This is a genomic window from Lactobacillus sp. ESL0680 (assembly GCF_029392855.1).
In the GTDB taxonomy this organism is placed as follows: Bacteria; Bacillota; Bacilli; order Lactobacillales; family Lactobacillaceae; genus Lactobacillus.
Map to the genome: position 1 here is coordinate 403,395 of NZ_CP113945.1, position 57,671 is coordinate 461,065.

At 38.6% G+C, this 57,671-nt stretch carries 47 protein-coding genes, 1 tRNA gene and 1 other annotated feature (2 of these 49 cut by a window edge); of the genes, 39 read left to right on the forward strand and 9 right to left on the reverse strand.

Features of this window, described 5'->3' with window-relative positions; all coding sequences use genetic code 11:
• The 7 genes from ligA to OZX58_RS02125 all read left to right on the forward strand — a co-directional run.
• Nucleotides 1-325 carry the 3' portion of an NAD-dependent DNA ligase LigA gene (gene ligA / locus OZX58_RS02095; RefSeq protein WP_277141271.1) on the forward strand. The gene continues 1,688 nt to the left of window position 1, outside the view, so 325 of the gene's 2,013 nt are visible here — the last part of the coding sequence; its start codon lies beyond the left edge, outside the window; its stop codon occupies nucleotides 323-325.
• Between the two features lie 13 nt (nucleotides 326-338).
• Nucleotides 339-1,478 (forward strand): CamS family sex pheromone protein, encoded by a 1,140-nt coding sequence (locus OZX58_RS02100; protein ID WP_277141712.1) that lies wholly within the window; start codon nucleotides 339-341, stop codon nucleotides 1,476-1,478.
• 13 nt (nucleotides 1,479-1,491) lie between these two features.
• A complete protein-coding gene (gatC, locus tag OZX58_RS02105) occupies nucleotides 1,492-1,794 on the forward strand; it encodes an Asp-tRNA(Asn)/Glu-tRNA(Gln) amidotransferase subunit GatC (protein ID WP_277141272.1) in 303 nt (100 codons plus the stop codon).
• On the forward strand, nucleotides 1,794-3,233 hold the full coding sequence (gatA, locus tag OZX58_RS02110; RefSeq protein ID WP_277141273.1) for an Asp-tRNA(Asn)/Glu-tRNA(Gln) amidotransferase subunit GatA: 1,440 nt from the start codon (nucleotides 1,794-1,796) through the stop codon (nucleotides 3,231-3,233). The genes gatC and gatA overlap by 1 nt, the downstream gene beginning before the upstream one ends.
• A gap of 3 nt (nucleotides 3,234-3,236) precedes the next feature.
• Nucleotides 3,237-4,667, forward strand: coding sequence for an Asp-tRNA(Asn)/Glu-tRNA(Gln) amidotransferase subunit GatB (gene gatB / locus OZX58_RS02115; protein WP_277131099.1), 1,431 nt, complete (start codon nucleotides 3,237-3,239; stop codon nucleotides 4,665-4,667).
• A gap of 30 nt (nucleotides 4,668-4,697) precedes the next feature.
• Nucleotides 4,698-5,618 (forward strand): diacylglycerol kinase family lipid kinase, encoded by a 921-nt coding sequence (locus OZX58_RS02120; RefSeq protein ID WP_277141274.1) that lies wholly within the window; start codon nucleotides 4,698-4,700, stop codon nucleotides 5,616-5,618.
• A gap of 252 nt (nucleotides 5,619-5,870) precedes the next feature.
• Nucleotides 5,871-16,859 (forward strand): DUF1542 domain-containing protein, encoded by a 10,989-nt coding sequence (locus OZX58_RS02125; protein ID WP_277141275.1) that lies wholly within the window; start codon nucleotides 5,871-5,873, stop codon nucleotides 16,857-16,859.
• A 71-nt stretch (nucleotides 16,860-16,930) separates the two neighbouring features.
• Here the strand turns inward: OZX58_RS02125 and OZX58_RS02130 are convergent, their stop codons facing one another.
• A complete protein-coding gene (locus OZX58_RS02130; RefSeq protein WP_277141276.1) occupies nucleotides 16,931-17,638 on the reverse strand; it encodes a Bax inhibitor-1/YccA family protein in 708 nt (235 codons plus the stop codon).
• A 179-nt stretch (nucleotides 17,639-17,817) separates the two neighbouring features.
• On the opposite strand from OZX58_RS02130, the gene rlmD (OZX58_RS02135) reads away from it, so the two are divergent.
• From rlmD (OZX58_RS02135) to OZX58_RS02185, 11 genes are all read left to right on the forward strand, one after another.
• Entirely contained in the window at nucleotides 17,818-19,164 is a 1,347-nt protein-coding gene (gene rlmD / locus OZX58_RS02135; protein ID WP_277141277.1) for a 23S rRNA (uracil(1939)-C(5))-methyltransferase RlmD, read from the forward strand.
• 196 nt (nucleotides 19,165-19,360) lie between these two features.
• A complete protein-coding gene (locus OZX58_RS02140) occupies nucleotides 19,361-20,335 on the forward strand; it encodes a hypothetical protein (protein ID WP_277141278.1) in 975 nt (324 codons plus the stop codon).
• Nucleotides 20,319-21,053 (forward strand): hypothetical protein, encoded by a 735-nt coding sequence (locus OZX58_RS02145; protein ID WP_277141279.1) that lies wholly within the window; start codon nucleotides 20,319-20,321, stop codon nucleotides 21,051-21,053. The genes OZX58_RS02140 and OZX58_RS02145 overlap by 17 nt, the downstream gene beginning before the upstream one ends.
• A gap of 153 nt (nucleotides 21,054-21,206) precedes the next feature.
• The gene (locus tag OZX58_RS02150) at nucleotides 21,207-21,686 is read left to right on the forward strand and encodes a hypothetical protein (protein WP_277141280.1); all 480 of its coding nucleotides are present in this window, start codon (nucleotides 21,207-21,209) and stop codon (nucleotides 21,684-21,686) included.
• A 302-nt stretch (nucleotides 21,687-21,988) separates the two neighbouring features.
• Nucleotides 21,989-23,470 carry a hypothetical protein gene (locus OZX58_RS02155; RefSeq protein WP_277141281.1) on the forward strand — a complete coding sequence of 494 codons (1,482 nt, stop codon included), beginning with the start codon at nucleotides 21,989-21,991 and terminating at the stop codon, nucleotides 23,468-23,470.
• A gap of 105 nt (nucleotides 23,471-23,575) precedes the next feature.
• The gene (locus OZX58_RS02160) at nucleotides 23,576-24,619 is read left to right on the forward strand and encodes a hypothetical protein (RefSeq protein ID WP_277141282.1); all 1,044 of its coding nucleotides are present in this window, start codon (nucleotides 23,576-23,578) and stop codon (nucleotides 24,617-24,619) included.
• Nucleotides 24,620-24,742: 123 nt separating this feature from the next.
• A complete protein-coding gene (locus tag OZX58_RS02165; protein WP_277141283.1) occupies nucleotides 24,743-25,063 on the forward strand; it encodes a hypothetical protein in 321 nt (106 codons plus the stop codon).
• Between the two features lie 91 nt (nucleotides 25,064-25,154).
• Nucleotides 25,155-25,787 (forward strand): DNA methyltransferase, encoded by a 633-nt coding sequence (locus OZX58_RS02170; RefSeq protein ID WP_277141284.1) that lies wholly within the window; start codon nucleotides 25,155-25,157, stop codon nucleotides 25,785-25,787.
• 16 nt (nucleotides 25,788-25,803) lie between these two features.
• Nucleotides 25,804-27,672 (forward strand): DUF4435 domain-containing protein, encoded by a 1,869-nt coding sequence (locus tag OZX58_RS02175; protein WP_277141285.1) that lies wholly within the window; start codon nucleotides 25,804-25,806, stop codon nucleotides 27,670-27,672.
• Between the two features lie 133 nt (nucleotides 27,673-27,805).
• On the forward strand, nucleotides 27,806-29,704 hold the full coding sequence (locus OZX58_RS02180; RefSeq protein ID WP_348635853.1) for a DUF262 domain-containing protein: 1,899 nt from the start codon (nucleotides 27,806-27,808) through the stop codon (nucleotides 29,702-29,704).
• 92 nt (nucleotides 29,705-29,796) lie between these two features.
• Nucleotides 29,797-30,228: a GNAT family N-acetyltransferase gene (locus OZX58_RS02185; RefSeq protein ID WP_277141716.1), complete on the forward strand. Its 432-nt coding sequence runs from the start codon at nucleotides 29,797-29,799 to the stop codon at nucleotides 30,226-30,228.
• 52 nt (nucleotides 30,229-30,280) lie between these two features.
• Here the strand turns inward: OZX58_RS02185 and OZX58_RS02190 are convergent, their stop codons facing one another.
• Nucleotides 30,281-31,468, reverse strand: coding sequence for a hypothetical protein (locus tag OZX58_RS02190; protein ID WP_277141718.1), 1,188 nt, complete (start codon nucleotides 31,466-31,468; stop codon nucleotides 30,281-30,283).
• A 184-nt stretch (nucleotides 31,469-31,652) separates the two neighbouring features.
• Between OZX58_RS02190 and OZX58_RS02195 the strand changes: the two genes are divergently transcribed.
• From OZX58_RS02195 to OZX58_RS02240, 10 genes are all read left to right on the forward strand, one after another.
• Nucleotides 31,653-32,852 carry an amidohydrolase family protein gene (locus OZX58_RS02195; protein WP_277141286.1) on the forward strand — a complete coding sequence of 400 codons (1,200 nt, stop codon included), beginning with the start codon at nucleotides 31,653-31,655 and terminating at the stop codon, nucleotides 32,850-32,852.
• Nucleotides 32,853-32,883: 31 nt separating this feature from the next.
• On the forward strand, nucleotides 32,884-34,068 hold the full coding sequence (locus tag OZX58_RS02200) for an amidohydrolase family protein (protein ID WP_277141287.1): 1,185 nt from the start codon (nucleotides 32,884-32,886) through the stop codon (nucleotides 34,066-34,068).
• Nucleotides 34,069-34,226: 158 nt separating this feature from the next.
• Nucleotides 34,227-34,466, forward strand: a binding site (T-box leader).
• Between the two features lie 44 nt (nucleotides 34,467-34,510).
• Nucleotides 34,511-35,695, forward strand: coding sequence for an amidohydrolase family protein (locus OZX58_RS02205; RefSeq protein ID WP_277141288.1), 1,185 nt, complete (start codon nucleotides 34,511-34,513; stop codon nucleotides 35,693-35,695).
• 111 nt (nucleotides 35,696-35,806) lie between these two features.
• A complete protein-coding gene (locus OZX58_RS02210) occupies nucleotides 35,807-36,988 on the forward strand; it encodes an amidohydrolase family protein (RefSeq protein ID WP_277131135.1) in 1,182 nt (393 codons plus the stop codon).
• Between the two features lie 132 nt (nucleotides 36,989-37,120).
• The gene (locus tag OZX58_RS02215) at nucleotides 37,121-38,599 is read left to right on the forward strand and encodes an MFS transporter (protein ID WP_277141289.1); all 1,479 of its coding nucleotides are present in this window, start codon (nucleotides 37,121-37,123) and stop codon (nucleotides 38,597-38,599) included.
• A 112-nt stretch (nucleotides 38,600-38,711) separates the two neighbouring features.
• Nucleotides 38,712-39,713 carry an NAD(P)-dependent oxidoreductase gene (locus tag OZX58_RS02220; protein ID WP_277141290.1) on the forward strand — a complete coding sequence of 334 codons (1,002 nt, stop codon included), beginning with the start codon at nucleotides 38,712-38,714 and terminating at the stop codon, nucleotides 39,711-39,713.
• Nucleotides 39,714-39,856: 143 nt separating this feature from the next.
• A complete protein-coding gene (locus OZX58_RS02225; protein ID WP_277141291.1) occupies nucleotides 39,857-40,567 on the forward strand; it encodes a GH25 family lysozyme in 711 nt (236 codons plus the stop codon).
• Nucleotides 40,564-41,802 carry a DEAD/DEAH box helicase gene (locus OZX58_RS02230; protein WP_277141721.1) on the forward strand — a complete coding sequence of 413 codons (1,239 nt, stop codon included), beginning with the start codon at nucleotides 40,564-40,566 and terminating at the stop codon, nucleotides 41,800-41,802. The genes OZX58_RS02225 and OZX58_RS02230 overlap by 4 nt, the downstream gene beginning before the upstream one ends.
• Nucleotides 41,799-43,127, forward strand: coding sequence for a PTS transporter subunit EIIC (locus OZX58_RS02235; protein WP_277141292.1), 1,329 nt, complete (start codon nucleotides 41,799-41,801; stop codon nucleotides 43,125-43,127). The genes OZX58_RS02230 and OZX58_RS02235 overlap by 4 nt, the downstream gene beginning before the upstream one ends.
• A 53-nt stretch (nucleotides 43,128-43,180) precedes the next feature.
• A tRNA-Arg gene (locus OZX58_RS02240) sits at nucleotides 43,181-43,253 on the forward strand.
• Between the two features lie 113 nt (nucleotides 43,254-43,366).
• On the opposite strand, the gene OZX58_RS02245 is transcribed toward OZX58_RS02240, so the two are convergent.
• Complete coding sequence (locus OZX58_RS02245) at nucleotides 43,367-43,621, reverse strand: type II toxin-antitoxin system HicB family antitoxin (protein ID WP_277141293.1); 255 nt, start codon at nucleotides 43,619-43,621, stop codon at nucleotides 43,367-43,369.
• A 136-nt stretch (nucleotides 43,622-43,757) separates the two neighbouring features.
• Between OZX58_RS02245 and OZX58_RS02250 the strand changes: the two genes are divergently transcribed.
• Nucleotides 43,758-43,898: a hypothetical protein gene (locus OZX58_RS02250; RefSeq protein ID WP_277141294.1), complete on the forward strand. Its 141-nt coding sequence runs from the start codon at nucleotides 43,758-43,760 to the stop codon at nucleotides 43,896-43,898.
• Between the two features lie 15 nt (nucleotides 43,899-43,913).
• A complete protein-coding gene (locus OZX58_RS02255; RefSeq protein ID WP_277141295.1) occupies nucleotides 43,914-44,036 on the forward strand; it encodes a hypothetical protein in 123 nt (40 codons plus the stop codon).
• Between the two features lie 419 nt (nucleotides 44,037-44,455).
• Here OZX58_RS02255 and OZX58_RS02260 read toward each other — a convergent pair whose 3' ends face one another.
• On the reverse strand, nucleotides 44,456-44,818 hold the full coding sequence (locus tag OZX58_RS02260) for a hypothetical protein (protein WP_277141296.1): 363 nt from the start codon (nucleotides 44,816-44,818) through the stop codon (nucleotides 44,456-44,458).
• A 190-nt stretch (nucleotides 44,819-45,008) separates the two neighbouring features.
• A complete protein-coding gene (locus OZX58_RS02265) occupies nucleotides 45,009-45,197 on the reverse strand; it encodes a hypothetical protein (protein WP_277141297.1) in 189 nt (62 codons plus the stop codon).
• Between the two features lie 98 nt (nucleotides 45,198-45,295).
• Between OZX58_RS02265 and wecB the strand changes: the two genes are divergently transcribed.
• Nucleotides 45,296-46,438, forward strand: coding sequence for a UDP-N-acetylglucosamine 2-epimerase (non-hydrolyzing) (wecB, locus tag OZX58_RS02270; protein WP_277141298.1), 1,143 nt, complete (start codon nucleotides 45,296-45,298; stop codon nucleotides 46,436-46,438).
• A 52-nt stretch (nucleotides 46,439-46,490) separates the two neighbouring features.
• Here wecB and OZX58_RS02275 read toward each other — a convergent pair whose 3' ends face one another.
• Both OZX58_RS02275 and OZX58_RS02280 read right to left on the reverse strand, forming a co-directional pair.
• A complete protein-coding gene (locus tag OZX58_RS02275; RefSeq protein ID WP_277131150.1) occupies nucleotides 46,491-46,979 on the reverse strand; it encodes a GtrA family protein in 489 nt (162 codons plus the stop codon).
• The gene (locus OZX58_RS02280; protein WP_277141299.1) at nucleotides 46,972-47,418 is read right to left on the reverse strand and encodes a flavodoxin; all 447 of its coding nucleotides are present in this window, start codon (nucleotides 47,416-47,418) and stop codon (nucleotides 46,972-46,974) included. Before OZX58_RS02280 ends, OZX58_RS02275 begins: the two co-directional genes overlap by 8 nt.
• Before the next feature lie 135 nt (nucleotides 47,419-47,553).
• Here OZX58_RS02280 and map point away from each other — a divergent pair, with 135 nt between their 5' ends.
• From map to OZX58_RS02310, 6 genes are all read left to right on the forward strand, one after another.
• Nucleotides 47,554-48,381: a type I methionyl aminopeptidase gene (gene map, locus OZX58_RS02285; protein ID WP_277141300.1), complete on the forward strand. Its 828-nt coding sequence runs from the start codon at nucleotides 47,554-47,556 to the stop codon at nucleotides 48,379-48,381.
• A gap of 6 nt (nucleotides 48,382-48,387) precedes the next feature.
• Entirely contained in the window at nucleotides 48,388-49,305 is a 918-nt protein-coding gene (locus OZX58_RS02290; protein WP_277131156.1) for a YihY/virulence factor BrkB family protein, read from the forward strand.
• 68 nt (nucleotides 49,306-49,373) lie between these two features.
• A complete protein-coding gene (gene galU, locus OZX58_RS02295; RefSeq protein ID WP_277141301.1) occupies nucleotides 49,374-50,273 on the forward strand; it encodes a UTP--glucose-1-phosphate uridylyltransferase GalU in 900 nt (299 codons plus the stop codon).
• 170 nt (nucleotides 50,274-50,443) lie between these two features.
• The gene (locus OZX58_RS02300) at nucleotides 50,444-51,595 is read left to right on the forward strand and encodes a thiolase family protein (RefSeq protein ID WP_277141302.1); all 1,152 of its coding nucleotides are present in this window, start codon (nucleotides 50,444-50,446) and stop codon (nucleotides 51,593-51,595) included.
• Nucleotides 51,596-52,810 (forward strand): hydroxymethylglutaryl-CoA reductase, degradative, encoded by a 1,215-nt coding sequence (locus OZX58_RS02305; protein ID WP_277141303.1) that lies wholly within the window; start codon nucleotides 51,596-51,598, stop codon nucleotides 52,808-52,810.
• Nucleotides 52,811-53,974 (forward strand): hydroxymethylglutaryl-CoA synthase, encoded by a 1,164-nt coding sequence (locus tag OZX58_RS02310; protein WP_277141304.1) that lies wholly within the window; start codon nucleotides 52,811-52,813, stop codon nucleotides 53,972-53,974.
• Between the two features lie 29 nt (nucleotides 53,975-54,003).
• Here OZX58_RS02310 and OZX58_RS02315 read toward each other — a convergent pair whose 3' ends face one another.
• Nucleotides 54,004-54,288, reverse strand: a complete 285-nt coding sequence (locus tag OZX58_RS02315; protein WP_277141305.1) for a hypothetical protein — start codon at nucleotides 54,286-54,288, stop codon at nucleotides 54,004-54,006.
• Between the two features lie 113 nt (nucleotides 54,289-54,401).
• Here OZX58_RS02315 and OZX58_RS02320 point away from each other — a divergent pair, with 113 nt between their 5' ends.
• Nucleotides 54,402-55,319 carry an alpha/beta hydrolase gene (locus OZX58_RS02320; RefSeq protein ID WP_277141723.1) on the forward strand — a complete coding sequence of 306 codons (918 nt, stop codon included), beginning with the start codon at nucleotides 54,402-54,404 and terminating at the stop codon, nucleotides 55,317-55,319.
• A 180-nt stretch (nucleotides 55,320-55,499) separates the two neighbouring features.
• On the opposite strand, the gene rlmD (OZX58_RS02325) is transcribed toward OZX58_RS02320, so the two are convergent.
• Nucleotides 55,500-56,879: a 23S rRNA (uracil(1939)-C(5))-methyltransferase RlmD gene (gene rlmD / locus OZX58_RS02325; protein WP_277141306.1), complete on the reverse strand. Its 1,380-nt coding sequence runs from the start codon at nucleotides 56,877-56,879 to the stop codon at nucleotides 55,500-55,502.
• A 130-nt stretch (nucleotides 56,880-57,009) separates the two neighbouring features.
• Between rlmD (OZX58_RS02325) and recX the strand changes: the two genes are divergently transcribed.
• A protein-coding gene (recX, locus tag OZX58_RS02330; RefSeq protein ID WP_277141307.1) for a recombination regulator RecX crosses the window boundary here: on the forward strand, nucleotides 57,010-57,671 show its 5' portion. The gene runs 154 nt beyond the window's last position; 662 of the gene's 816 nt are visible here — the first part of the coding sequence; its start codon is at nucleotides 57,010-57,012; the stop codon falls past the right edge of the window.

A 57,671-nucleotide genomic window follows, 5' to 3' on the forward strand; every position in this document is an offset into this window, starting at 1 on the left:
GCCTGAAGTTGACGAACTGATTGCGGAACTAGCAAGACGCGGGGTCAATATGAATTACTTGGGCGCAACTGCAGAAGAAACTGCTGAGATTCCAGATAATTACTTTAAGGATAAAAAAGTCGTACTGACCGGTTCACTTGCCCACTTTACGCGCAGTGAATTTACTAAGAAGCTGCAGGCATTAGGTGCCAAGGTAACTGGCTCCGTTTCTAAAAAGACGGATTACGTGATTTATGGCAAAGATGCCGGCTCCAAATTTGCTAAGGCGCAGCAGCTTGGGGTTCCAGTTCTAACGGAAGAAGAAGCAATTGCCCAAATCAAATGAAGGAATAACTAAATTGAAAAAATATGTGCACATTTTAGCGCTTTTGGGAGCAGCATTAACCTTAACAGCCTGTGGTAATTTGAAAAATTCAGACTTGGCCAATAATGCTAAAACTTCGTCTAATTCTAAGGCTAAGACTTATCAAACAACTGACACGGGGAGTAATGGCTATACAGTTTTATTAAAAAACGGTCACTACATTACCAGTCCGATATCTGGCTTAACGGCGACTGACAATGATAACTCGGTTGATACACGTGAACTTGAGCGCGGGCTAGTCCAAATCTCAAAAGACGTCTATTCCACTAATTCTAATGTCTTTCAGGAAGGTCAATATATTAGTGCGGCAACGGCTAATGATTGGCTGGGGCGCAAGTCTAAGGCTAATCCCTTGGGCCTTAACCCAGAAGAAGGTACTAAGAAGAATTATCACCCGTATTATTTGGAAGAAATCTTAGAGCAGGATTATTTGGCTGGGTCAGGTTCCAATTACCACATTAACGGGATGAGTATTGGTCTAGCGATGAACTCGGTTGATTATTATCAAAAGACTAAAGATGGTGCTGAATACCAAGCAGCAATTTCGCGTTCTGAGCAAAAGGCAGCGGGGCAAAAAGCAGCTGAGCAAATTATTGCCCGTCTGCGCCAGCGCAAGGCACTCAAAAATGTTCCAATTACAATTGGGCTCTTTTCTAAAGCTGCTAAAGATTCATTAGTTGGTGGAACTTACTTTTTGAGCGGGACAGCGGCTGCTAATAGTAGTAAAATAACTAAATGGAAATCTATTTCCGCGCAAACGGAAGTGTTGCCGACTGTTGGCAATAAAAAAGCAATTAATAGTAGTGATGCCTCGAGTTTCAACAGTTTTAAGGTATCAATTCAAGATTATTTTCCAAATATCAGTGGTGTAACAGCCACTTTGCGCTATGAAAATGGTAAGTTAAGTCAAGAAAATATTTCAATTACCACCCAGTTTTACGGTTACGAGCAAGTGCAGAGTTTTACGCGGCTAGTCTTATCAACAGCCAAAAAGTACTTGCCAGACAACGTACCGGTTGAAATTAAGATTGGTTCTGTTAATGATATTCAGGCTTTAGTTGCTAAAGAAACAGCAGATGGTAGTTATCAAGTCCATATTTATGGCGGTGAATAAGGAGGGTCTAATAGTGGAAATCACAGAAGACACAATTAAGCACGTGGCAGCCTTGTCACGGCTTGAGTTTAATGAAGATGAAATCGGTACAGTTACCGAACAAATGAGTTCAATTATCAACATGGCGGACCAATTATCAGAAGTTGATACTGAAGGTGTTGCCGAAACAGTGCAGGTTGTTGATCGCGATACTGTTTTCAGAGAAGACAAGCCAGAACATTGGCAAAGTCGTGCTGAATTAATGAAGAATGTTCCTGAACAAGCCAATGGCTTCATTAAGGTTCCTGTAATTATTAATAAGGATGAGGACGAGTAATGAACTACTTAAATGAAGATATTGACTCATTAAACAAAAAACTTGCACAGGGCGACTTGTCAGCTGAAAAGCTTGCTCAAGATACTGTTGCAAATATTAAGAAGACTGACGACAAGCTGAACGCTTGGATTACTGTTCAAGAAGATGCAAAGCCTGCTGCTGATTTGGACTTTGCCAAGAATAAGCTTGCCGGTATTCCAATTGCTGTTAAGGATAACATCATTACTGATGGCGTTAAGACTACGGCTGCCAGTCATATTTTGGACAACTATATTCCAGTTTATGATGCAACGGTTATTGAAAGATTGAAGAAGGCACAAGCAACTTTTGTTGGTAAGACCAACATGGATGAATTTGCGATGGGTTCTTCAACTGAACATTCATACTTTGGCGCAACTCATAACCCATGGAACTTAGACAAGGTTCCCGGTGGTTCATCTGGTGGTTCTGCTGTTGCTGTTGCTTCCGGTCAAGTAGTTGCAGCTCTTGGTTCAGATACTGGTGGTTCAATCCGTCAGCCAGCTGCCTTTAACGGAATTTTTGGGATTAAGCCAACTTATGGCCGGGTTTCACGTTGGGGCTTGATTGCCTTTGGTTCATCACTTGATGAAATTGGGGTAATGAGCAAGCGTGCCAAGAGTGCTGCTGAAGTATTAAATGTTATTGCCGGCAGTGATGACCACGATTCTACGCTATCAACTCGTGAAGTTCCTGATTTTACCCAATTTATTGGTCAAGATGTTAAGGGCTTGCGCGTTGCCGTTGTTAAGGAATACATGGATGCCGTTGATGGCGAAATGCACGATGTCATTCAACAGCAAATTGATGCTTTAGAAGATGCTGGTGCAATTATTAGCGAAGTATCATTGCCATTAACCAAATATGTTGTTCCTGACTATTACATCATTGCTTCAAGTGAAGCTTCATCTAACTTGCAAAGATTTGATGGTATTCGTTACGGCTACCGTGCTGACGACACTAAGAACTTGCTTGATGTTTATGTTAAGTCACGTTCAGAAGGTTTTGGCACCGAAGTTAAGCGCCGGATTATGTTAGGTTCATTTGCATTGTCAGCTGGTTCATATGACCGCTTCTTCAGACAAGCTTCAAAGGTTAGAACCTTAATTTGTGATGAATTTGATGAAATTTTCGCTAATAATGATGTTATTGTTGGGCCAACAACTACTGAACCAGCATTTGGCATTGGCAGTGAAATTTCTGACCCAATTAAGATGTACAATAACGATATTTTGACAATTTCTGCTAACTTAGCTGGTATTCCAGCAGCCAGTGTTCCAGCTGGTTTGGTTGACGGGATGCCTGTTGGGTTCCAAATTATGGCTAAACGTTTTGATGAAGGCAGTATTTTTAAGACCGCTGACTTTATTGAACGCACGAACAAGTTTTATGAAAAAACACCAGCAGGAATGGAGGATTAACTGATGAATTTTAAATCAACGATTGGATTCGAAGTCCACTTCGAATTAAAAACAAAGAGTAAAATTTTCTCACCTTCTCCAGTAAGTTACGGTGCTGAAGCTAACACTGAAACTAACGTTATTGACTGGGCAATGCCGGGAGTTTTGCCATTTGTTAACAAGGACGTTTACCGTTTGGGAATTATGGTTGCCTTAGCAACCCACGCACATATTTTACCGACTACGCACTTTGACCGGAAAAATTACTACTACCCAGATAGTCCTAAGGCCTACCAGATTACGCAGTTCTTCCAACCATTAGCTCGTGATGGCTATGTTGAAATCGAAGTTCATGGCAAGAAGAAGCGTATCGGTATTCATGAAATGCATATCGAAGAAGATGCTGGTAAGAACACTCACGGTACTAACGGCTTTTCATATGTTGACTTGAACCGTCAGGGTGTGCCATTACTAGAAGTTGTTTCTGAACCAGAAATTTCTGACCCAGAAGAAGGTTATGCTTACCTTGAAAAGTTGCGTAAGATTGTTCAGTTTACTGGTGCTTCTGACGTTAAGATGGAAGAAGGTTCAATGCGGGTTGATACCAACATTTCGATTCGTCCAGCTGGTCAAAAAGAACTTGGCACTAAGGTTGAAATGAAGAACTTGAACTCATTTGAACATGTCCGTAAGTCACTAGCTTATGAAGAAAAACGCCAAGCTCAAGTCTTGCTGTCAGGTGGTCGTGTACAATTATCAACACGCCGGTTTGATGATGCAACTGGTAAGACTGTTCTTGAGCGGGTTAAGGAAGGTGACGCTGATTACCGTTACTTCCCAGAACCAGACCTTGCTCCAGACCATATCAGTCAAGAGTGGATTGATGAAATTGCGGCAACTTTGCCACGTTCAGCTGAAGAACGTTACAACCAATATGTTAACGACTTTGGCTTGAAGGACTATGATGCCAACGTTTTATTGCAGACTAAAGAAAGTTCTGACTTCTTCGATGAAGCAGTTGCTGCAGGTGCTGACCCACAATTAGCTGCTAACTGGATGAACACGCAAGTTAATGGTTACTTGAATGATAACCGCGTTGAATTGGCTGACATTAAGTTAACACCAGAACACTTAGCTGCAATGATTAAGCTGATTAAAGATGGAACCATTTCTTCGAAGATTGCCAAGAAGGTCTTCGCTGAAACCATTGCTAATGGTACTGATCCTAAGAAGTACGTTGAAGATCAGGGCATGGTGCAATTATCTGATACTAGTGTCTTGGAACCAATGGTTAAGGAAGTTGTCGATAGCAACCCGCAATCAGTTGAAGACTTCAAGAACGGTAAGGATCGTGCCATCGGTTACCTTGTCGGCCAATTGATGAAGCAGACCCGCGGTAAGGCTAATCCAAAGGTCATTAACAAGCTGTTGAATGAAGAATTAAACAAACGTTAATGTTGATTTTTAAGTAATAAGGTAGTAACTATGACTAAAAAAGCAAGATTGATTTATAATCCTGTATCTGGTCACGAACAGATGCCTAAAAATGTCGCTGATATTTTAGACGTCTTAGAACGTGCTGGCTATGAGGCGAGCGCTTTTAGAACTACACCAGAAAAAAAGAGTGCCCAGCAAGAAGCAACGCGGGCTGCAACTGAAGGCTTTGACTTGATTGTTGCCGCAGGTGGTGATGGTACCATTAATGAAGTGGTTAATGGCATTGCCTTTTTGGAAAAACGTCCGAAGATGGCAATTATTCCAGCAGGTACAACCAATGATTATGCTCGGGCATTGCATATTCCGCGTGATAGTATTGCAGCCGCAGCTGAAGTTATTTTAAATACCAAAACGCGCAAGATGGATATTGGCCAGGCTACTTTTGCTGGTGAAGACCAATACTTCGTTAATATTGCTGCTTGTGGATCTTTGACTGAACTAACTTATGGTGTGCCGTCGGAGGTTAAGTCGGCCTTAGGCTATGCTGCGTATTTGATTAAGGGTGCGGAAATGTTGCCGCACTTGACTGAAAACGAACTGCGCCTGACCTATGATGCTGGTGTTTATGAAGGTAAATTATCAATGCTGCTTTTGGGGATGACCAATTCGATTGGTGGTTTTGAGCAGATAATGCCTGATGCTGAATTAAGCGATGGCTTGTTTCAGTTAATTATTGTTAAGCCATCCGATCCAGTGAAATTGCTGCGCTTAATGGCCTTAGCATTGAATGGTAAGCATGTTGATGATCCAGATATTATTTATACCAAGACGCGCAGTTTAAAGATTGATCTGATTGGCAAGAGCGAAGGTCAAAAATTACCGGTTAATCTTGATGGTGAAATCGGCGATTACTGCCCAGTTACTTTTAAGAATTTACAACAACGTATTGAATTTTACGTTGGCGAATAAAAATAATAGTGTTATTTTTCTGAAGAGAAAGGTAACACTATTTTTGTGCCTAATAATAAGTTTTAGGCGAAAGTAATTGGCTTCAAATCAGCTTACGTGTTATTTATTACACTAAGTAAAGCGCTTTAATTGACTGAGAATTTTTTAAGCTTTATGATAAATTTATAAAGTGTTTAAATATATAATTTTATATATCTATCATAGGAGCAAAAAATGTTAGGACAAAACAATTTTAAAGAGAGATTACGGAAAATGAATCTGGAATCGAAAAAGGATCGTTTTTCAATTAGAAAACTAACAATTGGTGTTGCATCGGTTTTGCTTGGTTTTACCTTTATGGGTGTTAAGGGACAAACTGTTAAGGCTGATACATTGCAATCAGATCAAAACCAAACTGAAACTAAGCAAATAGCTGCTAAACAAGATCAAGCGACGACTAAGGCCGATACACCTGCTAATAATGACAAGTTAGCAACTTATGCTGGATTAAAGTCATTTTTAAGAGATGATTTGCCAGAAGATACTAAGACTGATACAACTGCTAAAACTCCGGAGCAGGACAACCAGACTACATCAAGTATTACTGATGAACATCAAACTGAACCTGCAAAACCCGATCAAAATAATAACCAACCTGTAGCTAAGCCAAATGAGAATGACCACCAGGCAGATGCTAGTGATGCCGCAGCAGTTAATATTACAGCTGGGGATAATTCTGCAGTAGCAACTGCCACTCAGCAGCAAAAGCCGCAGACGCAAGACTTAGTAGAAACAGCTAATTTGGCAACTACTAGGGAGTCTTCAGTTAATGTTGGTTCGTGGAAAGGGCTAACTGATGCTTTTTCCAATGTTAATATTCACGAAATTAATATTATTAATAATATTAAGGCAGGAACTAGCGATGCGGACGTAGAAGTAAAAACTAGAGACTTGGTAATTAAGTCTGCGGAAGATGGTCGGTATATCATTGACTTTCAAAGATATCGTCCGCGCGATAAGACATCCTCAACTAAAGTTAATATAACTTATGAAAATTTGGATATTTATAGTTGTACTTATTATGGCTTAATGCAGACCAGCAGCAATAAGCGGGCAATTGTCAACTTTAGGAACGTCAACTTTGTCGGTTCACAAATGATGTATGTTGGTGAACATACAGAAATTCATTTTTATGGTACCAACACCGCCCAAACAGTCAAGACGTACACTAATGTCTTTGGCACTTCAACAACACAGTCAACTAGTCAGCAGCTGTTTGAGTTTACTCAAGAAGGTGGGCGCTTAATTTTTGAAGATGGTACTCAATTTACGGGGACAACATACAGCGGCAATGTAGTTGAAATGTCCGGTGGTAAAACAGGTGCAGATACAATTGACGGCATTTCTTTAGCGAATAATAATCAAGTTATTGTTAAAAACGGTGCGGTTGTAACCCTAAATCCTAAGGGTGGTGCCATGCCAGACACGCCGAATACAGTTGAAAATACTAATTCGGCTAATGGGATTGTTATTTATAGTGGTCAAGGATCAGTTGATATTCAAGGTGGCGGTACTGTCAACATTAATGTCGGTGGTACGACCGATTATGCGGGCACGATTAATAACCGCAAGGCCAAAGCAATTAACTTGTCTGATAGTGGCTCGAGCCTAACAGTTGGCGATGGCGGTAATTTAAACATTGTAACTAACGGTAATATTAGTGATCGCAGTGGTAAGGGACCAGCGAATGTGTTAGTTAATATTGGCGGCAACTTAACGGTTGGTAAGGCAGCCAACTTTAATATTACTGGGAAGAATATGGGTAATTTTGCCGGAACGTTAATGAATATCGGCGGTTCGTCAGACATTACTGGTAGTAACTTCAAAATCCAGTTAACTGATGATCCAGGGACTGGCAAGCTAACGTTACTTAATCCTAGTTCGAATACGCAAATTAATAACCCCCACGACTTTTTGCTGGATACTGGGGCTAACGACGTGGCCAATATTTTGTCGACGGGTAATTTTACGCTCAATAGTGTTAGGTTAAAGCAACCGGGAGCAAGTACGTCGAATGCCTTTAGAACTTTTGGCTTTAAGGGGAATAGTAATGGAACACTCTCTACGATTAGTACGGCAATTGAAGGAATTAGTCCAAGTGACGAAACAGCTGCTATTACCCTCATTAATGGTAAAGATTTGGCGGTACTTGAGTTTGTTAGTGCTAACGAGGGCTTTTTAACAATTGATCCAATTAGTGATGACGATATTATTATTGATGATGGCGATAATGAAGTAATCACTGGTTATGCGAATGAGGGCGGCGCCTATATTTCTGCCGTAATGCCGGATAATAGCCGCTTGGGCAATATAACTAGTCCGTATTATAAGGAAGCAGCGCAAAATATTAAATATGCGGCTGTTTCTGCTGATAGTGCGGAAACTAGTGGGGCCCATCAAGGTAAATTCAAGTTTACGATCACTATACCTAAAGCTCAACTTGCTAGTATCACGGCTGGCAGTATGGTGACATTAACAGCAACTAAGAATTTTGTTCAAGGTGATCCATCACTGGAAGATCCGCAAAATCCCCAATCAGCTAAGTTATATTCTGCCAATGAAATTGCGGTTAAAAAACAAGAAGATGCTGTCAAGGCAATTAATGAAGCGGCTACTGCTGCTAAACAAAAGCTGACCAATTTATTTGGTTCGGATACTGCTAAGGCTCAACCGTATATTGATGCAATTGATGAATGGGTTACTAAGTCAACAACTAATGATCCGACTTCAGCTGATTCTGTTTATGGGACAAGTGATAGCGCAGAAATAGTTAACCGTCGTGATACAGCAATTGCGGGCATTAATGACGAAGTAACTAAGGCTGAGGCTGCTAATGTAGAGGAATTAAGGACTGCTGCTAAGACTGAATTAGCTGCGTATGCGCAAAAAGCCAACCAATATTTAGGCACGACGGATGATTCTGACATTGCTGATTTGGTAAATGCAGCTAATGATGTCTTTGATGATGAAAATAGCACTAGTGATGATGTTACTGCTGCACTGGCAGCAGCTAAAGCTAATATTTTGGCTTCATTCAAGACCAAGGCAGAAGGCAAGATTACAACTACAACGAACAGTAATACGCACAAGATTACTAGTGTCTTGGCATTGTCGTCTGAACAAAAGGAAAAATATCAGACAGAATTAGAATCTGCAGCTGACGCTGGTAAAACTGCCATTGATGCAGCTGCTGACTTGGATACAGCCGGAACAGCTTATCAAACAGCTAAGAATGATACAGATAAAGTTTATGCAACGGCCAATACGGTTTCAGACTTGCGTAAGTATAAGAATACTTTGAAACACAATTATCCAAGTTTGGCTGACCAGCTTGAGAGTGAGTCGGCAACTTACGAAGCACAAATTGATAATGGTACTAGTGATTTAGCTGCAGGTAAAGCTGCACTAGATCAAATTGTTGCTGGGCACAATACCGCTGCAGTTAGTGACTTGCAGGCAGCTTATGATGCCGCTAAGCCGCAACTGGAAGGCAGCTCTAACCAGAAGGTGCAAGATGCGTTGACAGCTGCTCAAGATGCAATAACGGCAGTAGGTACAGCTAATAGTGAAGAAGATATGGCAGCTAAAAAAGAAGCTGCACAAACTGCCATTGATAAACTGAATGCATTAATTGCACTGCAAAATGAGGCTACTAGTGAAAAGGCAAAGTATGCCGCAATGTATCCAAGTAATAGCACAGTTACTAATCAAATTAATACTGATATTGATGCCGCACTAGCAACGGGAATTGATAATATCACAGCTGGTTCGACAACTAAAGATAATTTGGCAGAAGTGCAGACTGCCGGCATAGTTGCTATTGATCGTGTTGGTGCTAAGGCGCAACTTGGGCAAAAGGCATTGGAAATCGAAGAACAGATTAACAATTTGCCAGGGTTGAGTGCTGGCGAGCGTGACGAACAGATTCAGGCAGTCAAGGATTTGTTGACGAATGATGACCATACTGGTTATCAAGATCAAATTGATGCGGCAACTAGTCAAGATGCGGTTAATACATTGACTACTGCAGGTCTGACTGCATTGAACAATTTACTTGCAGATCAGACATTAGCGTCTGAAAGAAATAATGCCATTGCCAAGCTGCAGGCTGCACAAACTGCCGCTAATGCACAAATTGACGCAACTGGCTTAAGTGCAGCTGACAAGGCTAAATTCAAGCAAGACATTCAGAATCAGGTCGATCAAGGAATTAGCAATATTAACACGGCAACTGCGATAGATACAATTAATGATGCGGAAGTGGCTGCCGAGAATGGCATTAATGGGATTGTTACTAACGCGAGGACGCAAAATACTGCATTACAATCTGCTCAAGCAGCAGCAATTAGTGAACTAACGCAATATGCGCAAACTGCTAAGACAGCCATTGATAATTTACCAGCAGATCAGCTGAGTCCAAGTGAAAAAGAAACTTATAAGGAACAGATCGATCAGGCTGTTACTGCAGCAACTAATGCTATTAATGCGGCCACAACTCCAACAGATGTAACTAGTGCTAAGACAATTGGTAAGACGAATATTGATTCAATTCAAGTAGCTGCTGATTTAGCAGCTGCTAAAGCCAAGGCATTAAAAGAGTTGACAACTGCTCAGGCAAATAACAAGCAGGCAATTGATGATTTATTTACAGCTGGCAAGATTGATGCTGATAAGCAAGCTGAATTAAAGGGCAGAATTGATGACTTTTACAATAATGCAGTTGCAAAGGTAACGGATGACACCACAACTAACCAAATCGTGATTGATAAGACAGCTGGCATTAATGCGATGAATGGTGTGGTAACTGATGCTGCCGATACCGCTAATCAAGAATTGACAACTGCTAAGGATAATGCCCTAGATAACACGGGGAATCCAATTGGTTTGAACAACTTAGCTGCCGAGATTAAGGATCATATTGAACAAGATAACAATTTGGGTCCTAACCAAAAATTAGCTTATCAAGCCCAAGTTGATGCGGCTTTGAACAAGGCAAAGGCTGATGTCGCTGCGGCGAAAACAACAGATCAGGTTGCACAAGCGGCAACTAATGGTCGAGATGCAATGTTGCTGATTAAAGCCGCAGCTGATTTGAAGTCAGCTCAAATTGCTGCTGAAAGAGCATTACTAGCCAAACATGATGCTGTTATTGCGGCGATTAATCAAAAGGTCAATATTGATAATGATGGTAAAGCAGCTTTAATTGCTCAAGTTGAAAGTGCATATAATGCTGCTCTAGCTAAGGTTGATAATCCGGCACCAGCAACAATTGCTCAAGTCAATAGCGATCGTGATGCTGGGATTGATAACATGCAAAATGTGTTGATTAATGCCGGCGATTTGGACAGCTCAATCAAGGAATATCAAGATAAGCTTGACCAAGTAGCACAAGCTGCGGTAGATCGCGTCAATAAGTCGGCAATGACAGCTGATGCTAAAGAGACAGCAATTACTGCAATTAACGCTGCGCGCGATTATGGTAAGGAACAGATTGCAGCTCAAGATAATTTAGCTGATATTAAAATCGCGGAAGCTGCAGGTGAGGCAGCAATTTTAGAAGCAGAAAAGGAAACTAGCTTAACTGCAGCTAAGGCGGCTGCTAATCAAAAGATTGATGATGCAGTTGCCACTGCTAAACAGCAGCTTCGTGATGCTGTTAGGGGATTATCAGCTGATGAAATAGCTGCCGCTGAAGCAGCAATTAATACTGCTGCCGCTACTGCTCATAATGCTATCAATAGTGCTACGAGTGAAGCAGCAGTTACTACTGCTGAAAACTTGGGTGAAACCGCAATTTATCAAGAAGTTGCCAAGGCTGGATTAGCTGCCAATAAGCGGCAAGCTAAGGAAGCAATTCAAGCCGCAATCGATAATGCCCAATTCAATGAAGAAGATAGACAGCGGGCTGAATCAATTCAAACAGCTGCTAATAATGCAATTGATGCGGCAACTACTTCTGCGGAAGTTGATGAGCAGAAGCAATTAGCTCTAGATGCGATTGCTAATGTTAAGACAGCAGCTAATTTGAACGATGCTAAGGATAAGGCAATTGCTGCTCTTGATAAGGAATTGAATGGTGATGGCACTCCTGAAAATCCGGGAGTTTTAAACCAAATTGCTAATAATTCTAACTTAACTTCTGATGAAATAGCAAAATACCAAGATCAGGCTAGGAATGCTTACACTAATGCCGTGGCTACAATTAATGGCTCTCAAGATGAGTCGTCGCTTCCAGCTAAAGAACGTGCGGGAATTTTGGCGATTGACCAAGCCTTAGTCGATGCAACTTTGCAAGACAAAAAGAATGCAGCTAATAGTGAATTGGATCAAGCTGCTAAAGATGCGGATGCAGCGATTGACCAATTAAACTTGGATCAAACCAAGAAGGATAACCTGCATAGTCTAGTTGCTAGTGAATTGGAAAAAGCTAAGAATAAGGTTAATGCCGCAACTGATGAAGTCGGAATTAATGCGGCCGTAACTGAAGGAAAAGCCGCAATTAATAATCTTGGTAGCAACGCTACTGATGAGGAGTTGACCCAAGCTGCAACTAATGCCAAGAATAATTTGCAAAGTCAAGCAACTGATGTAAAGGCACAAATTGCTAAGTCATATCAAGATGGAAAGCTAGATCAAGATCAATATAATGACTTGAATGAGCAGGTTCAAACTGCCCTAGATAATGCAATTACGGCAATTAATCGGGCTAATAATCCAGCTGAAGTTACCCAAGCTGCAGCTACTGGTGCCACAAACATTGCTGCAGTTGCTTCTGCTAAAGATGTAGAGGAAGCCTTGAATACAAATTTGGCAGCTTTACAAGCTGCTGCAGATCAGGCAACTCAGGCAATTGACGCGTCATCGGCAACTTCTGAACAAAAAGAGCAGATGAAAGCAGTAATTGAAGCTGAACGAGTTAAGGCTGCAGACAAAATAAAGGAGGCCAAAGAAACTACAGATCCAATTACCAATATGGCAGCAGCTAAAGATCAAGGAATAACAACAATTGCCAATATTTCTCAACTTTATGATGAGAAAGATACCGCGATTAAAGATTTAAAGCAAAAAGCGGCCGCAGCTAAAGCTCAAATTGCCGCAGCTGCTAATAATCCAGCTGATGCCGCAAGTTCATACTTAAGTGTGAGTGAAGTTGCCGCAGCTAACGCGGCTGTTGATGCTGCCCTAAGTGATGCTATTTCTGCAATTAATGCCGCACCAGATCAAGCTGGAATTACTGCAGCGCAAACGGCTGGCGAGACCGCAATTACTAATTCAACTTTGCCGGCACAATTAACGGCTGAGAAGAATAAGCAAATTGCCGCGATTAATGCTTACGCTGCTGGACCAGATGGCAAGGGCGCAATAGAAGCTTCTAACTTAACTACTGAGCAAAAAGCAATGCTGGAAGCGCAAATTGAGGTCGCAAGAAAGAAGGCTGTGGACAAGATTAATAATGTTCAGTTGCCAGCTAACCCGGTGCCAGCTGATTTGACGACGGCGACAACTGCTATTTCTGATGCTGAAAAGGGAACAGTGCAAAATGGTGCAGCTGACTTTGGTGAAGCAGGAATTGCCGCGATTGTTAGTGCAGCTAAAGATCAAGAAACATTGAATTATAAGTCTAATAAGATTGCGGAGTTAGAACAATACGCTGCAGATGCAAAACACAAGATTGAACAATCTGGCTTGCCAGCAGACAAGCAGCAGGAACAAAAAGCCCTGATTGATGCCGCAGTTGATACTGCTAAGGCAAAGATTACGGCGGCAACTGATACAACTGCAGTTGATGCTGAATTTAGTACAGGTGAGGGCAACATTGATAAAGTTGTTACGGCTGCTCAACTTGCCGGTCAAAAGAGCACAGCCCTTGATGCTATTAAGGATGAGCAAGCCAAGGCAATTGCAATTGTCAATAAGTCGAGCCTGACATCAGAGCAAAAGCAAGCTGCAATTGCAGATATTAATAGTTCTTATGATGGTGCTAAGGCGTCAGTTGAAGCCGCAACTGATGATACTGCTCTTGATAGTGCTAAGGCAGATGGCATTGATAAGATTAAGGCAGTTTTAAATAAAGGAAATAGTTATCCGCATTTTGCTAATGAAATTGATAATACTAAGGATTTGGCAACTGATTATCATAATTTGGCATTAACTGATGAGGAAAAGGCGCAGTACAGTTCTTTAATTGCAGAAGTGGAAAATGGAATTAGTGATCTTGGTACTGCGGCTGATCTTGGTTCGGCAGTTGAAGCTTATGATCGCGGCAGAACTGCTTTGAATAAGTTAATTGCCGATAAACAAATTAATAATGCAGCTAAGGCAGCAAAAGACAAGATCGATCAAATTCCGGATGACGTTTTAAGCAAGACAGATAAGGCAAACTTGAAAGAGCAAGTTGATGCTGCTGCCAAGAAGACGACGAATGCCATTAATGAAGTTGTTGAGCCGAATGGGGATGTTAGCGCTAAGGCTGAAAAGATTAATGAAATTATGACGGCTGGTATGAATGATATTAGTGCTTATGATACTCAAGCCTTAACTCATTCTCAAACTGCTGCCAAGGATAAGTTGGACCAAGAAGCAAATACTGCTAATACAGCAATTGATAATTCAAGTTTGACAGATGAGCAAAAGGCAGAACAGAAGCAAAAAGTCCAAGCTGCCTTGACTGCCGCCAAAGAGGAAGTTGATGCTGCAACTGACCAAAATGGAGTTAATACTGCTTTGACAGATGGCAAGCAAGACATCGATGATGTTTCAAAGACTACAGAACTTTTACTTGATAAGAATCAAGCTATTCAAGATTTGCAAAATGCTGCAGATGAAGCAACGACTTTGATTGATAGTTCTAACTTATCTGATGAGGAGAAAACTACAGAAAAATGTAACATTATTGCTGCTGTAAGTGATGCTCAGGCCAAAATTAACCAAGCTACAACTAGTGATGATATTCAAACTGCTTTAACAGATGGTAAGGAATACATTGGTCAAATAGTTGCTGATGTTAACTTGGAACATGCTAAAAATGAAGCCAAACAGGACTTAGCAGCAGCGGCTGATAATGCTAATGAAGCTATTGATAATTCAAGTTTGACGGATGAGCAAAAAGCCGAGCAAAAGCAAAAAGTGCAAGCTGCATTGACAGCTGCTCAAGGGAAGGTAGATGAAGTCACTGACCAAGATGGGATTAGTGCAGTTGTAACGGACGGCAAGGCAAAGATTAACGAAATAGTTACCAATGTTGATTTACAACAAGCTAAGAATGAAGCCAAGCAAGAGCTAGCTGCCGCAGCCGATAATGCCAATACGGCAATCGATAATTCAAGTTTGACAGATGAACAAAAGACAGAACAGAAGGAGAAAGTCCAAGCTGCTTTGACTGCTGCTCAAGACAAGGTAGATGCTGCGGCTGATAGTACAGATATTGCAACCGAATTGGCTAATGGTAAGACAGCAATTAATGACGCGACAGGTAATACATCACTTCTTGATGCTCAAAACAAGGCTAAACAGGAATTACAGTTAGCAGCTGATGCTGCCAATACGTCAATTGATAATTCAAGTTTGACAGATGAGCAAAAGGCAGAACAGAAGGAGAAAGTCCAGGCTGCTTTGACAGCTGCTCAAGGTAAAGTAGATGAAGCCACTGACCAAAATGGAATTAGTGCAGCTGTAACAGATGGCAAGCAAGACATTGACGATGTTTCCAAGGATAAAGAAATTTTAATTGATAAAAATCAAGCTATCAGTGATTTACAAGATGCTATAGATCAAGCCAATAATGCAATTGAACAGTCAGGTTTGTCTACGCAAGAAAAGACAGAACAAAAGCAAAAGCTGCAGGATATTTTAACAACCGCTAAGGATAAGATTAACCACTCAACTGATTCAGCTGGTGTCGCAAGTGAATTGACTAATGACAAAGCTTTGCTTACTGCTAGACAGGATGCGATTAATAAGATTGACCATGCCTATACAACCGCTAAGGACAAATTGACGACAGGTCAAATTAGTCCAACTCAACTAGCCGCTGCTAAGCAAAAAGCACTGGCTAACTTAAATGACACTGCGACTAGTGATGATATTAATAATAATTTGGTTAGCTGGCTGCGTGACATTGCTACGGCAGCTGTTCAAGATACGGCAAATGCGGCAAATCAGGCAATTGATAGTAATCCTGCCTACAGTCAAGCTGACAAGACTAAGCTGAAGGCCAAGGTTAATGAACTGCTAAATGAAGCAATCAAGGATCAGGGTGCAATTAGCTCGGCAACAGATCATGAAAGTGTGATTGCTGAACGTGACAAGGCAATTAATGAAATTATCAAGTATTACACTGATAAGCCAACAATTAATCATGTTTTGCATGATAGTGATAGCAGCAGTTCAATTTCAGCACCGACGCCAACTTTACCTGCTAATGATGCGTCAGCTAAAGAACAAACTTTACTACATAATGCTTATATTTATGATGCAAGCGGCAAGCGGGCTAATAAGTTGGTTCTAAAAGCTGGTTCAACGGTCAAGACTTATGGCACTAAGGAAATCGCTGGTCAAACTTATTTGATTTTACACAGTCAAGGTCAAGAATATTACCTAATTGACACCAATGTCACTGGTAAATCAGCTAAGTTGAACCATAATGCTTATGTTTATAATCGTGTTGGCAAGCGCATTGGTACCAAGTCGCTTCTCAAGAAGGGCAGGACAATTACAATTTATGGCAGTCCAGTTAAGATTGCCGGTAAAATATACTACATTATTGGTGCTGGCGAATATATCAAGGCTGCTAATGTCAATACCGCAACGGATGCTGAGCCATCAGGTCAGCCAGCAACTTTAGGACCTAATGAAAAACCGTTAATGCATAATGCTTATTTGTACAATGAGCATGGTGAACGCATTGGTCAGGTGGTTCTAACCGATAATTCAATTGTTGAAGTTAGTGGAACTACCGTCATTAATGGCCGCGAGTTTACTAAGTTGACCAACGGCTATTATGTAGCTTCTGCTAACATAACTGGTACTGAGCAAGAGTTGGTTCACAATGCTGCTATTTACAACCGGTCAGGTAAGAAAGTTGGCAACAAGGTTATCACCAAGGGTAAGCAGGTCACTGTTTATGGTGATCCAGTTACAATTAAGGGTAACCAGTATTACATTATTGGTCGCAACCAATATTTGCAGGTCAATAATTTTTAATAAAATTATTCAGACCTAACAAAAAACGCTAAGCTGAAAAGCCTAGCGTTTTTGCTTGCAAAATTATGCTGTTAATTATTGTTGTTGCCGTATCCGAAAATCTCGAGAATAAACAGAAAAATGTTAATGAAGTCTAGGTAGAGCTGTAAGGCGCCTAAGATTGCCAAACCATTAGTTGAAACCTGATTGCCATAATTGTTGTAAATCATCTTCATCTTGTTGGCGTCACTGGCAACTAAGCCGGTAAAGATAATCACGCCAATAAAGGAAAAGATGTAGGTAATCGTTGGGTTGTGTAAAAACATGTTAACAATCCAAGCGATGAAAAAGCCGAATAGTGCGGCGCTGAAGTAGGAACCCCAGTTGGTTAGATCCTTCTTGGTAAAAGTCCCAAAAGCAGCCATCGCAATGAAGACCGCACTTGAAGAAACAAAAGCAGTTGTGAGCTGGGTTCCTGTGTAAAAGCCGGCAATTAGGGCAAATTCAAAGCCATAAATGACGGCCAAAATCATTAACATAATGAAACTAGCAGCAGGATTGCGGTTGGCCTTAAAGCTGATCCCCATCGATAAGGCAAAAGGCACAAGTAAGATGAGCCACATAATTGCGACCGGCATTTGCATGACGGCACTTCTGAAGACAGTCATTGTTAAGTAAGAAGTAAGGGCGGAAACCAGCACTGCGATGCCCATTAACGCGTACATTTTGGTTAAAAAACTGTTGGTATCAGAAATGCTGCGGATTTGCCGCCGTTCTTGATTAGTATCAAAATTATTCATAAAAATTTCCTTTCTGTTTGGTTTTGCTTGTTAATAAACTAACACAATTAGGATATTGAGTGAAGTAAAAGAAGCTATGCAGTTAAGTTTTATATCAAAATCTGCTTTACGACAATACTTTTCTTGCAATTTCCTGTAAAATAGAAATGTTAATCAGTGTTTGTAAAAAAGGACGAAAGATGGAAAAAAATCAAATTATCGACTTAGAAATCACCGACTTGTCTTACGAGGCAATGGGAGTAGCGCATTATGAAGGCATGACGATTTTCGTTACTAATGCGCTGCCGGGTGAAACAGTCAGTGCTAAAATTTTAAAGGTTAAGAAGCGGTTTGCTTTTGCTAAAATCGAAAAGATTATTAAGGAAAGTCCCGACCGAGTAAACATTGAACTTAATCAATGGGTGCAAACTGGCCTGGCATCATTAGCCCACATTAAGTATGACAAGCAGCTAGAGTTTAAGCGCAATCAGGTTGTTAACTTACTGCAAAAGGCGCACTTAGATAATGTGGAAGTTGGTCAGACTTTGCCAAGCCCAGAAGAAACGGGTTATCGTAACAAGGCACAGGTGCCGGTACGAACAGTTAATGGCCAATTGGAGATTGGCTTTTTCAGACGGCATTCACATGACCTGGTGCCGCTGACGAATTTCTTTACGACTGATCCCGAGATTGACCGCGTCTTAGTTGCCGTGCGTGACATTTTACGTGCCAGCAATGTGCCAGCTTATGATGAAATTCATAATAAGGGCGAGGTGCGTTATCTTGATGTGCGCCGCAGCAAGGCTAATGGCGAAATCATGGTCATCTTGGTTTGTCTGCACAAGGATTTCCCACAATTAGAAAAAATTGCCGCAGAAATCAAGAAGATTGAGGGTGTCACGAGTCTAGTTTTGAATTATAACCCGAAGAAGACCAATGTTATTTTGGGTAAGGCAGATTACCTAATCTTTGGTAAACCACAGATTGTTGACCAAATTGGCGATGTTAAGTTCAGAATTTCGCCGGAGAGTTTCTTCCAAATTAACTCGCTGCAAACGCCAAGATTGTATGACTTGGCAATTAAGCAAGCTGACTTAAAGGAAACGGATACGGTGATTGATGCTTATTCTGGTATTGGGACAATCGGTTTGAGCGTTGCTAAGCATGTCAAGAGTGTGCGTGGAATTGAAGTGGTGCGGGATGCCGTCAAAGATGCCAATGATAATGCCGAAATGAATGACATTCACAATGCCAAATATTTCGTTGGTAAAGCTGAAGAATTGATGCCGCGGTGGGCTGACAAGGGCATTACCAGCGATGTGATTTTTGTTGATCCGCCAAGAAAGGGTCTGACGCCAGAATTCATTGCCGGCGCAGTTAAGACTGGCCCGAAGAAGATTGTTTATATCTCCTGTAACCCCGCCACTCTTGTGCGCGATCTGCAGGAATTCCAAAAACTTGGTTATGACTTCAACCGGATTGATCCCGTTGACATGTTCCCACAAACGCCACACGTTGAAGCAGTAGCGGTGTTGACAAGAAAATAGAATAATAAATAAAAGATACTAATCTAGATTATAATAATTTAGATTAGTATTTTTTATTTGGTCAAAAAATAAGATACTAATTTAGATTTTGCAGCTTTTAGGATAATTAATTAAAAAACTATAGTAGCTAAAAAATTTGTATGGTAATAAATTGTTTTAAAAGTAATACGAAGTACATTTAGAATTTGGAGTAAAAATGAAATATTTTATTAGATTTATAAAAAGTAACTATATATTAATTTGCTCAATGATTTCATTGATTATTGGGTTTTTAGTATTTTATAAAATTCCCGATAAAGTTGGAATGATTCAAGTTGTTTTTGTATTAATAAGTATGATGTTTCAAATTCCATTATGTTTATTAATTTTTGAAAAATCATTATTATGTATTGATATAATTGCTGTAGTACTATTAATATTAATGATGAGATTTATTGTCAGCGATAAAATTTTTGGTTCGAATTTGTTAAATAATGATGCTTTTGTCTCCATTGTTTTATATATTATAATAGTTATTCTCTCACTAAGTATCTCAACTATTATTCTTAAGATACTTAAAACTATTATTTTCACAATATGTAAATATATATTCAATGATAATAAAATTGATTTATATACAGAATTGATTAAATATTTTTCAAGAAATTACAAAAGTAAGTTGGACTCTGTATTTGTAACAAATAGTGAAAAGAAGTGGTTAAATAAATTTAGAGAAGAGTTTTTTAACAGATCTAAATCAAAAAAATTATTATTTATTTCGGAAGTTGAAAGAGTAATGAAAATAGAATTAGACAAGTTAATTGAATTAAAAGAATTCTTATCATATGAAAATGACCGAAAAGTGCTTATTTCTTTTTTATCTGATATGAAATCATTTTTATCTGGATTAAAAAATTTATTATTTCTTGTTAGCCCACTAATATCGTTTTTTGCTTGCTACAGTTATATGTTTAATCTTGATTATATAATTAAACTACAAATGTATATTTCTATTAAAACTAAATATATTATTGACGTTTTCCTACTTTGTTTAATTGCTTATATTTTTATTATAGCTGTCAAAAATATAATTCTGTCTAAATTAGATAGTGATCTCAGTAATTTTTTGATTAGAATTATTAATTCTGCTATTGGGATAAAAAATAAGGATAATTATGAAGGCAATAAATAAAAAGAATCAAGTGCGAAAAATATTGTTGATGCCAATAGAAGTAATTTCACATAGTAATTTTATTTGTAAGTATCAAAATAAAATTTATTCAGGTCAGAGCTACGGTTATGGCTTTGATCCTGATATGTCTGATTTTGCTGTGGGCTTTTATGAAATTTTGTATAAAAATATTATTCCTGAAAATCATCTATTAACTAGTAATGGGCAATTAATAAATGAAAATTTTGCTGGTGATACAATGAATAGTTTTAAATATATCGCTAATCAAATTATTGAGGAGAAGAACAAATTAGGGAAATTAGAAAATAATTGGCAGAAATATTTATTAGACTATTATAACAATTATCACTGTTTGGCTAATTTTTGGCTTGTTCCTATGAAAGTAGGTAGAACAATTAATCGATATTCTAAAGGAAATAGACGTTATCAGGATTATATGGATCGGTATTTGAATTATCTTTATGAAAATTGGGATACTTTAAAGAGAGAAGAATATTTTGACCAATTTACTAGTTGGCAAGATTTTGTTAATCAGCATTTTCTTTATAAAAGTTATATAAAAGAAAATTATCAAGTTAATAATTACAGCTCTAGTAAAAATCCTGAAGAAATCATTTTTAAAATGGTAAAGATGATTGAAGAAAGAGCAGAAAGCATTGCTAGTTCTCATTTTTGTGCGGAATTGTATGCGTACTTTGAAAAGAGTGGATTAATTTAAATCAGTTATTAGTTATGACTAAATAATAAGGATAGGCTAGGTTGGTCTATAATAGTAAGGTGATTTCCTGCTAATTTATTAATCAATATTGCTAGCGCTTGCTTAAAAAAGTATAATTAGTTGAAATAATTTATTATGAAAGTGGGTTTTACAATGAAAGCCAGAAAATTATTAAGTGTAATAATTACAGCAATAGTGCTGGTAATTATTGGATCAGCAAATCTGACAAAGGTTCAGGCTAAGTATGTAGGGCATAATGATACACCAACTGAATTAAGAGGGAACTGGTATCAATATGAGGGCAACAATAAATGGACTCATGTAAAAATTACTAAGCACGCTTATATAATAAATGGAAAAACAATTTGTGGCAGTAATAAAAAAGGCGTTAAAAAGTTATACGTAACCCAAAGCCAAGAACAAGGTGGTAAAGTTTATAATTTCAATAAATTTAAATTTCATTATCAGGAAGTTGGTGTTAATTGGCTGTCAAAACGGAAGATACATGGTAAACGTGTAATGAAGAGTTACTATAATATGGGATATTTCCAAGTTTATACACGTAACAAATTGAAACATAAATATAACTATGAAGTTAATGGCAGTAAATATCTAAAACAACTAGGTAAGTAATAATTGATAATATTTATAGGAGCCTATTAAGTAGGAAAATTAATTCTTGTTTGGTAGGTTTTTTTTCTACCCAAAGTTAAGTATATTAAGGACTGAGTGTAGACTACAATAAGCGATCATTATATATAGTATTTAAGAAGAGACAACAGCGTAAATAAAACTTAATTTACTTATTTTCTAAAAAATATTATAGAGCTTAAGATAAAAATTACTTTATAGTTTAAATACATTGATACCTATAACTAAAAAATAAGGTGGTCTATAATGGCAATATAGTTAGCTTTAATCGAGGTGGCATAATAATGAAGTATCTTGAGCAGGTGCATAAATTCGCTTATAAATGGCGGAAAAGCTTTAGTGATCCAGATATTGATTACCATGAATTAATTGATTTTAATTTTTATAATGATTGTGATCGTTTGGGCTTTAAGATAAATAGTGCAGATTTAGTGCTTAAATACAGGGATGCAATTTTTGATTATCAAGCGCTGGCTAAGACTGTAAGCAAAATCACTGATGTTAGTCAGTTAGGCACACTTGTTTTTGCGCGCTGGCAATATTTTCATAATTTGGAAAATAAGCAGGTGCAACAAATTCTTAAATTTGAGAATAGATCTTGGTTTCTGATTGCCTTAACGCGGCTATGGAACTTAACTGCGAATGATTCGCAGCTCTTTCATGGGCAAATCAAGCAGATGAAGCTGAAATCAAATCCTTTAAGTCTTAACCTTCAAGAAAACACGCAAAGCAAACAAGTCTTGAATCTTGATGAATACGGCAATGTTCAATTTATTGCTTATAATTATGATGTTACAGCCAAGGCTCAAGAAAGAAATTTTAAGATAAATCAAGATACTGCTCAGCATGTTCTGTGGATGCTAGCGAATTATTTTCAACAAATTCATGATGAAATTGTGACTACTGATGTGGGTAATTGGCAGTTAGAACTCACAAATACAGCTGGTCAGACGTTTACGTTTTATGGATCGTTAGATAGTTTTGGAGAAGAAAAAACTAATTGGTCTAGATTATTGCGGATAGCCCTAAAAATGCCTGAACTTGCAGCTTTTGATGGTGGTAAGGAGCCAGATAAAATAAACAGAATTTGTCTTGATTATCATCGTAATGACAAGATTAATTTTATTAAAACGGCTAATCATAAGCCTTTTTGGCTGCATTATCATGAAAAATTGACAATTGATCGGAAAACCAAAACTTTTACATATTTTCAGAAATCCAGTAATGGTAATAGAATTGAGCAAAAATTTCGCTTGAATAATAGCGTGACCAATCTTCTGGACAGTCTTGATACTGAGGCGCTGTTTGCAAGTGGCGGCAATAATTATTTTGATAGAAACAATCATTATCGCTTTACGATCTCGTATCAACATGCGCAACCTCGAGTAATCAAAGGCGATTTTACCCAAGATGGATTGCCAGATGATTATCCGGATTTTGTAGAACGATTGCGGCACTTTATTAATTATCATGGTCAAGGGGGATTACTTGATCATCTATACTTTGGCCGCCCTGGCAAGCATCATGGTGACTATATCTTTTGTAGTGTGCGACTGCAGAAAAATTCGCCGAGCTATTATTATTTATCTGACGACAAAAATATCTCAGTAGGTGATTGCGTTGTTGTGCCGGTCGGAGACGATGATCACGAACTGAACGGAATAGTCACTAAAGTGGAATATTTCAGTCGCAAAAAGGCACCATTTCCAATTGAAAAGACCAAGCACATTATTAGTAATGAGGGAGAATGGGAAGATGAGTGGTGACTTAGAGAGGATAACTATATGAAATGAATTGATTTAAAATCAAATTTTATTTTGAAGTTAAATTAAAATCGTATATTTGTAAAGTTAAGAGGAGGAAGTCTGCTATTGAAAATGAAAAAGTTTTTTAGAAAAAATTGTTCAACAATTTTAATGCACTTGTTAACTATTGTATTGTATATTTTAATGTTAGTATCAATATATTTTTGGCCTAATAATTCACATAATTTATTTAATTTACAGTTAGAGAATTTAGTTGTTCTAGTATGGATAATTATAATTCTAGGTATATTTCTGTATGCTTTTTACCATGTCGAATGGAATAAATATGTAGGAAAAAATGAAAAGTGGTATCGAAGAGTAACTGTGGTAGAACTTGCTTTGTTAATTATGTTATTAATTATTGTATTTATTGTGAGTATCTGCTTTAATAAAAATGATAATTTTTGGTATTCAATTACGCAGATAATTATTTGTTATCTTAATTTGGCTATACTGTCTTGTGGAAGCATATGCTTGTTAAGATTTTTGAATTATATTAAGCTGAAATATATCAATCCATATTTTAATAATAAGAAAATAAAGAAGCGTTCTAAAAATATAACTACCGAATTTTCAGCATTTTTGTTTGATTTAAATTGGAACAAAAGCTCTTTTTATGATGTAATGAATTATTATGACTTAATGGGCTTTTGGGATGATCTTAAAGTTAAATATGGCAATAATAAAGAAACGGTACTAAATAATTTTGAAATATTTAATGATTTAGTTGAAGAATTTTCAAATTTAAGCTTAAAAGAGTTAAAGAACATTGATACATATCTTTCAAATGATCCAGTAACCCAAGAAAAAATATGGAAAAAATTGGGAGCAATCGCAAGTATTATAGCTGCGATTATTCCTCCAATTATTTCTGGATTTATTAATTGGTTAACTAGTATTAAGTGGTTAACTAGTATTAGGTGGTTAACTCAAATTTTAAATTTGTTGCAAAGCATAAATATATTTTGGATTATATATTATTCAATTATATTATTTATCGTAATATTGATGTTCATAGCAATTTATTTAGGGCGTAAAAATAGAACGAAATCTTCCAAGATGTTGTTAGCTATTATTAAAAGAGCCATTGATGAAAAGAATGCTGATTAGAGTTAAGTAATTGCATTACACAGCTCACCTACCAAACAAGAAAAATTAATTCTTGCTTGGTAGGTCTTTTTTGTATCCACTTGCATTATAATTGTTAGTATAGATAATACAATGGGAGAGAATATGAAAAGCAACTTTGATTTTCTTAATAAAGACCAAGATACACAAATTCTACATAGGACAGCAGTAGATGTTGAAGAACTGTATGCTGATGGCAAATTTAGTAATGAATTTGAATCAATTAGAAAAATTATAGAAAATGTGGCACGGCAAATTCTAGATCTAAACTTTGTTGCTACAGGTGATAGAAGCACGTTTAATGATTGCCTGAGAAAAATTAAATATCGAAATTTTGCTGATAAAGATATTCTTGATAAATTTTATGAATTAAAAAATAATGGATTTAATCATGCTAAAATGAAGATCACGGATCTTCCGTATTAGGAAAAGATATTATGTCAGAAAAAATAATTAAATCTGCTGAACGAGTTAAAAGTCATGGTGAGGTCTTTATACCTAAAAAACTGTGAACTTTATGCTTAATCAGCCAGAGATTACTGCTAAGGTTAATGGTTTGAATGCAACTTTTTTAGAACCAGCTGCTGGTGAAGGCGTCTTTTTAGTGGAGTTGCTCAAGTGCAGAATAAAAGTCGCAGCAAAGCAAAGTAAAACAACAGCACAATTCAATGAAAATGTGCTTGTGGGATTGTCTACATTGTATGGAATTGAGTACATGGCAGACAACGTAAAGATGTTGGTCATGAATATGATTTTGACTTTTGATGAAGGCCACTTAAAGGTAATTGATCAGAAATTCCATGCTAAGCCGAATAAAAAGATTAAGCAAAGTGCTGAAGTAATCATTAATGCCAATATGGTTCAAGGCGATACTTTAAAGCAAATTAATTTGTCGGGCGAACCAATAATCTTTAGTGAATGGAAAATGTTGCCAGGACATGTAGATAAGGTACAACGGGTTGAGTATACCTTTGAATCAATTATCAACGGTGGTGATTCGAATGATACTGTGACTGGTTATCAAAAGAACAAATCAGAGCAATTAGATTTGTTTGCTTTGGATGCTGATAATGAAGAACAAGAAGATGAACAACCAACGCATTACGTACCTGTAAAGTGGACAGATATTTATAAGCAGTTGGTGGAATGATTGTGGGGAAAGTTAAATGAAAATTGAACAGGTAAAATCGAGTATAGAAGGACTAAAAAGTAATTATGATTTAATAAAGCAAGTAAAACTTGAAAATGGAAAAAGCCTAATAGAAGAGAACAGAAATTTATTTGCTAAATATGATAAAAATAAAAATGAGTTGTTAGCAACTTTGGAAGATATTGAAAAAGATAAAAACGAAATTTCTGATCAACTTGGCAGTATATTTAGTCGGAATTTTTTAGAAATGCCCCTTTCATCAAGAATTTCAAGAGAATATGCAGAAAATTTCTTAAAAACTAAAATTAACCAATTTAAGCAATACAAATATTTGTTGTTACTTGATAGCTCAAAAAATTCTATAATAGTTGGCGCTAATGGAAGTGGAAAAAGTAGTTTTGCTGATTTTTTTAAGAAAACTGAAAATTCAGGAATTATAGTTATTCCAGCTAGAAAATATTTATATTGTCAAAAAGAACCTAATTATGAAATCCTTAAGGTTAACAAGTTAGAAATTCAAGAGGATATGGAGGAAGCAAATACAAAAACTATTTATTCCAAAAAATTTTATAATAAGCCAGAGTATGAATTTTCTAGGATAATTGCTGCAATTTCTAATGAATTCTTTAATTATTTGAAAGATCATGAAAAAGATGATGACAGAAATGAAGTATATGATAATAATATTTTTCATAAGTTTCAAAAAATATACAGCATCTTATTTCCTGATATTTCTATTAGTGACCCCGATGCTATAAGCAGAAGTTTTTATCCTGTCAAAAATGGGCAAAAGTATTCAATAGATCAAATGAGTGAAGGCGAAAAAGTAGCAATTTATTATATAATCAAAGTACTATTAGCTGATGATGACGGCATAATAATTGTAGACGAACCTGATGTTTATTTGAATGCTGCTATATATAATCGATTATGGAATATTCTTGAAAAAGAAAAGGAAAGATGTAGATTTATTTATATTTCTCATAGAGTAGATTTTATTGAAAGTAGAAATAATGTTAATCTTATTTGGTGTAAAAAATTTATTTATCCAGATTACTGGGATCTAAAACAGTTAGAATTGGGAGAAGAAGAATTTCCGAATGAACTTTTACTTGAATTATCGGGAATTAAAAAAAGCGTTATTTTTTGTGAAGGTGCTAAGCATAGTGATGATTACAAAATATATTCAGCTATGTTTCCTGAATATAACGTTGTTCCCATTGGAACATGTAAAGATGTGATAGATAATACTAAAAACTATAACAATAAGCAGAAATTCTTTTGTGGTGAAGCATATGGCATTATTGATAATGATTTAAGAACCAAGGAAAATCGAAAAAGTCTAGCTATTAAAAATGTTTTTGTAACAGATTACTTGGAAATAGAGATGCTTTTATGTGATGAAGATGTATTTAAGGCAGTTATACGAGGAGAATATCCAAGTTATTCTGATAACAAATTACAGGATAAATTTAATGAGTTTAGAGATAAGTTTGTTGATACTATGGATAAAAATAAATCTGAAGTCGTTGATAGATGGCGTAAGAAATTATATGAACAAATACTTAATAATAAGATCTATGATACTAAAAAGGATATGGACAGTAATATAGAATCTTTAAATTCAGAATTAAATAATTTGAAAAACAAGCTTTCATTAGAATTTGAAGGTAAATTAAATAAAATTTTACAAGAAAAAGAATATAGTGGTTTATTAAAATATTGTACGTTACAGCATGGTATGATTGTTGATGCAATTGGAAATTCTGTTGCAACTGGAGATTACAGAAATAAGGCGCTGTCACATATTATTTCAAATGAAGAATTGTTGGACAATTTGAGAAAAAAATATTTTTCTCAGTTTTTAAAGGTAATAAAAAATTAATTGTATGAATTTTAATATTATAATTATTTAAATTGTATGAAATTAACTATTTACAAAAAATATTGTACACGTTCTCAATTAGCATAAGTAATATTTATTTGATTTTTTATCACAGAACAAAACTATTTTTGAAATTCCTGTTTTTCAGCGAAACTACGAGTGGGACGAAGAGCAATGTGAGCAGCTTTTCAATGATCTTGTACTTGCCTGTCAGAACAATCGTGATCATTTTATTGGTACAATTGTTTACGTTTCTGAGACTGGTTCAAATCTAAGTCATCTTAATCGAATTATTGACGGTCAGCAGCGACTGACCACCTTAACTTTATTGTTAAAGGCAATAGCCAATCAAGATGAAGAGCATCGTCAAGAAATTGAAGAGGAATTTTTATTCAATAAATATTTAGCTACCAATAATCATTTGAAGTTTAAGCCTATTGAGCATGATATTGCTGCTTTTAATGCGGTGATGAATAACAAGCTGGCAGAATTTTCTGAACCATCTAAGATTATTGAAAATTATCGCTTTTTTGAGCAAAAGCTACAGAATAGCCCAATTAAGATTGCTGAATTATATGAAGCAATGAATCATTTTGAACTTGTGTGGATAGAATTAAATAATGACCAAGTTGAAAATCCTCAAGAAATTTTTGAAAGCTTGAATTCAACCGGGAAGTCTTTATCAGCTTCAGATTTAGTTTGCAACTTTTTGTTAATGGGGTTAGATACTGATGAGCAGCAGCAATTGTATCAAGAATATTGGTTAAAGATTGAAATGCTCTTTTCAACAAAAACTTTTGCGGAATTTTTGCGGCATTATTTGATTATGCAGACACATACTACGGTTAAAAAAGATCGAGTTTATACTGCCTACAAAAACTTCTTTTATGATAAAAAGTTAAATGCTGTGAATGCTTTACGTGAGCTAACTAATTTTGCTAGACTTTACAAGCAATTATTAGAAGCAGATACTGCATTACCAAAATTAAATAAAAGTTTATTACACATTAACATTATGGATAGCAGAGTTTTATATCCATATTTATTGAAATTGTTAGCAGATGAAGAAATTGATTCAGATAAAATTATTGAACTTGTGACAATACTTGAAAATTATTTGTTTCGGATTAAAATTTGCAGTCGACCAACAAATGGTCTAAATAAGATTGTGGCTGCACTTTGTGAAGATGATAATCGTTTATTGGAGCGAGAACTAACTTTTTTAAAGAATACTTTTCCAAGTGATAGTGAACTCAAAGCTAGTCTGATGACTACTAATCTATATAAGTTGCGCAATAATATTGCTAAGTTAACTCTGGTAATGTTAGAAGAAAGTCGTACTAAAGAAGTAATTGACTTTGATGATGCACAAGTTGAGCATATTATGCCGCAACATTTAACGACTGACTGGCGGTTACAGGTCACAAATGCGGATCGAGTTAATGAACAATATGGCGGCGGTTTAGGCAATTTAACTTTGACTAAATACAATCAAGAAATGAGTAATCGGACTTTTTCAGAAAAGAAAGAATTTTACCGTGATTCAAACATTAATTTAACTCGTGAAGTTGCGCAAAGTTATTCTAATTGGGATGAAACAGCGATAACTACTAGGGCTAAAACATTAATTGTGGAATTATTACGTATTTTTCCTGAACCGAAGATTTATAGCGAGAAGCAAACTGAGCAGATATTAGCTGGTGAGTATAATCTTACCGATGAAGTCAATATTACTGGTAGAAAACCTGCCTCGCTCACTATTAATGGTGTAAGTTATCCAGTAACATCTTGGCGCGCAGCTTTAGTTACGGTGCTTAATTATCTTTGGGATGAGGATAGTAGTAATTTAACTCAGATCAAGCAAGAACCAAGTTTGCAGAAAAAATTATTTTCAAGTCTACGTAGCCCATCAGTTTTGAAAAATGGCCTGCAAATTGAAACTAATTATTCAGCTCGTGATATTCTTGCTATTATGGCGAAAGTTGCAGAAGTCTCTGGCATTACCGACCAAGTAAGTTATACTATTAAATAGTATTATTTTCTCAGTGAAGGTGACTATTTATTTTAATTTCCAAATTTGTTGTTTGTCCTAATCAAGCTTATCGTGAAGCCAAAAGCCTATACATATCATCATTTCCCAAGTGGGAACGATTTCCATTGTGGCAGCTTAACTTGATGGCACTGCATAAAAATGTGCATTTTCAAGCACTCTATGACAATGAAAAATTTTGCGGCTTGGTATATTATGCTGTCGGCAGTCAAACTGTTTATCTGCTTTACTTGGCGGTTAATCCTGACTTGCGCGGGCATGGTTATGGCACGCAGATTTTGCAGCATCTTCAAGCTAAGTTTCCAGATAAGCAGTTAACGCTGGACATTGAGCCGGTAACTAAGACTGCTAAGAACTATTCACAGCGTGTCCATCGGCTGCACTTTTATGAGCGGAATGGTTTTCATCAGACGTCAGCCAAACTAACAGACGCTGACGGCGAATTTCAGATTTTAACAACGGGTAAAAAGCTCAACACTGCATCTGTGATTGCAACATTAAAATAGATGAGTTCAGGCTTTTACCATTTCAAAGTTGAATATTAATGACATAACAAAATTACAGTAGCTTCAAGAAGATTGATGCAATAATAACTGAAGCAACGGATACAGTTGCGAAACCGCCAACCAGCATCTTAGGTAAGATTTGGTCAACTAGGACTGCTTCTTCTTCCTTATCTTTAGCTACATTATGGCAAATTTCTGTTGTCAAAATGTAGTCAGCTGGGAAGCCGAACAGTGAAGTTAACGAACAAGCGAAGGCCATTTCTGGGCTCATGCCGAATGGTTTAGCCAAGATGATAGATGCAAGGAACATTCCTAATAATCCGAGTAACATTAAGACAATGATTTGAACGAAAACTTTGCCAATAATCTGTGGTGTGGTGATGCTTAATTGTGAGAAGACATAAGCAAGCAGACCGTACATTAACCATTGGAAGACATTAGCTTTGTTTAAGGCGCTGTCTTCCAAGAAGCCTAATTGGTGGGCAATAACACCGAAGATTAAACAAACAACGTTAGCATTCAAGTCAAAGTTGAAGGTTGTCTTTAAGAAGGAAGAGAACCAGTTAGCTAGTAAAGCAACAAGTGCAACCTTAACCAAGATAAAGGCAGCAGTATGATATTCTTCTGGCAGTTTGAAGCCGCCCTTTTTGCCTTTTTCTTCCTTAATCTCTTCAACAGAAACTGGTGCTTGAATATTGCCCTTATGGTATTCACCAGCAACACGGCGACCTTCACGTTTAAGCATCCAAGCTGTTAGTGGGTAACCAACAACTGAGTGCATAACAAACATGGCAATCGGCAGTGCGACTAAAGTTGTGATGCCAGCAGCTTTTAATCCGTTAGTCATCAGCAGTGCGGAAACAAGTCCACCGGTTAATGGTGGGACAGCAGCAATAACTGTATGCCAGTCAAAGATTTTAGTACCAATGGTCAAGGTTAACAAGAGTGTTCCTGCAACTCCCAACAAGGAGATACATACTGCCTTCCATTGTTGGATTAATTCCTTCAAGTTCATTAGAGTACCAAGGTGAACCAGCAGCAATGAAATACAAATGTTAGCGAAGTCAGGGCCAAACGATGCCTTAGCAACGGTGTCTTTAGGCAGAAAAGTCCAGAAGCCAATGGCAAACAGGACGGCTGTAATAAAGACAGATGGCACATAAGCGTTAGTCAAAGAGGAGACCCACTCACCGATCATAATAAACAGCATAACAACTGCGAAAGAAATTGATGCATACATTGCTGGACTCATAAATTTTTCACTCCTAAAAAATAAATTAAATTTGTATGAGATAGATTATAAAAGAGATTTTCAATTTTCGCAACAACTTTTGCGAAAATAATGTTGTCAAACATCGAAAATAATCATAGAATATACTCATTAAATTAAAAATAAATAAAAAGATTTAAACGAGGAGTAGAAGATGACAACTTTATACACAAACTGCAACTTGTTCGATGCAGAAACTGAAGAAATGCAAAATAATGCCTGGTTATTAGTAGACAATGAAGGGTTAGTCGGAGCTAGCGGCACAGGTTCTGCTCCTGAAGCCGATCAAACAGTGGACTTGCAGGGACAATATGTCATTCCTGGGTTAATTAATGCCCATACTCACATTATGATGGATCCAATGGACAACCGGACAGCTTACTTAACGGAAACTGAAGCGACTGTCAATGCAATTAAAAACTTGAAGACCTTGTTGCGTAACGGTGTTGTGGCTATTCGTGATTGTGGTGCAGTTAGTGACACGGACGTTAAATTAATGAAGTTAATGCACCAAGGCCGAGTTGAAGGACCAGAAATTGTCCCTTCCGGTAGACCAATGAGTATTTTGGGTGGTCATGGGGACTTCCCAGAAGGCGATGATGGTAAGGAAGTTTGGGGTCATTTGACTACTTGTGCCGCTGATATGCGCCAAAGTGTGCGGGAAGAATTCAAGCATGGTGCTAAGAACATTAAGGTCATGGCTACTGGTGGTGTTATGTCGCCAACTGATCGTGTCGATGACACTGAATTAACAGCTGAGGAATTGAACGCGGCAGTTGAGGAAGCTCACTCCAAGCACATGACGGTAGCTTCACATGCCCAAGGCAACCGCGGCATCCAATTGTCACTTGAAGCTGGTGTTGACTCGATTGAACACGGGATCTACGTTGATGAACAACAGATGGATTTGATGATTAAGCAGGGTACCTGCCTAGTACCAACCTTGAATGCCTGCCAATGTATCTTTGATGCGCCAAAGGGTTCAATTCCTGATTACATGATTAAAAAGGATATTGAAGTTAAGGATATTTTCTTTAAGAATATTGGCAAAGCCATCAAGAAGGGCGTCAGAATTGTTGTCGGTACTGATGCTGGGACGCCATTTAACCGTTTTGACAATGGGACAACTACAGAAATGGAATTGCTGGTTGAGGCTGGTGAAACGCCATTGCAAGCCTTGCTTGGTGCAACTAAGTACGCTGCAGAATTAATCCAACTTAGTGAGGATTATGGTACTTTGACTGCCGGCAAGAAGGCTAGCTTCCTTGTTTTGAAGGATAATCCGCTGGTTGACATTAAGGCAGTTGCTCAAGAAGATAAGCAAGTTTACCAGAATGGTAAATTAATAAAATAGTTACAGAAGCAATTTTTGGGAGGTCTTTTAAATGACTAAAACCGCATATACTAACATGAACCTTTATGATGGTGAACAAGAAAAAGTTACCACCGATAGTTATTTGGTTGTCGATGATGAAACTGGCAAGATTACAGAAATAGGGACAGGAGCTCCTCCTGCTGCCGACAAGACAGTTGACCTAGCTGGCAAATACGTCATGCCAGGATTGATTAACTGCCATGACCATATGGTGATGGATCCAGATGATCCAACCGGTGGTACGGCAACCGATGTTGTCCGGACGACTGTTAATTCTGTCAAAAACCTGCACACGATGCTTAAATCCGGTGTTACTTACGTTCGTGAATGTGGTTCAACTTATGATGTCGATATTACAATCGCTCACATGATTGATGAAGGTAAAATTACCAAGGTACCAGAAGTTATGCCTTCTGGTCGTCCATATTCAATGACTGGCGGTCACGGTGACATGCCAAACTTTGGTCATTTGGTTGATTCACCAGATGAAATGCGTAAGGCAGTTCGTCAAGGCTTGAAGAAGGGTGCTAAGTCAATTAAAGTCATGGCCACTGGTGGTGTTATGACCAAGAACGACTTTATGACTGACCCACAATTGAGTGTCGCTGAAATTCACGCTGCAGTTGAAGAAGCTCACCACAAGGGCTTGATTGTTGCGGCCCATGCCGAAGGTAATCCTGGAATTATGAATGCAATTAAGGCTGGCGTTGATTCAATCGAACACGGCTTTTACGTTAATGATGAAGAAATTGACCTGATGCTCAAGCAAGGTACCTACTTGACACCAACAGTTATTGCAGACTGGGCCTTTCCAACTTACGCTGAAGGCAAGGTTCCTGATTGGGAAATCAAGAAGGCCAGCGATGCACTTAGCGATTTGCGTAAGAATATTACTCATGCTAAAGATCGCGGTGTTAAGATTACTTTGGGTACTGATGCCGGAACGCCATTTAATGACTTTTCAATGACGCCAGTTGAATTGCAACTGTTGGCAGAGCAAGGCTTCACTAACTATGAAGCCTTGAGAACTAGTGTCCATTCTGCACAATTGATGAAGATTGATGATGAATATGGCACTTTGGCAGAGGGCAAGTACGCTGACTTCTTGGTACTTGATGGCAATCCACTGGAGGATATTAAGGCCGTTGCCCAAGAAGACAAGGTCGTTTACAAGAAGGGCCAACGTGCATATTAAGATTAATTGAAATGATAATTCTAGATGAACATTGATTTTTTATGTTAGTATTAAATATACATATACTAAACTTGGCTGCTAGTAATTAATTCATTTCTTAATTGTAATTTCAGGTTGACATGATTAAATCATGATGATAAATTAATTATAAATAAAGATAAAGCATCTTGAAAAGCAGAGTAACTATTTGCCAGTCTTTAAAGCGAGACGATGTTATGATGAAAGTCGTTAGGCTTGCGGTAGTGAACATGGGCTTTGAATTGGTGACTGCTGGTGATATTTAGCCAGCAGCGGTGCTGCAGCCGTTATCAATGCAAGCTATTGTTAGATAGCTAGTAAGGTTTGCCGTGTGAATGGCGAACAAATTAAAGGTGGTAACACGAGCACTCGTCCTTGAATTAGGACGGGTGCTTTTTTAATTGCCCAAATAGGAGGTATTTTGATGAGTAAGACGATTTTTACCAATATTAATTTATTTAATGGCAAGGATAATGAAATTAAAGAAGATAGTTACTTGTTGGTCGATGACAAAACAGGCAAACTTGTCCAAGTTGGTTCTGGTGAGCTGCCACAAGCTGATAAGATTGTTGATCTGGGCGGTAAGTATGTGATGCCGGGATTAATGAATTGTCATACACATATTTTTATGGATCCGACAACTCCCGATGGCGGCTCGAGTGCTGGTGTCGTTCCCTCAACTGTCCGTGCCGTCCAGCATTTACATGACCTGTTAAAGTCCGGTGTTACTTATATTCGTGAATGCGGCAGCACTTATAATATTGATATTGAATTAGATAAATTGATTAAGGCAGGCAAGTTGAGCAAGGTACCTGAAATTATGCCTGCAGGCCATCCTTTTTCAATGACTGGTGGCCATGGTGATATGCCAAACTTTGGTCGTTTGGTTGATTCGCCTGATGAAATGCGCAAGGCCGTTCGTCAGGGAATTAAAGAAGGGGCAAAAGCAATTAAGATCATGGCAACTGGTGGTGTCATGACCGAAAGTGATGCACTAGATCAGCCGCAATTAAGTGAAGCTGAAATGCACGTGGCAGTTGAGGAAGCTCACCACAAGGGCTTGATTGTTGCGGCACATGCTGAGGGTAATCCGGGAATTTTGAACGCGATTAAGGCCGGCGTCGATTCAATTGAACATGGTTTTTATGTTAATGATGAAGAAATTGAATTGATGCTTGAAAAGGGAACATACTTAACGCCAACAATTGTTGGTGCGTGGGCCTTTATTGAATATGCTCCAGGTAAGATTCCTGACTGGGAAATGGCTAAAATTTCTGCCGCTTGGAAAGACTTGCGGGGTAATATTACTAAAGCCAAAAATGCTGGTGTTAAGATTACTTTGGGTACTGATGCCGGCACGCCGTTCAATGATTTCACAATGACGCCGCAAGAATTGCCGCTGTTAGTTGAGCAAGGGTTCACTAATTTTGAGGCTCTGCAAACAAGTCTCAATGATGCCAAGTTGATGAAGATTGATAATGAATACGGCACGTTAGAAGCTGACAAGTATGCGGACTTCTTGGTTTTAGATAAAAACCCGTTGGCTGATATTACTGCAGTTGTTCAAGAAGATAAGGCTGTCTACAAGAAGGGTCAACGCGCATATTAAATTTTTAAAAACGTCTTTTTTCGGAAGAAAAGGCGTTTTTTATGTTGGAGTTGTTCTCGCATCTAAAAGGGCATAAAATATATGTATTTAATAAAGAAAAAGGAGAACAGCATGAAGGTTCTATATCAAAATTTAAATTTATTCGATGGTGAGCAAGATAGTATCCAAGCAAATTCTTGGCTGGAAGTTGATGAGCAAACTGGTAAAATTGTGGCTCTAGGCAGCGGCGACGCACCGCAAGCTGATAAAGTAGTCGACTTGCAGGGTAAGTATGTGATGCCGGGGCTGATTAATTGTCACGACCATATGGTGATGGATCCAACTGACCCACGCGGGGTAACTGACTTTAACGTTGTGGAGACGACAGTTGATTCTGTTAAGCATTTACATGAAATGCTCAAGTCCGGCGTTACATATGTGCGTGAATGTGGTTCAACTTTTGACATTGATTTAACAATTGCACAAATGATTAATGAAGGCAAAATTACGGATGTGCCTGAAGTAATGCCATCAGGACGCCCATATTCAATGACTGGTGGTCACGGGGATATTCCTAATTTTGGCTATGTTGTTGATTCACCAGATGAAATGCGCAAGGCAGTTCGTCAAGGCTTAAAGCGCGGCGCCAAGGTAATCAAGGTGATGACCACTGGTGGGATTATGACCGAGCGTGACTTCATGGATGATCCCCAACTTAGTGTTGCTGAAATTAAGGCAGCAGTTGATGAAGCGCACCATAAAGGGATCACGGTTGCGGCTCATGCGGAAGGAATTGCCGGTATTATGAACGCAATTGAAGCTGGTGTTGATTCAATTGAACACGGCTTTTACGTTAATGATGAAGCCATTGATTTGATGCTAGAAAAAGGAACCTACCTAACACCAACAATTATTGCGGCATGGGCATTTCCTGAGTATGCAGCTGGGATTGCACCAGACTGGGAAATGAACAAGGCTAAGAAGGCTTTGGCTGATTTACGCCAAAATATCGCTCATGCTAAGGACCGCGGTGTCAAAATCACATTGGGAACAGACGCCGGAACCACCTTTAACGATTTTTCGAAGACTCCTGTCGAATTGCAATTATTGGTTGACGATGGTTTTAGTACTTTTGAAGCCTTACAAACCAGTGTTAATTCCGCTAAGTTGATGCAAATTGATGATGAATACGGCACGTTAGCAGCTGGCAAATACGCTGACTTCTTGGTTTTGGATAACGATCCGTTAGCTGATATTAAAGCAGTTGCCCAAGAAGATAAGGCTGTTTATAAGAAGGGCCATCGGGCATATTAAGTTTAATTAAAAAACTGTATTTATACCCCTTGCTTTTTTAGCAGATAGTTTCATAATTGGAACAAGAAAAATAAATTCCTATCACTGTGCAGTGGTAGGAATTTTTGTGTGATTTAATTTTGAGGAGTAAGAATGACTAAGAAGCAGATTAAGTATGTCACGCTGGCACTAATGCTGGGGAACATTATGTCGGGATTGGATGGGACGATAATTAATACCGCGATTCCGGCGATTGTCGCGGCATTGCATGGTATTCAGTTTATGGGGTGGATTGTTGCCATTTTTTTATTAGGGATGTCAATTTCAATTCCCTTGTGGACAAAAATCGGTGAAAAGATTACTAACAAATTAGCTTTTGAATTGTCATTAGTTTTGTTCATTATCGGTTCGATTTTTGAAGGATTAGCACCAAATATTTTCTTCTTTTTGGCTGCGCGGTTAGTGATGGGCATCGGTGCCGGTGGAATGGGGTCGCTGCCGTATATCATTGTTGGTTATATTTATCCTAATATTAAAACGCGGACGCGAATTTTGGGTTATTTGACCGCGAGCTTCAACGTTGCAGCGATTACGGGACCGCTAGTTGGCGGCACCATTATTGATACGATGTCGTGGCACTGGGTCTTCTACCTTAATGTACCGATTGGTATTATTGCGGTTATCTTGAGCATGCTTTACTTCCGGCCAATAACCCCTAAATCGACACGTAAGTTTGATTTTTCTGGTGCATTGTTACTGGCATTAGGTTTATTAACATTTTTAATGGGCATCCAGCTGCTGGGCTTGACCAGCAATTTAGTTGTCGCGTTACTAATTACGGTTAGTCTGATTTTAATTGGTGGCTTTTTATGGCGAGAGAAGCGGGCGACTAACCCAATTATTCCGCTGTCAATTTTCAAAAATAAGGCGTTAAATGGTGACTTTTTGCTCTTTGCATTCACTTGGGGAGCTTATTTAGCAGTTAATACTTACTTGCCAATGTGGGCACAAGCACTCTTAGGGACGACAGCACTTATTGGTGGGGTAACGCTAGTACCTAACTCAATTGTTGATATTACTGCCTCACAGAGTGTTTCCTTTATTAGTGATCGGGTGCGTACTTTTATGCTAGTGCTAATCGGCATTTTAGGGATGACCGTTTCAGTAGGTGGGGTATTTTTAGCTGATTTACAGACGCCCTTGCAATGGTTAACTTTTGTCTGTGCCTTTTCAGGAATTGGTGTTGGTTTTATCTTTGTGGCACTGCAAGTCAAAGTGCAAGTCGATGCCGGCATGGCAAACATGGCAACCGCCACATCAACTTCATATTTAATTAGGATTTTGGCACAAACAGTAATGTCAGCTGTGTATGGTGTCATTATGAACATGGCGCTAGCACGTGGAGTAAAGCAACATTCGGGTATTACCATGCACATGATGAATGAGTTAAGTGATGCACAAACGGCAAAACATTTACCAGCAAAATTATTGCCGACAATGCGGATGATTTTTCATACGGGCATTAAGGAAATTATGTTGGTATCACTGCTATTACTGGTAATTGCGTTTGGACTTAATTTTTACTTTAATTGGCATACTGATGTACGAGAATCAGTCGAAGTTAGTGAATAGTGAGTAAATCTAATTTAATTTTAAATAAATTCTAAAATAATCTTTAATTCTTTGCTAATATTAGTTAAAATATAAGCAAAGATTTTTTGGTTTAAAGGAGGATTTATCCTAAATGAAAGTTTTACTATACAATATGACACCTGAACAAATGGTTTACGTTGACAAGTGGCGCAAAAACCATCCTGAAGATGACTTACAGACAAGTGAGGATATTTTGGATGCGTCAACAGTTGATCTCGCTAAGGGCTTTGACTGTGTTAGCATGATGCAAGTTGAGAATATAGACCAAGAAGAGGTCTATAAAAAGTTGGCTTCCTTTGGGATTAAGCAATTAGCTTTGCGGTCAGTTGGCTATAATATTATCAATTGGGATTATGTTCATAAATATGATATGTTTGTTACCAACACGCCAGCATATTCGCCAAGAGCCGTTGCGGAAAACACGTTAACGTCAGCCATGTACTTGTTGCGTAACTGGGGACAAATTCTGCACAATGAAAAGTGCGACCTGAACTTTGTCCGTGAAGAAAATCTGATGAGTGACGAAATCTATAATAAGACCGTCGGGATTATTGGTGTGGGCCGAATTGGTTCGGCAACCGCGGAAATTTTTAGTGCTTTGGGTGCTAGAGTTATTGGTAATGATTTGATTGAAAATCCGGCCAATGAAGCTTTCATGGAATATACAGATTTTGATACAGTTATTAAAGAATCTGACATTTTGACTTTGCACACGCCGCTTGATCCATCAATTGTGAACATGATTGGTGCCAAGCAATTTAAGCAAATGAAAGATACGGCAATTATTATTAATGATGCTCGAGGACCACTGGTTAACACTGAAGAGCTGGTTGATGCTTTGAAAAATCACGAAATTGCCGGTGCTGCCCTAGATGTTTTGACAGAAGAAAATGATTTCTTCATGAAGAAATTTGATGATCTTGCTGAATTGCCAAAGACTTATCAAGAATTAGCAAAGATGCCAAATGTTATAATTACACCGCACTCTGCTTACTACACGAAGACGTCAGTTAAGAATATGATTGAGCATAGTATGACTGATGCTAAGCGGGTTTTGGATGGGCAAAAGCCAATTTATCCTGTTGAAATGTAATTGTGAATTTTAGATTGAATAAGCGATTAACTTAAAAAGTTAATCGCTTATTTTTGCGGTAAAATTATCAAAATTCGGTTTATTCGCTTATAATAATAGTATTGATATAATTGATGGCGTTAATAAAAATGATGGAGAATTAGATGAAGCGATTTCATCATAAGTACACATTGCCGGCGATTTTGCTTATGCTGGCAATTGCGCTCGCGCTCTTGTTTAATGGGCTGTTTAACTTAAAAAAACAAACGACGCTGCCGCCAGATGCTAATTCAAGTGCAATTGGTGTGGAATTAAATCAAAATTATGGTTATGTCTCAATGCATGAATTGCAAGCAAACGGAATCTCCTTTGTCTACTTGCGCAGTACTCAGGGACGGTCATATTTTGATGATGATTACCTGTCTTATCGTGATCAGATCTTAGGAACCAAGCTGGCGTTTGGCACAAGTGTGGCGTATAGTGATGAATCAACACCGCAGCAGCATTATACTTATTTTATGAAAAAAGTAGGGACCAACACCGGCAGTTTACCAATTATGGTGGTACCAGCAGTGAGTGAGCGCCGACTAGGCTACATTAAGCAGATGGCGCAGTTCACGAGCATGCTGGTAAATACGGGTAAACGTGTGATGGTTGACCTGCCAGTTAAGTATAAAAAGTATTTTCCAGCTGGTGTTTTATTTATTACGGCCAGCAAACGTGAGCCTAATAAACTCCAATATGCCTTTTGGCAGTACACGACAAATGGCCGCGTTAAAAATGTCCGCGAATTAGAAGACGGCGGAGTTATTATGCTGGCATATAACGGCACAGTAACACAGTATAAACAGAAATATGGGCAGTTAACACAATAATGAAACAAGAAATTGAAACAGTTTTAACTAAACTCGGCTTGAAACAGCCGACGTTAATTCAAAAAGAAACACGCGACGCGATTTTAAATGGAGCTAGTCTAGTAGCGCTTGCTAAGACAGGAACGGGCAAGACGCTGGCTTATGCCTTGCCAGCTCTAGAGCGTGTAGAGAAGGGCATGCCGAATAGCTTAGTAATCATTGCGCCAACGACCGAATTAGCGGTGCAAATTCGGCACGCGATTAATCCTTTTATTCATGCGTTAGGCTTGAAGGGCGTTAGTCTAGTCGGTGCTGGCAACAGGCAGCGGCAGGAAGATAATTTAAAGAAGAAGCACCCAGAAGTAGTTGTTGCTACTCCAGGACGCTTTTTTGACTTCTTTTCCAGTAATCGCATCAAAATAGAGCAGATTAAAACCTTGGTCATTGACGAGGCCGACGATATTTTAGAGTTTAGCAAGATGGAATTGCTTAGTTCCTTAGGACAAAACCTGTCTTCTGACGCGCAAATTCTATTGTTTGGTGCGACGGAATCAGAAATTACACAGAAAGCCGAAGAAATTTTCGGGCGCGTATTTTTATTGGTTGATGTGCGCGCACAGCAGACAACAACCGTTAAGAATTATTTCTTGCAAATTGACAATACACATAAGATTGACTTTGTGCAGCGGTTGACGCGGTTGGATCATTTTAAGGGAATTTTGTTCTTTGATTCTAATCAAACAATGATGCGGTTTGCGGGGATTTTTGCACATACTAAAACTAAGTTTACTTTGCTGGCAAATGAATTTGGCAAGGAAAAGCGTGAGCAGGCACTCCACGACCTGAAGGTCGGGAAAACTAAGTTGCTGCTAGCAACGGATTTGGCAGCTCGCGGTTTGGATATTCCTGGTGTGACTTACGTCATTAACTTTGATATTCCTAGCGAAGTTAACACTTACTTGCATCGTGCTGGCCGGACGGGTCGCATGGGGGCCAATGGTTATGTGGTAACGCTTGGCGATGACCATGATTTTCGTGATTTGAAGAAGCTGCTTGGTGATAGTGCCACTTTGGAACGAGTTTACTTTGCCGGATATAAGTTGGTAACGCAATTACCACGTAAGAAAAAGGCTAAAAAAGCAGTTACCGAAGAAAATAGTATGTCGGCACCAAGCAAGAAGAAAAAACATAAAAAACAGAAGAATAAAAATAAGGGCTATCACCCACATTATTTAAAGCAAAAGGGGGAGCAATGAGTCGATTAGTAGCTTGGCTGGAAGATTATGTACTGCCGGTGGCCAATAAAATTGGTCAAGTGGGCTGGCTTGTGGCATTGCGGGATGCATTTATCTCTGTCATGCCAATTACGATTGCTGGCTCTGCTGCTGTATTGATTAAGAGCTTGATTGCAGCAGCGAAGATTAACTTGGGTTGGACAACTTTTGCCTGGACGATGCAGCCGCTAGTCTTAATTTGTAATGTGGTCTGGCGTGGTACCTTTGCCTTGTTTGCGCTCTTTTTGGCATTATCACTTGGCTATCATTTTGCGAAAAGCTTAGAGGTTGATCCGCTTGCTGGAGCGTTAGTTGCATTGTCGTCATTAGCCATGAGTATTGCTAATTTGACGAAAGTGCAGGTTGCTGGTCATGAAGTTATCATGAATCATGTCTTTAACATTCAGCAATTTTCAACTACCGGGATTTTTACCGCAATTTTGTTTGGGACGATTGGTGTTTTGATTTATGCCTTTTGTGTTAAGGCACGAATAATGATTCATCTTTCGACTAATCTACCTTATGCCGAGCAAAGAGCTTTTGATTCATTGGTGCCAGCAACGATTGCAATTTTTGTTGTTGGGGCAATTAATTTTATCTTTCAAGTAGTTACCGGTACATACTTTGGCAACTGGCTGCTGCACACAATTCAATGGCCGTTAGTCAGGATGGGGCAGGGGTTTGGGATGGTAATGCTCGTGACGCTGCTTGTTCAAATCTTTTGGTTCTTTGGCATTAATGGGCTAAGCGTGATGGCTCCCATCTTGGATTCAATCTGGATGACAGCACAGAATGTTAATATTACGGCCGTGCGTAATGGCAAGCCAGCACCAATGTTGTGGGTGCGGGGGTCATTTGATGTGTTTGCCTGGTTTGGTGGTGCTGGCGGAACGCTGATGTTGATAGTTGCAATTTTGCTCTTTTCTAAGCGCAGCGACTACCGGACAATTGCCAAAGTAGCCTTAGCACCAGCTATCTTTAACATTAATGAGCCGGTTGTCTTGGGCCTGCCAGTTGTTCTTAATCCTGTGTACTTTATTCCATTTATTGTGGCACCGTTGGTTAATGTTGCCTTTTCGTATTGGGTGAGTGTGTTGGGATTGGTTAATCCTGTTCAGGCTGCTGTGCCGGGAATTTTGCCGCCGATTATTGGACCGTTTTTGGCCTGCAATTATGATTGGCGAGCTATCGTCCTGTGTGTTGTTAATATGTTGATTGCCTTGGCAATCTGGACACCGTTTGTCTTTGCGGCGGATAAATTGGCAGATGCTAATGGCCCGCGCCCATATTATACAAGACAATATTAATTACTAAAAAAATTGGCTTTTATCACGTAAATTTGGTAAAGTTAATTTGTTATGACCCCGTAGTTCATCTGGATAGAACAATGGTCTCCTAAACCGTAGAGGTGAGTTCGAATCTCACCGGGGTCATTAGAATATGAATAATTTTAAGAATATAGTAAAACCCAGAAGTTAGTTGTTCTAGCTTCTGGGTTTTATTCTTAGCTATAGGGAATTTAGGTTAGTTTTCTAATAATCTGTTTTTAGGCATTAATCGCCACCATCATTGTAATAGCATTTTTAGCTTCATGGGGAATTACAACCTTATCAAGTGGCGTAGCTTCAGGATAATTAGTAGTGTCGGATAGCATGCAACCAATTAAGTCGTGCGCCATATAGATAGCATTATCTAAGTCAGTTCCTTGAGTAACTAAGCCATTTTTGCCCAAGTCAGGTACTAGAACATTATAGCCGTTTTCAGCTGGCCAAATAATTACTGGATAAGTTAATTTCTTCATATCTATCACCCTTTCCTAATCATTATATACAATAAAAGTGTATAATGATTAAGTAATGAAAGTATTTATTATTTTTAGCTAATAATAATCATTGATAATATGTGAGTAGTCTAAGAATGATGAGGAAAATAAACAAGTGAAAATATACAAATATCACTACCAAAATAAAAAAGGTAATGTCATCATTAATACAACAATTGATTTAAGACCTAAAAAATTAGTTTTAGCAGGGTTAATGATTGTAGTAATTGCAGGAGTAATAAAAATATTAAAATAACTAGGGCAAAGAAAAATGAAAAGTAGAAATATGAAAAATCAAAAAGATAAAGCATCGGCTTTAGACGTAGCTGCAGTAATTGCATCAATTATTTCAGCAGTTATTGCAATTCTTATGTACTTTGGTATTAAGCCTTAACTAAAGAAAGTCATTAAACATATAAAATTTAATAAAGGAGAAAATAATGAGTAAATGTACGGCTCAAATAATAATATTCGTTTGTTCAATAATAACAATAATCTTCAAACTGTTACCATAAAGTTTTTATATGTTAGAAAGGTATTTTTGAAGATTGACTAAAAAAGAAAAGAAATATTATAGATCTGCTGTTATAGCGATTGTATTGGCAATCATATTAGATATAGTTAGAAAGATAATCGCAAAAGGCTAATTGATTAAATAAAATATCTAAGAATTATAGTATCTTGAATTAAGGAGAGTGTTGTTAAGCTCTAACTTTAATTACTTTTATCTAATAGAGCGCTAGAGTTATTAGAAGACCTAGCTGAATTAATTGAGGTGTTCCATAATAGTTACTAACTATTATGGAATATTTTTTAATTATAATTTACATGGCTAATATAAGTTATTGACTTTAATTTTGGACGTTGCAATAACCCTGCATATTTAAATGATATTCCATAGTATGAATTATCAATTCTAGCAGCATAATATAGATCATTATCAGAACCTTGATTATCTGTAGTTATTTGTATAATTTTTCCAGGACTTTTCTTGAGCCTGCAATAAGTTTCTTTGTTGGCGCTATATTTATATTTATTTTTATTATTTATTAACCCTGAATGCAAAGATTCTGTTAAATTGTTGCTATGATAGTCTATTATTAATTTTGATAAACATGTTCCAACAATGATTAATATTCCAATGGTTAGCAGAATATATTTGCTCTTTTTTCTCATTTATTTTTCTCCATGATAAAATCTAAAAATAAATAATGTTGAAGTTGCTAATGTAGAAGATAGCTTTTAGCATTCGGCGTGATCTACTTTACTTAGAAATAGTATGACATGTAGATTAACATGGAACAAACATGCATGCAGGTTTGACCATTTGCAACGTGCGGTGACGGCCCTGTCGTCTTTTTTGTTATTAATTCAACGGATTTTTAATGATCTGTACTGCTAAGAGGGCAACAATTAACAAACAGCTAATCCCAATTATGAGCAAAACTCGTTTGTTTTTTTGACTTTGCTTTTTGTCGAAGCTGTAAACTAGGCTAAAACTAGCAAAAACAATTAGCAGGCCAGCAATTAATAAGAGGATAAAACTGTGATTCATTTAAACGACACCTTTTCTAAATTCTGTCTTAATTAAACCATACGAACTTGTTTTTCGCCTATTAAATCGGGTATGATTATATCAAGATGGAGGCATTTATGACGAAAATTAAGGTAATGACGGTTTTTGGCACTAGACCTGAAGCAATTAAAATGGCACCACTGGTGTTGAAATTACAGGCTGATGAGCGCTTTGATGAAGTGACAGTGGTTAGTGCGCAGCACCGTGAAATGCTTGACCAAGTTCTGGAAATTTTTAAAATCAAACCGGATTACGACTTTAATATTATGAAACAGAACCAAACACTCGAAGAAATTACGGCCAAGGTAATGATTGACTTAGCCAAGGTAATTAAAAAAGAAAAGCCGGATATTGTATTAGTACATGGCGATACGACGACCAGTTTTGCGGCTAGTTTGGCTAGTTTTTATGAGCAGAGCACAATTGGGCATGTCGAGGCTGGTTTGCGGACGTGGAATAAGTATTCACCTTATCCTGAAGAAATGAACCGGCAAATGACTGACGATTTAGCTGACTTATATTTTGCACCAACTGAATTAAGTAAAGCGAATTTATTAAAAGAAAATCATCGTGCCGACAATATTTTTGTCACGGGAAATACCGCAATTGATGCACTTAAGCAAACGGTCCAAAAAGATTATCATCATGATGTTCTTGACTTAATTGAACCAGAGCATAAGATTATTTTAGTAACGATGCACCGCCGTGAGAATCAGGGTGAACCAATGCGGCGCGTGTTTAAGGTGATGAAGCAGGTAGTTGACAGTCATGAAGATGTGGAAATTATCTATCCTGTCCATTTGTCGCCGCGCGTTCAACAAGTTGCTCAAGAAATTTTGGGTAATGATCCACGCATTCATTTGATTGCTCCATTGGATGTGGTCGATTTTCATAATCTAGCTAAGCGCAGTTACTTTATCATGACGGATTCTGGCGGTGTGCAAGAAGAAGCACCTTCACTTAATAAGCCTGTTTTAGTGTTGCGTGATACAACCGAACGTCCTGAGGGGGTTAAGGCTGGTACACTTAAGCTGGTTGGAACTGAAGTTGATGCGGTGCGTGAGGCGATGCTTGATTTGCTTGAAAATAAGACGGCTTATCAAAAAATGGCTAGTGCTAAAAATCCATACGGTGATGGTCATGCTTCCGACCGGATTATGGATGACATTGCTTATTATTTTGCGAAGCCGCAGGGACAGAAGCCAGCAGATTTTGAATAAAAAACTAGTCAAAACAAAAAACCAAAAATTCAATTAAGAATTTTTGGCTTTTTTATTTGTTATTCTTATGCTTTTGAATCCGCTGTTTAGCGCGTTCAATCAATGTTGTTTCCTGTGCTTGGAAAACCGACCGTGTGGTTAGGTAATTGAAAATCCCTACTAATACTTGATCGATAATCTTAACCGGCAAGGGACTAAGGTGCAGCCATGAAATACCGACCGACATAATCATCTGGTCAGGGATTAAGCTGATAATCCTGTAAGTGAAAAAGACAATCAACTTATGCCATGTTGAGTGATCTTGGTCAACATTGTTGATAAAGACGGCTTTTTGGTTAAAGAAGTAAGAAGCCAAGTTAGAAATTACAAACGCGATAATATTAGAAAAGAAAACGGCTCCACGCCACCACTTGTGCAGAGCCATGAAGACAACCGTATTAATTAGTGCAGCGATAAATCCGAAAACCATGTAAACGAAAAGATTGCGGTGTCGTTTAACAAATTTTATGGGGTGACGCCATGGATTAATCCTGTTAGCCATTTAACCGATCAGCCATTTCTTCTGCTGCCTTATCAATTGCGGCGATTGCATCATCATCCGGTGCATTTTCAATTGTCACTGGTGCAACAACTTCCTTAGCGCCAACTTGCTTGAACATCTTTTCAAAGTCAAAAACATTCTCACAAAAATGATCGTTGTAAGTCTTATCGCCGCTGCCCATTACCGCAAAATATTTGCCGCTTAAATCTAGTTCTTGTAATTGTTCATAGAAGTCAGCAACATCGTCGGTCATCTTACCTTCACCGTAAGTGTAGGTCACAAAGATGCATAGGTCACTTGCCAAATAGTCGCTAGCGTCTGTAAATTCGGCCTCGCTAGTTTCTACATCAAAATCATAATCCTGCAGATCTTCTTCTAGAATTTCTGCCATATCCGCATCATTGCCAGTCATACTAGCGTAGACAATCCTTGCCTTCATGCTTTTCATACCTTTCCTATTTTAATTCATCATATTATTATACATAATTTAGGCAGATTGATGAAATTCTTTAGTAAACTTTTAAAAAACGCTATAATGTAAACTAAAGATGATTTTTAAGAGGAGAGTTTAGTTTTGATTACAATAAAATCCGTTCGAGAACTTAAAGGGATGCAGGCTTCAGGTCGGTTACTGGCATCGATGTTTGAAGGCTTACGTGATGTGATTAAGCCAGGAATTACGACATGGGATATTGAAGAGTTTTGTCAAAAGTTTGTCAAAAGCCGCGGCGGACGTCTATCTGAGCAGGGATTTGAAGGTTATAAGTATGGTACGTGTATTTCGGTAAATGACCAAATTGCTCACGCAACACCGCGTAAAGATACAATCTTAAATGAAGGCGACCTTGTTAAAGTTGATGTCACTTGCAACCTTAATGGTTATGAAACTGATTCTTGTACCACTTACCCAGTTGGCAAAATTTCGGATGCCGACCGTGATTTGATGGAAACAACCAAAAAGGCAATGTACCTTGGAATCGATCAAGCGGTTTTGGGTAACCGAATTGGTGATATTGGTGCGGTAATCCAACATTTTGTCGAAGACGAACACGGTTACGGCGATGTTAAAGAGTTAGTTGGCCATGGCATCCAGCCAAGTATCCATGAGGATCCAGAAGTACCGCATTGGGGCAAGGCTGGTCATGGCTTGCGCTTGCGTGAAGGTATGACAATCACCGTTGAGCCAATGGTTGAAGCTGGCGGCGACTGGCGCATTGAACAAAAGACGGTCAGTGATCCTAACGATGATTGGGTTTATTATGCGACACCAGATGGTTCTAAGTCGGCACAGTTTGAACATACTTTTGCCATTACCAAGGATGGTCCCAAGATTTTAACTTTGCAAAAACCTTACGCTGGCTATGAAAAATACCTACCACATTTTGATGAAATGGATGATTAAGGTTGCATGAATAGAAAAAAAGAGGCAGCACCGAATCGTGTTGCCTTATTTTATAAAACACTATCACTCAAATTCTCCCAAGGTGAAGTATTAACTAGCGCAATAGTCATCGCTTATTATGTTTTGTTTTCGATTTTTCCATTAATTATTATTATCGGAAACATTTTGCCGCTATTCCATATTGATACAACGCCAATCGCCAGCTACCTTGACCTAATTTTTCCAGATAAGATTGCTAAATTTATTATGCCGATTATTGACTCGCTGTTAAGACGTAAGTCAACTGGTTATATTTCCTTTGGTATTATTTTAGCTTTATGGTCGGTGTCATCGCTGGTCAATGCGATTCGGATTGGTATGAATCGCATTTATGGGGTGCGGACCACAGAATTAAAGCAAAAGTGGCAGGTAACGGTTTGGACACGGTCAATCACAATTTTGTTAACTAACTTAATGATTATAATTTTTACTTTGCTCAGTTTAACCTTGATTTTTGGGCAGCAAGTGTTGGAATTTTTACGGCCGATTTTTTCTTTTTCGGTTGGTGAAATTGAAAAAATCTTCAGTTACCGTTATCCAGTTGTTGGGATTATTTTGCTGGGAACATTATTTTATTTGAATTATGTTTTGCCTAATATCAAGTTGAAAAAGCGGGTAATTTGGCCTGGAGTCTTTACAACCTTAATTGGCTGGCTGCTATTATCTTATTTATTTAGTTTTTATTTGCATCATTTCCATATTAGTTGGGAAAATTATGGCATCATTGGTACCTTTATTATTTTCATGTTATGGCTCAACATTTCTTCGGTTTTGTTGTTACTTGGTACCTGTGTCAATTCAGCAATTGTTTCATTGCGTGTTGGTAAAGTGCAGTATTCTGCCGGTCATTTGGCAGAATATATCCAAAGAAAACGCCACCAGTAAAAATTAGCACAATTGTACAAAATCTGTTATATTGGATTTTAAAACATAGATAAAAGAAAGTGTAAAAAATGAAAGTAAGGAAAGCAATTATACCAGCAGCTGGTCTTGGGACGAGATTTATGCCTGTAACTAAGGCAATGCCCAAGGAAATGTTGCCAATTGTTGATAAGCCAACTATTCAATTTATCGTTGAGGAAGCTAAAAATTCAGGAATTGAAGACATTTTGATTGTTACTGGTAAAAATAAGCGGACAATTGAAGATCATTTTGATTCTAATCCTGAACTGGAACAGAACTTGCAAGAAACAGGTAAAACCAGCTTGCTTGAGATGTCGCGAGAAATTACGCAATTGGGGATTAATATTTACTACACAAGACAGCCCCATCCTCTTGGCTTAGGCGATGCGATTGCTCGCGGGCGCAGTTTTGTTGGGGATGAACCCTTTGTTGTCATGCTGGGTGATGACTTGATGTTAGACAAAGTGCCGCTGACCCAGCAATTAATCAACCGCTATAATGAAACCCATGCTTCAACAATTGCAGTAATGCCAGTGCCGCACAAGGAAGTTTCTAAATATGGTGTTATTGAGCCAGAAAATGAAATTATGCCGGGATTGATTAATGTTAAGTCCTTTGTGGAAAAGCCGGATATTGATAAGGCTCCTAGCGATTACGCAATTATTGGCCGGTACTTGTTAACCCCAGAAATTTTTGATATTTTGGCTAAGCAAGAGCCGGGCCGCGGTGGTGAAATCCAGTTGACTGACGCCATTGATACGATGAATAAGACGCAGCGCGTTTTTGCTCACGTCTTTAAGGGTGAACGCCACGATGTGGGCAATAAGGAAAGTTACCTGGAAACGTCTATCGAATATGGTCTTAATCATCCTGAAATTAAGGACGATTTGCGCAAATATATTATTAATTTGGGGCAAAAATTAGCGTCTCAGGATAAGAAAAAGAAATAAACAAGATGATTTGAAAGCATTCTAAGCATTAGACTTAGGATGCTTTTAATTTTGTCTAAATTTTGTGAAAACGACTTTAAACTTTTTCTTAACAGCATTCAAACTGCTAGTTAAACTTGGCGAAATTTGCTAAGGTTTGGAAATAAATCTTTTAGTAGGAGAATCTGTTAATGAAAGAGATTTTTGTTGTTGCCGCAAAAAGGACACCATTTGGTCGTTATCGCGGACAATGGGCTGACCAGAATGCGGTTTTTTTGGGTCAATTGGCACTCACTGAGACTTTGCGTAGTATTAATCTTGAAGCAAGCGAACTTGATGCCTTATTTATGGGTAATGTTTTAGGGGGCGGCTTAGGGCAAAATATGGCGCGGCAAGTAGCGCTCAATGCCGGGATGAAGCCTACCAGCAGCAGTGTGACTGTGAATGAAGTTTGCGGTTCGAGCTTGAAGGCTCTGCGTCTAGCTCAAGGTCAGATGGAATTGGGCGATTTTGACCTAGTTGCCGTTGGTGGCAGTGAAAGCATGACCAATGCCGCATATTTTAGTGGCACCAAAGATGCGCCGGCACATCAGAGCATCATGTTGACAGATGGCTTAACCGATGCCTTTTCTGGGCAGCACATGGGCATAACTGCCGAAAATGTCGCTGAAAAATACCATGTTTCTCGTCAAGAAATGGATGAGTATAGCTACCAGTCACATCAGAAGGCTCTAAGAGCTGTTCAACAGGGGTATTTTGCACCGGAACTGATTACGACCAATATTGATGGTCATCAAATTGCTCAAGATGAAAATATTCGTCCGGATACTAACCTTGAAGTATTGGGTAAGCTCAAGCCTGCTTTTACTCTGGATGGGCAAGTGACGGCAGGGAATTCCTCGCCGCTCAGTGATGGTGCCAGTATGGTGCTTTTGGCAACGGCTGAAAAAGTAAAAGAACTGCAGCTTAAGCCGTTAGCTCGCCTTGGCGCATTTGCGGAGTCGGGAACTGATCCGGCTTATATGGGTTTTGCACCGTATTATGCTGTGCAAAAGTTATTGAAGCAAACAGCTAGTCAAATTACGGATTATGATGTAATTGAAGTCAATGAAGCATTTGCGGCACCGAGTGTTGCCTTGGCTCGGGCATTGGCAATTCCAATGGCGCGGTTAAATATTTTCGGTGGTGCCATTGCGTTAGGGCATCCTCTAGCAGCTACAGGCACGCGGTTAGTGACAACTGCAATTAATGCACTCAATCATGTTAGTGGTAAGCGGGCATTGGTAACTCTCTGCATTGGTGGCGGTCAGGCAATTGCTTGTGAATTAATCGGGATGAATTAAATGAAGTTTTATCGATTAACACCGCAGCAGCGGCGGGACGTACTTGCAAAACAAGGGATAGAATTGGATAAAATTGACGAAGCAACGTTAAATCAGCTTAACCAATTAAGTGAAAATGTTGTGGGCGAATTGCGTTTGCCGGTGGGCTTAGTGCAAAATCTGCTGGTTAATGGCTACTCCTATTTGGTGCCAATGGCAACAGAGGAACCTTCAGTTGTGGCAGCTGCCAATCACGGTAGTAATATTTTTAGTAAATGTGGCGGCGTTATTGCTCAAAGCAAACGTCAGGGGATATATGGTCAAATCGTTTTACAAGTCACAACTGACTTTAAGCCAGAAAGTTTACGCGAGCAGTTTCCCCAATTGATTAACTTAGCTAACCGAGAATTTGCGAGCTTAGTCAAGCATGGCGGCGGCGTGAAAGAGATTGAGATGCGGCAAGAGGACGAATTGGTCTATTTGCAAGTATTAGTTGACCCTGCCGAAGCCATGGGAGCCAACAAGGTAAATGCAATTGTGGAATTTTTGGCGGACCAATTGGCAAAAATGCCGGAAGTTAATTCGAAATTATTTGCGATTTTATCAAATTATCCCAGCCAATTAACGACAGCCCAGGTTAAACTGTCGGTAAATGCGGTTGGCGGGGCAGAAGTTGCCGACAAGATTGCATTGTTAAGCAAGATTGGCCAACATGATGTGTATCGCGCCGTAACTAACAATAAAGGAATTATGAACGGGGTCAATGCCGTCTTAATGGCCACGGGCAATGATGAACGTGCGGTTGCGGCTGCTTCTGGCGTTCTCGCTAGTCAGTCTGGTCAGTACACAAGCTTAAGCAAGTGGGAAGTTCAAGGTGATTATTTATCTGGTGAATTGACTTTGCCTCTAGCAATTGGGACGGTTGGCGGTTCAATTAAGGCACGCGCCGATGTCCAACAAAATTATCGGATTTTAGGAGAAAAGATTACCGCGGCGGAATTAGCTGATGTAATTGCGGCAGTGGGATTAGCTAATAATCTGGCTGCCTTATTGGCAATTACAACTGACGGCATTCAAAAGGGCCACATGAAGCTGCAGGCTCGCAATTTAGTAGCTAATTTATCCGCGACTGCGCAAGAAAAAAAGCAGGTTTTGCATTTATTGACGCAAAATCGTGAGTATTCAGAAGCTGCAGCCAGTAAGTTTTTGCATCAAGTTAGAGAAAGGGAAGACTAAATGCAGATTGGAATTGACCAGATAGGGTTTTATACGCCCAATAAGTATGTTGACATGGTGGATTTGGCCCACGCGCGTAATGAGGATCCCAATAAATATTTAATTGGCATTGGCCAAAGTCAGATGAGTGTTGCCGATCAGACGCAAGACGCCGTTTCAATGGGAATTAACGCTACTCAGAGTTATCTGTCGCAAATTGATCGTGAGCAGGTTGGACTGCTGGTTTTTGGCACTGAAAGTGGTGTCGATCAGTCGAAGTCTGCTTCTTTATTTGTCAAAAGTGCCCTGAATTTACCCCCAGAAGTTCGAACTTTTGAAGTGAAAGAAGCCTGTTTTGGCATGACTGCTGGTGTGATGATTGCCCGCGATTATGTTCGCTTGCATCCCCATCATAGCGCGATTGTAATCGGCAGCGATCTTGCGCGCTACGGCATTGCGACTGCAGGAGAAGTTACCCAAGGCGCAGGCAGCGTTAGTTTGTTGATTAAGGCGCAGCCGCGTATTTTGACCTTAAATGACGGTCACAGTGCCTTTAGTCAGGACATCAATGACTTTTGGCGGCCTAATAATTCGGCGACCGCGTTAGTTGACGGCAAGTACTCCACTCAGGTCTACTTGGACTTCTTTCAAAGGACGTTTACGGATTATCAAAAATTAAAGAATTGGCAGACAAGTGATTTTGCGGCGCTAATCTATCATTTGCCTTTTACCAAGATGGGGTTGAAGGCTAACCGGCTAGCAATTGCCAATCAAGATGAAGCAACGAGTAGTCGTCTGGCAGCTAATTTTACGGCTGGGGCGCAATATGGCAGAGTGGTAGGGAATATTTACACGGCGTCACTTTATTTAAGCTTATTGAGTTTATTAGAAAATGGTTCGTTAACAGATAATGCCTTAGTCGGTCTTTTTTCGTATGGTTCTGGTGCAATGGGCGAGTTCTTCTCGGGACGAACGGTTACGGATTATCAAAAAATGCTTAATCCTATGGCAACGCAAAAGTTATTAAACAGGCGACAAAAATTAACTATTCCGGAATATGAGCAAATTTTTACAACGGCTCTTAGTGATCCAGTCGATGATTTAATCTTAGTTAGTGATGAAGCTAAGGGTTACTGGTACTTTTCCGGCACAAAAAATCATATTCGCCAATATCGGCAAAAATAATAAAAGCGGACTGGTAACAGTCTGCTTTTTTAAGTTAATCTGACCGAATTAGTTTCCGGTAAAATTTGGATACCATAAATGGGCAATAGTTCGCTATCGTATTGTATCCATAGCGGGATGGCGCGACCGTGCAGGTGTTTGACCAAGTGGGTAATTTTTGCTTTGGTCATTGGAACTTTGCCTGGGTAAAGCAAACAATTGCTACTCGTAATCTTTAATTGCCCGAGCGGCAATACTTGCTCTTTAATTGTTAAATAAAAATTTGTTTGGGCATTTAAGTCGTTAGTTAATTGTAGTAAATCTGTCAGTCTCATATTATTAACCTATACAAAAGCCAAGATGTTATACTAATGATATTGTATTTTTGATAGAAAGTTGGCTATATTCCTTGAAACAATTAAAACATAAAAAGTTATGGCTTTCATTAATTACCGTTGTTGTGTTAATTTGCCTGATATTTACCGGTGCGGGCTTTTATTTCTTTAAGGTTGCCTGTGTTCCCGGACATAAGAGTTTTTTATCTTCCTCAAGCAAGGTCTTAAAGAAGTCTGATCCACTTTACAAGCAAAAGAAATGGTTTAAGCAGGTTGATAAAGAAAAATGGTACATGCAATCTGCTGATGATAAGTATCGTCTGGATGCTAATTATATTCCTAGCAAAAATTCACACAAGACGGCAATTATTCTGCCGGGATATATGAATGTTAAGGAAGATATGGGCAAGTACGACGCGTTGTTTCATGAGTTAGGCTATAACACTCTGACACCAGACCCGCGTGCCCAAGGAAAGAGCCAAGGTAAATATATTGGCTACGGCTGGGTCGAAAAGGCAGATATCAAAAAATGGATTAACCGCGTACTTGCTAAAAACGGTCCTAACCAGCAAATTGTTGTCTTTGGCGTTAGCATGGGTAGGGCCACGACAATGATGGTCAGCGGCTTGCAGCTACCTAAGCAGGTTAAGGCCTTTGTCGAAGACTGCGGTTATACTAGTGTCAAAGATGAAATTGAGCATGAAGCTGGCGTTTTATATAATATGCCAGCCTTTCCGAGGTTCCCATTAGTTGAAATCTTAAGTGGAATTAACCGCGTCAAGGTTGGTTACTTCCTTAAGGACGGGTCAAGTATCAACCAACTGCACAAAAATCACCGGCCAATGCTGTTTATTCATGGCGGCAATGATACTTTTGTGCCAACTAAGATGGTTTATCGTAACTATCGTGCGACTAAAGGTCCTAAGCAGCTCTGGATTGCACCAAAATCGAAGCACGCTCATTCTTATGAGGATCATCCCGCAGCTTACAAAGCTCACGTTAGTCAGTTCTTAGCACAATATATCAAATAATATCTAATATTTGCAAGCGATTACAATAATTGCTATGATAACTAAGTGGATAGCGTATCAGCAAAAATTTAATCTCTAAAATTGTATATTGTCAAAATGCTCTGCTAATAATGTAGTAAATAGTAGAAATATACCTTATCCGCAAATAAAAAACAGTTGCCAATCACGGCAACTGTTTTTTTATTTACGCAAAGTTAATTTGGCAATACATTCACATCGTGGTGTTTGCGGCAGCATATCAACGTTCTCAATTAAGCGAACATCATAGACTTCAGATAGTAAGACGAGGTCTTGGGCCAAAGTTGATGGGTTACAAGAAATGTAAACAAAAGTTTGTGGCTTAATCTTGAGCAGGGTTTTAATTAGGCTCTTGGCTAACCCAGTTCTTGGCGGGTCAACGATTAAGGCGTCAATTGCTACACCAGTCTCTTGTAAATGCGGCAAAACTTTTTCGACACTGCCTTGAAGATAATCGGCGTTCTTAATATGGTTAAGTTCGACATTGTGCTTAGCGTCGTCAACGGCTTCTGGAATGGTTTCAATGCCGATTACCTGTTTAACGTGTTCTGCAGCTAAGATACCTAAGGTACCAACACCGCTGTAGGCGTCAATTAAGGTTGCATCTTGGTCAAGATCTAAAAATTTCAAAGCTTCCGAATATAAATTAGCGGTTTGCTGCGGATTTAATTGGAAGAAGGCCCGCGGTGACAAGGCAAACTTCTTACCTAAGATTTCTTCGGTAATCTTATTTTTACCGGCAAGTTTTTCGGTTTTGTTCCCCCAAACTTGTGGGTTACGCCAGTCAGTTTCATTTTGATAAACGCTGACTACGCCAGGTAATTTCATGATTTCTTGGCTTAGCGGCAACAAGTTCTTGATTTCATGACCAACGGTAATTAAGGTTACCTGAATTTCTTTGGTTGCCTCAGCTTCGCGAACAACGATGGTCTTTAAACCGGGAGTATGCCGGTATGGATTGGCAATAGCCACGTGCATTTTTTCAACTAAAGCCTTGATTTGCCGTTCAACTTTTTGAGTAGCCTCACTTTGGGTTGGCATGTTTGGCAAGTCATAAAGATGATGCGAATTTGGTGCAAACAAGCCTAAGTTAGTTTTACCGTGATCTTGCTCAATTTGGTACTGGGCTTTGTTGCGGTAGTGCCATTCATTTGGTGCTGGGATCGTCGGCTTAACTTTGTACTTGCGGTAGCCGCGGGGATGGAATTTTTCTAAAGCCTCGAGCACGTTGTCACGCTTAAACTCTAATTGTTTAGGGTAGGCTAGATGTGCTAGTTCAAGGCCGCCGATTGCGGGATTAACGCCCTTAGGGAAGGCAACGCGATCAGGACTTTGTTCTTTAACGCGGACAAGCTCGGCTTGAATATAGTGCGGGAAATCTTTGATGATTTTGGCAACGACGACTTCGCCTGGTAAAGCTCCTGGAATAAAAATAATCTTCTTACGGTAGTAGCCGATGCCTTCGCCGTTGATACCAAGACGTTTAATGGTAATAATTACGTCTTTTTCTTTTGGTTGGTTTCGTTTGAAATTTTTGTACATAATGTTCTTTCTACAATAAATAATTAACTATTAATAATTTATTGTACTCCTCAGAAAAAGTTTTTAGCAAGAAACACGAAAATTTGCTAGCATATAAGGTAAGGTTAAGAATTAGAAAGGTGAGGTTAAAATGCCAGTCATTACTAAAGTCAGCAGTCAAAAACGACCGGGACGCTACAATATTTTTTTAGATGGGCAGTATGCTTTTTCAGCTAGTGAGCAGACAGTTGCCGAATTTATGTTATTAAAAGGGCAAGAACTAACGCCCGAAAAATTAGCGACGGTTAAAAAGTTTGATGCCGACAGCAAGGCGACCAATTTAGCTTCAAATTATCTAAGTTATCAAGCACGTACGGTTTATGAGGTCTTACAATATTTAAAAAAGCATGAGATTGATGATGAAGCTGCGCAAAGCGCGGTTACGCAATTGAGTGCGATGGGCTTTTTGGATGATCGCAAGTATACGGCCTTGTCAATTAAGCAAAGTCTGCGCAGCGGGACTGACGGCCCGTTAACCTTAACGCGTAAGTTGACCCAGAAGGGAATTGATCCGGCAATTATTCAAGAAGAACTATCTGCAATAGCCGATGAGGATTGGCTGGACACGGGCTTGCGGGTATTAAAGTCCTTGAAGAGTCAAATCGGCAAGGTATCCGAGCGTGAATTACAGCGCAAGATGAATTCCAAGCTCATGAGTCATGGCTTTTCTAGTGGTATCGCATCATTAGTTATTGCCGAAATTGATTTAGAGCCAGACGATGAAGCACAGGTCGAAGCACTCAAAAAACAGGG

Coding starts and splice junctions, on each gene's coding strand:
- gatA (WP_277141273.1), top strand. CDS start 1,794: ATGAACTACTTAAATGAAGATATTGACTCATTAAACAAAAAACTTGCA.
- gatB (WP_277131099.1), top strand. CDS start 3,237: ATGAATTTTAAATCAACGATTGGATTCGAAGTCCACTTCGAATTAAAA.
- OZX58_RS02120 (WP_277141274.1), top strand. CDS start 4,698: ATGACTAAAAAAGCAAGATTGATTTATAATCCTGTATCTGGTCACGAA.
- OZX58_RS02125 (WP_277141275.1), top strand. CDS start 5,871: ATGAATCTGGAATCGAAAAAGGATCGTTTTTCAATTAGAAAACTAACA.
- OZX58_RS02130 (WP_277141276.1), bottom strand. CDS start 17,638: ATGAATAATTTTGATACTAATCAAGAACGGCGGCAAATCCGCAGCATT.
- rlmD (WP_277141277.1), top strand. CDS start 17,818: ATGGAAAAAAATCAAATTATCGACTTAGAAATCACCGACTTGTCTTAC.
- OZX58_RS02140 (WP_277141278.1), top strand. CDS start 19,361: ATGAAATATTTTATTAGATTTATAAAAAGTAACTATATATTAATTTGC.
- OZX58_RS02145 (WP_277141279.1), top strand. CDS start 20,319: ATGAAGGCAATAAATAAAAAGAATCAAGTGCGAAAAATATTGTTGATG.
- OZX58_RS02150 (WP_277141280.1), top strand. CDS start 21,207: ATGAAAGCCAGAAAATTATTAAGTGTAATAATTACAGCAATAGTGCTG.
- OZX58_RS02155 (WP_277141281.1), top strand. CDS start 21,989: ATGAAGTATCTTGAGCAGGTGCATAAATTCGCTTATAAATGGCGGAAA.
- OZX58_RS02165 (WP_277141283.1), top strand. CDS start 24,743: ATGAAAAGCAACTTTGATTTTCTTAATAAAGACCAAGATACACAAATT.
- OZX58_RS02170 (WP_277141284.1), top strand. CDS start 25,155: ATGCTTAATCAGCCAGAGATTACTGCTAAGGTTAATGGTTTGAATGCA.
- OZX58_RS02175 (WP_277141285.1), top strand. CDS start 25,804: ATGAAAATTGAACAGGTAAAATCGAGTATAGAAGGACTAAAAAGTAAT.
- OZX58_RS02190 (WP_277141718.1), bottom strand. CDS start 31,468: ATGTATGCATCAATTTCTTTCGCAGTTGTTATGCTGTTTATTATGATC.
- OZX58_RS02195 (WP_277141286.1), top strand. CDS start 31,653: ATGACAACTTTATACACAAACTGCAACTTGTTCGATGCAGAAACTGAA.
- OZX58_RS02200 (WP_277141287.1), top strand. CDS start 32,884: ATGACTAAAACCGCATATACTAACATGAACCTTTATGATGGTGAACAA.
- OZX58_RS02205 (WP_277141288.1), top strand. CDS start 34,511: ATGAGTAAGACGATTTTTACCAATATTAATTTATTTAATGGCAAGGAT.
- OZX58_RS02210 (WP_277131135.1), top strand. CDS start 35,807: ATGAAGGTTCTATATCAAAATTTAAATTTATTCGATGGTGAGCAAGAT.
- OZX58_RS02215 (WP_277141289.1), top strand. CDS start 37,121: ATGACTAAGAAGCAGATTAAGTATGTCACGCTGGCACTAATGCTGGGG.
- OZX58_RS02220 (WP_277141290.1), top strand. CDS start 38,712: ATGAAAGTTTTACTATACAATATGACACCTGAACAAATGGTTTACGTT.
- OZX58_RS02225 (WP_277141291.1), top strand. CDS start 39,857: ATGAAGCGATTTCATCATAAGTACACATTGCCGGCGATTTTGCTTATG.
- OZX58_RS02235 (WP_277141292.1), top strand. CDS start 41,799: ATGAGTCGATTAGTAGCTTGGCTGGAAGATTATGTACTGCCGGTGGCC.
- OZX58_RS02245 (WP_277141293.1), bottom strand. CDS start 43,621: ATGAAGAAATTAACTTATCCAGTAATTATTTGGCCAGCTGAAAACGGC.
- OZX58_RS02255 (WP_277141295.1), top strand. CDS start 43,914: ATGAAAAGTAGAAATATGAAAAATCAAAAAGATAAAGCATCGGCTTTA.
- OZX58_RS02260 (WP_277141296.1), bottom strand. CDS start 44,818: ATGAGAAAAAAGAGCAAATATATTCTGCTAACCATTGGAATATTAATC.
- OZX58_RS02265 (WP_277141297.1), bottom strand. CDS start 45,197: ATGAATCACAGTTTTATCCTCTTATTAATTGCTGGCCTGCTAATTGTT.
- wecB (WP_277141298.1), top strand. CDS start 45,296: ATGACGAAAATTAAGGTAATGACGGTTTTTGGCACTAGACCTGAAGCA.
- OZX58_RS02275 (WP_277131150.1), bottom strand. CDS start 46,979: ATGGCTAACAGGATTAATCCATGGCGTCACCCCATAAAATTTGTTAAA.
- OZX58_RS02280 (WP_277141299.1), bottom strand. CDS start 47,418: ATGAAGGCAAGGATTGTCTACGCTAGTATGACTGGCAATGATGCGGAT.
- OZX58_RS02290 (WP_277131156.1), top strand. CDS start 48,388: ATGAATAGAAAAAAAGAGGCAGCACCGAATCGTGTTGCCTTATTTTAT.
- galU (WP_277141301.1), top strand. CDS start 49,374: ATGAAAGTAAGGAAAGCAATTATACCAGCAGCTGGTCTTGGGACGAGA.
- OZX58_RS02300 (WP_277141302.1), top strand. CDS start 50,444: ATGAAAGAGATTTTTGTTGTTGCCGCAAAAAGGACACCATTTGGTCGT.
- OZX58_RS02305 (WP_277141303.1), top strand. CDS start 51,596: ATGAAGTTTTATCGATTAACACCGCAGCAGCGGCGGGACGTACTTGCA.
- OZX58_RS02310 (WP_277141304.1), top strand. CDS start 52,811: ATGCAGATTGGAATTGACCAGATAGGGTTTTATACGCCCAATAAGTAT.
- OZX58_RS02315 (WP_277141305.1), bottom strand. CDS start 54,288: ATGAGACTGACAGATTTACTACAATTAACTAACGACTTAAATGCCCAA.
- rlmD (WP_277141306.1), bottom strand. CDS start 56,879: ATGTACAAAAATTTCAAACGAAACCAACCAAAAGAAAAAGACGTAATT.